Genomic DNA, 53,322 nt, shown 5'->3' with positions numbered 1-53,322 from the left:
GCACTCCTCCTCGCCGGGCCAGGACTCCGCGCCGCCGCAAGCCTGCCCCGCGCGGGACTGCGCGAAGTGGCCCGCAACTCGGCGCTGCGCGGACCGCTCGCCCTGACCGCCCTGCTCGTCGCCGCCCCCGCCCCCGTCACCGTCACCCGTCTGGGCGACCCAGGGCACGCGCTCGGCCTGCGCCCGGCGTACGCCGCCCTCGCCACTGCGCACGACCTTCCCCCGAGGCGTCGCGGCGACGCCCCTGATCGGCATACCGCGCAGCGTGCCGCTGATCTCGACCGACACCCAGCCCACGTGCAGCGCACGGCCCCGCCCTGAGCGCGTCCCCCGGACCGGCGGGCGCGGTGAGCGCCGTGGTGTGCTGCGTGTGCGCCGTCGGTGCCGTGGGCTTGCGGCGGGGGCGCGGTGGAACGGGGGTGTGACGGGGTATCTGTCTCCTCAGTCGCCGCGCTCCCCGGCGCGGTGGCCCCGGCCGGCCGGAGGGGGCAGTCTCCGTGTATCCAGAAGGCGCAGGCGCCGGGACGCGCGACATCCCGGACATGACCCGGTTATCCCCGACCCAGCAGATGGGCATCTCCTGCGCACGTTGCGGACGGCGGCTCGGCGCGTCCGGGCGGCGGGCGGGGCGCGTGCGCGACCGGTGGGGGCACGCGTTCGTCCTGTGGGTCTGCTCGCACGGCTGTTTCCTCGGTGGACGCACCAGGTGACACCCCCCGTGACACCCCCCCGTGACACCGCCCGCGCCGCCCGCGCTGCGTGATCCGGCGCGCGTGGCTAGCGTGGAGGCGAGGAGGGGGGCGCACACGAGGAGGCGTTCCGCATGGCCGACATCCGCGAGGGGCTGCCCTGCTGGGCCGATGTGACGCTGCCGGACGTGGAGGAGGGGAAACGCTTCTACGGCCAGCTCTTCGGCTGGACCTTCGACCGCGCCGCCGACGAGTACGGCGGCTACGCGCAGGCGTGGGCGGGCGGTGCCGCCGCGGCGGCGCTGGCGCCGCAGCTGCCGGGGCAGGGCGCGGTCGCGCCCCCCGCCTGGAACCTCTACCTCGCCTCCGAGGACGTCCCCGCCACCGCCGACCGCGTCCGCGCGGCGGGCGGCGACGTCCTTGTCGAGCCCATGCTGATCGGGGACTTCGGCAGCATGTGCGTCGGCCGCGACCCGGGGGGCGTCGTCTTCGGCGTCTGGGAGCCCGGCACGCACCGGGGCTTCGGCGCGCGCGGCGAGCCCGGCACGTACGCGTGGGCCGAGGTGTACACGCGGGACGGCGCGGCGGCGGACGCGTTCTTCTCGTCCGTCTTCCCGTACGAGACGGTCGCCGTCGAGGGCCCGCCCGCCGTGGACTACGCGCTCTGGCAGCTGGACGGCGGCCCCTGCCTGGGCCGCTACCGTTTCCCGCCGGACGCGCCGGGGGACATCGCGCCGCACGTCGAGGTCTTCTTCGCGGTCGGCGACTGCGACGCGGCGGTGGCGACGGCGCGCGGCCTCGGCGGGCGGCTGATCGACGGGCCGATGGACAGCCCGTACGGGCGCTACGCCGCCGTCGCCGACTCGCAGGGCGCGAACTTCATGGTCATCGACCTGGGGACGACGACGGAGGCGTGACGGCCGGGGCGTGCGCTCAGCGGGCGTCGTCGGCGCGCACGCTCCACCGCACGCCGTGCGGCTCCAGCGCCGCCAGGAAGTCCGCCGGGTCGAAGGCCTGCGACGGCGCGCGCACCCCGGCCGCCGCCGCGCCCGCCACCAGGCGCAGCGCCCCCTCGACGGCGATCACCGCCGTCAGGCCGTAGCCGTCCGGGCCCGTCACCGAGCCCTGCGCGCGCCGCCCGTCCCGGCCGACGGCGTACGCGGCCATCAGCCAGCGCGACGCGCGCCGCGCCGCCGGGTCAGGGCCTGCGGGCAGGGTGGCGACCACCTCCTCGGTGACCGCCCCGAACAGCGGGACCACCTCCGCGCGCATCACGGCGGCGATCCGGCCCGCCGTGACGTGCCGCGGCACGGTGACGACGCCTGGCAGCGCGAACGGCGCCACCGCCAGGTCGCCCGTCCCCCGCCCGTCCGCCATCTCGGGCACGGGCACCGTCGCGCGCTCGGCGTCCGCGTGTCCGGCGCCGTCGCGCCAGGCGCCGTCCGCCCACACCAGCCCGTGCCCGCCGCCCCACAGGCCCCGATTGGCCAGCGCCGTCCTCGCGGTGCCGCGCGAGACGGCGCCCGGCTCCCGCAGGTCCGCGACCGTCAGCTCCGCCAGGCCGTCGGCGCCGGGCCCGAGTGCCTCGGCGGTGAGGTGGGCGATCAGGTCGCCGGGGCCGCCGTCGTCCGCGAGGGCGGGGACGACGGTGACGCCCGCCCGGCGCGCCGGTTCGCCGAAGGTGTCGAAGACCCGCTTCAGGTAGGACTGTTCCCCGCTCGTGTCGACGTAGTGGGAGCGCGCGGCGACGGCGGCCCGCACCACCGGTTCGCCGAACAGTTCGAACGGCGCCACGCAGCCGACCACCGCGGCGCAGTCGTCGAACGCCGTCACCAACGCCGCGTGGTCCTCCACCCCGGCACGCCGCACCTCGGCCCCAGGCACCCCCTCGGCGGCCCCGCGCAGCCGCTCCTCGTCGCGGCCCACCAGGACGACCGGGACACCCCGGCGCGCCAGTTCGGCGACCACCAGGCTCCCCGTGAAACCGCTCGCTCCGTACACAGCAACCTTTTCCATGCCGACCACGCTAGGAGCGGTACGCGGGGACGCTGAATGCCTCACCGTCCCCGCATCATGCCCGTCCGTCCCGCAGCAGGGGCGAACGCGGGACTACAGTCGGCGCATGGACGTGCTGAGCGACGCCGTCACCGCCATGCGCACCGGACGGCCCCACTCCTCCCGCACCCGCTGGAACGCGCCCTGGGGCGTCCGCTTCGCCCCCTTCGCGGGCGCCGGATTCCACGTCGTCCTCCAGGGCTCCTGCTGGGTGCTCCCGGAGCGCGGCGAACCCGTCCTGCTGCGCGTCGGCGACATCGCGCTGCTCCCGCACGGCACCGGCCACGGGCTCGCCGACGACCCCGCGACGCCGCTGCGCGAGGCCGGCAACCCCGGCTCCCTCCCACCGGCCCCGCCCCCCGACGGCGCTCCCGGCGCCACCGTCCTCCTGTGCGGCGCGTATCTGCTCGACCAGGACCGGCGGCACCCGCTGCTCACCGAACTCCCCGAGACCGTGCACCTCTCCTCCCGCGTGGGGGCCCACCCCGAACTGCGCGCCGTCATCGACCTCCTGGGCGCCGAGCTGAACCGCCCCCGCGAGGGCAGCGGGGCCGTCGTCCCGGCGCTCCTGGACGCGCTGCTGCTGTACGCGCTGCGCGCCTGGCACGACGAACTACGCCTCGAACACCCAGATCCCGCGGGCTGGGCCGCCGCGCTGCACGACCCGGCCGTCGGCGCCGCCCTCCGCGCCATGCACCAGGACCCGGGCCGCGCCTGGACCGTGCGGTCCCTGGCCGCCGCCGCGGGCCTGTCGCGCTCGCCGTTCGCCCGCCGCTTCACGGCGCTCGTCGGGAGCCCGCCGCTGGCCTACCTCACCTGGTGGCGCATGACGACGGCGGCGGGCCTGCTGCGCGCCGACGACCGACCTGTCCAGCGGGTGGCAGAACGGGTCGGCTACGTCTCGGAGTTCGCCTTCGCCAAGGCGTTCAAGCGCGCGTACGGCGTCGCGCCGGGCCGCTACCGGCGCGTGCGGGAGCCGGGGGACGGGCCTACGCCGCGTACGCGCGCAGCAGGCGGGCCAGGTGGCGGCCCGCCGTGAGCAGCGGTTCCTCGCTGCGGCGGACCTGGGCCGTGACCTTGGCGCCCTCCAGGGTGCCGACGACGGTGGTCGCGAGGTCCCGCGCGTCGGCAACGGGGAGCACCAGGGCGACGTGGACCGCCTCGCCATGGGCACGGCCAGCGTCGAGCACGTCCTCCACACCCACGCCGACGCGGGCGTGGACACGGCCCTGCCGCGGGCGGTCGCCGACCTCTTCCGGCGCGGCATGGCGGCCGGGCACGCGGACGACAGCTTCTCCTCCCTGATCGCACTGATGCGCAAGGGGGAGTGAGGGCGCGCGTCAGGGCGCGATGACCTCGCCGAGCCCCGGCCCGTCCGCCGTGAAGCCGGTCAGCGCGCCCGCGCACACGCCGAACGCCCCGGTCACCGTGATGCCGGACGCGCTGCCCGCGGCGTGCCAGGAGCAGCCCTCCGCGTTCTCGCCCGGCACGCCGACGGTCAGGTCCGCGCGGCCGTCCCCGTCGTGGTCGGCGAGGCGGACGCGCTGCCCGAAGAGGTCCCAGTACTCGGCGGCGCCGCCGACACCCGCGGTGTTCTGGTGCACGGCGCGCGCCCCGGCGCCCGTCAGCCCGGACGCCGACCCGCGCAGCAGCACCACGCCGCCCGCCTCCTCGGCCGCGCCGATGTCCTCGCCTGGCACGCCCACCACCACGTCGTCCCGCCCGTCACCGTCGGTGTCACCCACGCCGAGCGACGTGCCGAACGCGTCGCCCAGCTCACCCGAGCCCGGGATGCCGCCGGAGCCCTGCCGCAGTCGCGCCGGGGCGCGCGCCGGGTCGATGCCGCCGCGCGCGCCGTACCAGACGGTGACCTCGCCGCCGATCTGCCCGGTGGTCTTGCCGTCGAGCGGGTCGGCCGGGTCGCCGAGCACGAGGTCGCCGTAGCCGTCGCCGTCCACGTCGCCGATGACGCCGGTGACGCCGTCGGCGGCGGCGAGGGTCGTCCGGACGGCCGCGCCGCCCCGCCAGTCGTCCACGAGGACGGGGCCCCCGGGGTCGGCGGCGGTGGGCCCCGGCAGCAGCACGCGTTCGTCGGCGCCGTCGCCGTCGAGGTCGCCGCTGACGACGGCCACGCCCGCGCCGGTCGCGCCGAGCGCGCTGTCCACGGCGTGCGCCGCCGCGTTCCCCGCGCGGGTGAACGGGCCGCGGAAGTGGTGCGTCGAGCAGCGCGAGCCGACGGTGACGTCCGGCGCGCCGTCGCCGTCCACGTCGCCGGTGCCGACGGTCTCGCCGAACGCGCAGCTCCCGGCCGGGACGGTGCTCTCCGCCAGCACCGTGCCCCCGCTCAGCCCGCCGCGCCCGCCCCACACGACGATGACGCCGCCCCGGTCGGCGACGCCGCCGACCGCCTCGGTGGGCGAGCCGACGACGAGGTCGGCGTACCCGTCGCGGTCCAGGTCGGCGCTCGCCGTCGCCGCGCCGAACCGGTCGGCCGTCTCCGCCGCGCCCGGAATGCCCGCGCTCGCCTGCGAGACGACGGTGGAACGCGCGGCGGACAGCCCGTTCGCCGAGCCGTAGAGCACGACGACGGCGCCCGCGCCCGCGTGCCCGTTCGCCGTGGCCAGCGGGTGGGAGACGACGACGTCCGGGTAGCCGTCGCCGTTGAAGTCGTCGTGCGCCGCCGGGGTGGCGGCGGACGCGGGGGCGGCGGTGAGGAGCGGCGCCAGGCACGCCCCCAGCGCCACGGCCACCGCGAGGGCGCCGCGCCCGGAGGCGCGACGGCGGCCTCCCCGTTCACCTGACGGCAGTTCAACTCTCGTCACAGCGCCCTCCGTTCACTCGTCGGTCACCTGTCGATCGTACGGACGTACGCCCGGCCGCGCGGGCGGACACTTGAGCCGGTCCCCGCGGGTGGGAAAGAGTGCTGCCGTACGACATGACCATCCGACCGGTGGCGGAACACGGAATGCGCCGCCCACCGGTCGGCAAGCAATCGACAGGTGATCGCGGACGATCACCTGAGCGGGGAGTCACAGCATGCGCCTCATGCGCGTCGGCGAACCCGGTGACGAGCGGCCGGTCATCGCCGCCTCGGCCATCGGCCCCTGGTACGACCTGCGGCCCGTCACCGCCGACATCGACGGCCGCTTCCTGGCCGCCCTCGCCGAGGACCCGGCCCTCCTGCCCGCCGACCCCGCGTCGGCGCTGCCCGGGACCGACATCGCCGGGCTGCGCGCCGGCCCGCCCGTCACCCGCCCGTCCGCCGTCCTGTGCATCGGGCAGAACTACGTGGCGCACGCCCGCGAGTCCGGCGCCGAGCCGCCCGAGCGCCCGATCCTCTTCCACAAGTCGCCCAACACCGTCGTCGGCCCCTACGACGACGTCCTCATACCGCGCGGCTCCCGCAAGACCGACTGGGAGGTGGAACTGGCCGTCGTCATCGGCCGCCGCGCCCGCTACCTGGAGTCGCCCGCCGACGCGCAGGCGCACATCGCGGGCTACACGATCAGCAACGACGTGTCGGAGCGCGCGTTCCAGCTGGAGGAGTCCGGCGGGCAGTGGTCGAAGGGCAAGTGCTGCGAGACGTTCAACCCGCTCGGGCCCGTCCTCGTGACGGCGGACGAGGTGCCCGACCCGCAGGCGCTGCGGCTGCGCTCGTGGGTGAACGGCGAGGCGCGGCAGGACTCGTCCACCGCCGACATGATCTTCGGCGTCGCGCAGCTGGTGCACGAGCTGTCGCAGTACCTCGTGCTGGAGCCGGGCGACATCGTGAACACCGGTACGCCCGAGGGTGTCGCGCTCTCCGGGCGCTTCCCCTACCTGGCGGAGGGTGACGTGATGGAGGTGGAGATCGAGGGCATCGGCCGGCAGCAGTGCGTGCTGCGCGCCGCGCCGTAACTCGTACGGGTGACCGGCGTCCCGGGTGGCCCGCCGCGCGAGGCGGCCGGCGGGCCCGGGGCGCCCGCCGGCGTACGGGGCCGCCGGTAGGTTGGCGGCCATGGCGACGCCTCCTGTGATCCGCGTCCGTTTCGAGGGCGGTCCCCGCGACGGCCGGACGATCGACCTGGTCATCACCGACCGCGCGCCGCTGATGCTGGCCGCGAGAGCCGAGCCCGACGGACGCCACGCGCCCGGCCTGTACGAACTGCGCGCCACCCGCGGCGGCGGCACCCGTTACACCTGGATCGACGAACTGCCCGTCCGCACCCCCGCGCGGCCGCCCGCCAGGGAGACGGTCTCCGCGACGGGCGTGGGCCTGGGCCGTCACCCCTGATCCACGGCCTCCCCCGCCATCGCCGCCGCCCGCCGCGCCAGCCGCCCGGCGGCCGCCCGCAGCTCCGGCGGCTCCAGGACCTCCGCGTCGAAACCCAGGCCCGCCACCCGTGCGGCCAGCCAGTCCAGATCGCCGGTCCCCACGACGAGCACGCACGACGCGTCGCCCTCCTCCTCCTCCACGCGCCCCACCTGCGGCGGCACCAGGTCCCGCACCCGCCGCGCGTCGGCCCGCACCCGTACCCGCGCCACGTACCGGTACGGCGCCGCCGCCACCGCCCGCCCCACGTACGCCACCGGGTCCGGGTGTACCCGCGGCGTGAAACGCCACGTCGTCGCCGCTACGTCGCGCATCCTGTCCAGCCGGAACGTGCGCCACGCATCCCGGTCCACGTCATACGCCATCAGATACCAGCGCCTGCCCGTGGTGACCATCCGCACCGGCTCCACCGTGCGCTCCTGCTCCGCCCCGTCCCGCCCCGCGTACCCGAACCGCACCCGTACGGTGTCGCGGCATGCCCGCGCCAGCGTGACCAGCAGTTCCCCGTCGATCTCCACCCCAGGCCCGACCAGCGTCTCCGTCGCGTCGTGCACCGCCCGCACCTCCGCGCGCAGCCTGGGCGGCAGCACCTGATCGAGCTTCGCCAGCGCACGCAGCGCGGCCTCGCCCGCACCCGTGACGGTGCCCCCGGCCGCCAGCCGCAGGGACACCGCCGTGGCGACGGCCTCCCCGTCGTCCAGCAGCAGGGGCGGCAGCCGGGTGCCCGCGCCGAGGCGGTAGCCGCCGCCGACACCCGCCGTGGCGTGCACGGGGTAGCCGAGCGCGCGGAGCCGTTCGACATCACGGCGCACCGAGCGGTCCGTGACGCCCAGCTCGGCGGCGATCTCGGCGGCGGTCCACGCGGTCCTGCGCTGGAGCAGCCCCAGCAGCCGCAGTACGCGCTCGGTCGTCGTCTCCACGGTCGTCACGCCGCCCATCCTCCCACCGGATCACGGACCGGAGCTGTCCGCTATCCACGGCAGGCTGTGCCCATGACCGGCGGAACCCGGCAGCCGCGCACCGACTGGCGGCGCCCGGCCCCCGCGCCCACCGTGGGATGACCCGCACCGCGACAGGAGAACGAGCAACATGGCACGCCACATCCAGATCACCTTCGACTGCGCCGACCCGGCCGCCCTCGCGGACTTCTGGGCCGACGCGCTCGGCTACCGCCTCCAGTCCCCGCCCGGGAACTTCCCGACGTGGGACGCGGCGCTGGAGGCGATGGGCGTGCCCCCCGAACGCCGCAACGACGCCTCCGCCCTCTCCGACCCCGACGGCGCGGGCCCCCGCCTGTTCTTCCAGCGGGTCCCCGAGGGCAAGCGGGCCAAGAACCGCGTGCACCTCGACGTACGGGCCGCCCCCGGCCTGACCGGCGAGGCCCGCATGGCGGCCCTGGAGGCGGAGGCGGAACGGCTCGTGGCCCGCGGCGCCACCCGCGTGGAGCGCCACGAGCCCGACCCGCCGCTCGGCACCGGCCACCTCGTGATGACCGACCCCGAGGGCAACGAGTTCTGCCTCGACTGACCGGCCTGACCATCCGTCAGCCCTTGACGGCCTCCGCGATCCGCCGGGCGGCCTCGGCGGGTGTGAGGTGCGTGGTGTCGACGACCTCGGCCGCCGCGTGCAGCCACGTGCGGGCGGCCTCGGCGTAGGGCGCGAGGTACTGGAGGCGGAACGGGGAGTCGGGGCCGAGCACGGTGTCGCCCGCGATGCGCCCGCGCAGGGTGTCCTGGTCGGCGTGCAGGACGAAGTGCCGGATGGGGATGGCGTGCTGGACGAGCCCTGCGCTGATCTCACGCCAGTACTCCTCGACCAGCACCGTCATGGGCACCACCAGGGTGCCGCCGGTGTAGTCGAGGACGCGCCGGGCCGTCTCGACCACGAGCGGCCGCCACGGCGGCCAGTGCTGGAAGTTGTCCGTCGCGGGCAGCCCCGGCGTGATGTCCATCAGCGTCTCGCCGACCTTCTCGGCGTCGAACACCCGCGCATCCGGGAGCAGCCGCTGCACGAGCGCACTGGTCGTCGTCTTGCCCGCGCCGTGCGTGCCGTTCAGCCATACGATCATGCGACCGAACGGTAGCGCGCGGCGGGTGAGCGGCACCGCCCCCGGCTGCCGGACGGGCGCCCGGGACACCCCGTGCCCCGCCGGCCCGTCCGGCCCCGGCCAGGGCTCAGGCGCCGCCGCCCCGCGCGCGGAGGAACGCGGCGAGACCGGGCAGGTCGTCCGTGTTGAGGTGGTCCACCCCCGCCGCCAGCAGCTCGGACCACACCGCGTCCCGCGCCGGGCCCGGCACGTCGGGCGTCGCCCAGAAGCGGACGCGCTGCCCGGCCGCGTGCGCGGCGCCCACGTACCGGTGGAGCACGTCGCGCTGGGCGGCCGGGAACGGGCCGGTGCCGGGCCAGCTGAACAGGCTCGTCCAGTTCGCGCTGATCAGCGGCACGAACGACGCGGGCGCGCCGCTGCCCAGGTCCTCGGGCCGCCCGTCGTAGAACGCGTACCGCACCCGTTCCGCCTCCATCGGCGCCCGCGCCGCCCGGTCACCGGAGATCACGGCGGTGACGGCGCGCGTGTGCACCCGGCCGGGCGTCGCCGAGCTGAACACCGACCGGTACGGGCGCAGCCGCTGCGACAGCTCGCGGTACGTCGCGTCGCCCGGCGTCTTGATGTCGATCAGCAGCTGGAAGTCCTGGCCCCAGCCCCGGTGCACCGCGCCCCGGTGGGCGCGGACGCGGGCCAGCAGCGGGTCGAGGTAGAGCGCTTCGAGGGTGCGCGCCGGGTCGAGGTCCACGGCGTCGTGGGCGACGAGGAGCTGCCCGTCCACCAGCCAGATGTCCGCCTCGACGCTGCCGAAGCCGTGGTCGAGCGCGTCGAGCAGGGGCCGCGGGTGCTCGTAGTCGTTGTGGGCGTGTGCCTGCGGGAGCGGCGCCGGGGGCCGGGGGCGGCCGTGCGCGGCGGCAGGCTGCGCCGTACCCGCGGCGAGCGCGCCCGCGGCGGCGGTGGCCGCCACGGCGCCGAGCGCCCGGCGGCGGGACAGGCGGGACAGCGGGGACGAGTGGGTCGGGGGGACGTACGCCACGGTGCCTCCAGGGACGGCATGGACGGGTGCGGCCATCCGTGAGTATCGGGGCGCCCGCCCGGCGTGACGAGGGGCCAGGCCGAACGTTCTCCGCGCCGTCACCCCGAGTCCACCGCCGCCGCGCCCCCGTTCAGCCCCCGGCCTCGGACCCGGCGGCGAACGCGGCGATCCGCTCGCCCCACGTGCGGATGTCGCCGGCGTCCGCCGAGATGTGCAGCCGCGCGTCGGGCAGCAGCTCGGCGAGCTGCTCGGCGGTGGACACCGGGTGCACCGGGTCGTCGGTCCAGGCGAGGACCAGCGTCGGCATGTCCACCGCGGCCAGCGCCTCGTGCGGCGGCAGGTCGGAGCGCGCCGCGCCGCGCAGCAGGGCGGGCAGCACGTCCGGCTGGACGCCGAGCGCCGCGGGCGGGTAGCCGGGCGCCCCGGCGAGCGACGCCGGTACGGGCGCCGCCGCGAACGCCGTGTCGAACGCCGCCGCCCCCCGCTCGTCCACGAGCTGCGCCGCCGTCCGGTACACGTCCGCGCGCGCCGGGCGCGTGCCCCAGGCGGTCGGCGGGACGAGCAGCACCAGCCGGTCGAACCGCCCCGGCGCCTTCACGGCGGCCGTCAGCACGGCGGCGCAGCCGAGCGAGGCGCCCACGGCGGTGAACGGCCGCCCCGGGCTGAGGTGGCCCGCCAGCTCCAGCAGGTCCTGCGCGACGGTCTGGTAGGTGAAGTCGGACGCCTCGGGCCGCCCGGCGGACGCGCCGTGGCCGCGCGCGTCGTAGCGGACGAAGCGGTGTCCCGGCAGCCGCCGCACGGGGTCCCAGCTGAAGAGATCCATCGCGTCGTCGACGGCGCGGCTCATCAGCATGCCGTGCGCCTGGAGGATCAGCGGGCCCTCGCCGACCGCTTCCCACGCCAGCTCGATACCGTCCGAAAGAGTGAATCTCATCGTCATGGCGTGACATTACATCCGGCGCGGTGAACGGGAGATGGCCGTCCGCGCCCCGCCCGGTGAGGGGCCGCGGCATGCTTCGGACATCCGGATCCGGGTACCCGGCGCGACGTGCTCTTCGTCAAACCCCCCGGGGTCTACCGCCCGCAGGACGACACGTCCCTGCTGCTCGAAGCGCTGGTCAGGGAGCCCCTGGCGACCGGCGCGCACGTCCTCGACGTGGGCACGGGGTCGGGCGCCCTCGCGCTGGCCGCCGCGCGCCTCGGCTCGGCGCGGGTCACCGCCGTCGACGCCTCGCGCCGCGCGGTCCTCACCGCCCGGCTCAACGCGCTGCTGGCGCGCCGGCGCGTACGCGTGCACCGGGGCGACCTGTTCGCGCCGGTGACCGGCCGCACGTTCGACCTGGTGCTCGCCAACCCGCCGTACGTCCCCTCGCCGCACCCCCGGCTGCCGCGGAGCGGCCCGGCGCGCGCCTGGGACGCGGGCCGGGACGGGCGCGCGATCCTCGACCGGCTCTGCCACTCTGTGCCGCCGCTGCTGCGTCCTGGCGGCGTGGTGCTGATCGTGCACTCGGGGCTGTCCGACCCGGAGCGTACGGCCGGGGTGCTGGAGTCGTCGGGTCTGCGGGCCGAGATCACGGAGCGGCGGCGCGTGCCGTTCGGCCCGGTCATGCGGGAACGCGCGGCGTGGCTGCGCGCGCAGGGTCTGCTGCTGCCGGGCGAGGACCGGGAGGAGCTGGCCGTTGTCCGCGCCGAACGCGTCGCCTGAGCCGTCGCCTGAGCCCGCCGTGCCGCCGCGCCCGGCGCGCCGCGTCTCCCTCGAACCCGGCGGTCCCGTCCTGGTGGAGGGGCCGGTCGAGTACGTCGCCGAGGACGGCTCGGTGGTCCGCTCGGACCGGCCCGTGGTGGCGCTGTGCTCCTGCCGCCGCAGCAGGATGTTCCCCTTCTGCGACACGAGCCACCGCCGCCGCAGCCGCGGCGGCGCCACGCGGGGAGAGGGGTAGCGACGGGGCCGCGGGGCGCGGTTCCCGCCCGTCGCCGCAAGGCGTGACCCGCCCGGGGTCAGGGCGTGCGCAGCGCGGTGCGGCCCGCGCGCCAGGGGGTGGTCAGTGCGGCCGCGAGCCGGTCCTCCAGCAGCCCCGTCGCCTCGACGCCGAACACGACGTCGTCCGTCAGCTCCGGCTCGTCCTCCAGCAGCCCGCCGACCACCTCGTGGCGCATCACCTGCTCGTGCACCGCGTCCGCCTCCACGTGCTCGGCGTAGAAGTGGATCGCCGCCTGGCCGGCGCCCATCCGCTCCATGGCCTGCGTCATGCGGCGCGACGCGGGGGACGAGGTGATCTCGACCGTCGCGTAGTGGCCCACGAGGGCGCCGCGCAGCGCGCGGTGCAGCCCGAACAGCGACATGAGGTTGACCGTCGCCAGCAGTTCGGCCGTGCCCTGTTCCACGTAGTGCCCGTACGCGGGGGCGAGCCCGAGGTCGGCCATCAGGCCGGCCCAGAGCCGCTGGTGCATCCGGTCCGCGCGCCCGGCGCCGTACTCGTCGTACTCGACGGCCACGAGACCGGCCTTCGCGCGGCCGGTCAGGTGCGGTATCCCGTACGCGTGCGGGTCGCCCTCCTTGAGGTGGTAGAGCGACCGCAGCGCCGCGTACTCCCGCAGCTGCCACAGCTCGCCCTCGTCCTTCAGGAAGCCGCTGACGCCGCTGCTCTCGACGGGCTCGACCAGCAGGTCGTCCAGCGTCGCCCGCAGGTCCGTGTGGCCGGGGACCGCCGCGCGCAGGCCCGCGAGGAAGCACCGCTCCAGCGCGCCGCGCAGCCGCAGCACCTCGGGGTGCCACTCCCAGGCGTCGGCGACGCCGTCGAAGCCCCGGTAGTGCAGCTCGTAGGCGACGAACAGCGCCAGCTGGACGTCGTCGCCGAACGGGTCGGCGTCGCCCGCGTCCCCCGGCAGCACCACCCTGTCGCGCTCCGGGTCCTGGCCGAGTGCCCCGATCAGCGTGGCCGACAGCTCCCCGCGTGCCGCTGGCAGTTTCATCCCGGGGCTCCTCTCCCATGGCACGTCCTGCTCTCCCATGGCACGTCCTGCGCGCGCCACACGACGGAGGCCGTACGGCCTGACCGAGTACCCCACCCGCGACGGGACGAACCAGACGCCTCAGACGCGCCTCACATGTAGCCGCGTATCTGGTCCGCCGTGAGGACATAACCGGTGTCGCTGTCCGTCACCGACCGGGCGAACACCATGCCGTACACCTCGCCCTCCGTGGTGAGCAGGGGGCCGCCCGAGTTCCCCGGCCGGACGAGGGAGCGGATCGTGTAGATGTCCCGGGTGACCATGCTGTCGCCGTGGATGTCCTGGCCACGGGCGCTGGTCCGCCCCGCGACGGTCGCGGCCCGCAGGTCGAGCCCGCCGTTCTGCGGGTAGCCCGCGACCACGGCGGGGTCGCCGCGGTCGGCGTCCCCGGCCAGCGCCACGGTCGGCGCGCCGAGCCCCGGCACGTCGAGCACCGCGACGTCCACGCCGGCGTCCGCCAGGACCACGCTCGCGTCCAGCCGCTCCCCGACCCCGCCGACCTGGACGACGACGGCGTCCGCGCCGTCGACCACGTGAGCGTTGGTCATCACCCGGCCGTCCGCGAAGACGAAGCCGCTGCCCTCCTGGCCCGAGCCGAGCCCGGACGCGGCGGTGATCTTCACGGTCGAGTCGCGCGCGGCGGCGACGGCGGCGTCCGTCACGTTGTCGCCCGACGGCTCGGGCACCTGGGCGGTCGGCGCGTTGGCGAACGGGTCGAAGACCTGCGGGAAGCCGGCGTCCGTCAGCGCGCGGGTCGCGCGGCTGAACCAGGTCGGCGCCTGGTCCGGCATGCGGTCCTGCACGGTGCCGAGGACGCGCGAGCCCTGCACCTCGCGGTTCAGCCCGGCCGAGGGCGTGGGCAGCAGCGCGCTGGCGGCGATCCAGGCGACGAGCAGCAGCGCCACCGCGTTGAACACCGCGCCGCCGACCCCGTCGAGCCACCGCGTCGGCGCCCGGCGCACGCCCTGCCGAAGCCGCAGGGCCAGCGGCCAGGTGACCGCCTGGCCGACGGCCGCCGGTATGAGGACGACGAGCAGCGCCACCGTCGTCGCCCCGACCGACCCGGGCGTCAGCGGTTCGATCGCGAACGGCAGCAGCCACACGCCGATCACCGCGCCGCCGACGAAGCCCGCGAGCGAGATCACCCCGGCGACAAGCCCCCGCTGGTACCCGGAGACCCCGGCGAGCACCGCCCCCAGGATCAGCACCACGTCGAGCACGTTCACCGCGCTCACCCCCCTTCTTCCCGCCGTCCGCGCCGGTCTCCCGGCCTCCTCGTCTCCCCCTCTACCCGCTGACGTCCTCGCCTCTCCCACTCCGGCGGAGCCGCCCTCGTCCAGGCAACGGGGGGCCGCCGGCCGTGGTTCCCCGCCCGCTGTCACCCGTTCGGATGAAAGAACGACGGACGCACGCGCGTCCCGTGCGGCTCAGCCGAAGAGCGGCTTCGTCCAGGTCGGCCCCACGTCGTCCCCCGCGACGGCGAACAGCCCCGCCATCGCCAGCGCGGCGCCCGCCAGCGCCCCCTCTTCTCTCTGGAGCGGACTTCTGGAAATGCAGCATGTCGTTCGCCCGCGCACCCGGGTCGGAGACCGTCCAGAAGTTGTGCATCACCAGCGCGGTCGGCACCAGGAAGACCACCAGCAGCAGGGCGCCCAGGTCGGGCCGGACCCCCAGCAGCAGGCTCAGCGAGCCGCCAGCAGCAGGACGCCCGAGCCGAGGACGGCGAGCCGCGGCGAGGGAAGGCCCTTGCCCGCCGCGTAGGCGGCCAGGGGCCCGCTGCGCGTCAGGTGGTTGAACGCGGAGAGGAGGAAGAGGAGGGCGAAGACGATCCGCCCGATCAGTACCAGCACGTCCATGCGCGGACCTCCGGCGGAATGCGGCGCCACCCGGGCCGCCCCCGGGCCGCTTCGCAGGGGCGACGGTTCTTCACCGAGTGTGCCGCCACCCTCGAAACCGGGCAATCCGGACGCGTCCATCGGAGTTTCACCCCGGGCGCGGCGGGCACGCGGAGGGGGTGACAGGACAAGGTGCGTCAAAGGCGACAATCCCCCGCGACCGCCGGGGCCACCGGAGGCCGGACGCCCGCTGACCGGGTGCTCCTCCCCGCCGGCCTCCCGCGGTGACCGGCCCTCGCGGCGGCTGCACACCGACAGCACACCCCCCAGCAGTCCACAGCGGAGAGAAGTCATGGGAACAACGGCAGTCACGCCGACACGACCCAGGCGCCACCCGCACGATGACGCCCCCGACACCACCGGCCGCTTCGAACGGCTCGCCACTCTTCCGGACGGCGCGGAGCGCAGCAGACTCCGCCAGGAAGTGGTGTGCGCCTGGATGCCGATGGCCGACCGCCTCGCCCGCCGGTTCAGGGACCGCGGCGAGAGCCTGGAGGACCTGGAACAGGTCGCGGCCCTCGGCCTGGTCAAGGCCGTGGACCGGTACGACCCCCACCGCGGCAAGGCGTTCGAGAGCTACGCCGTCCCGACGATCGTCGGCGAGGTCAAGCGGCACTTCCGCGACCACCTGTGGGGTGTGCACGTGCCCCGCCGCACCCAGGAACTGCGCAACCAGGTGCGGGCCGCGCGCCAGGAGCTGGACTGCCGTGTGGACGACCACGCCCCGGCCGTCCGCGAACTGGCCGAGCACTGCGACCTCACCGAGGACGAGGTGCGGGACGGGCTCGCCGCGCTCGGCGGCTTCAGCCCGCTGTCGCTGGACGCGGACATCACGCGCGACGGCGAGGGCTACGCGCTGGGCGACACCCTCGGCGACGCCGACCCGGGCTACGAGCAGGTCCTCTACCGGGAGATGGTCCGCCCGCGCCTCAGCGGCCTGTCCGAGCGCGACCGGCGGATTCTCTACCTGCGCTTCTTCGAGGAGCGCACGCAGAGCGAGATAGCCGACCGGCTCGGCATCTCCCAGATGCACGTCTCACGGCTGCTGAGCCGCATCTGTGAGCGGCTGCACGACGAGATCGAGGCGGACACGGCGGGCGTGGCGGACGCTGCCGCCGCGCCCGAGCCGCCGGGCACCGATGAGGCGGCCGACGCCACCGACGCCGCCGACGCCGCCGACGCGCGGGACAGGGGGCCGCGGCCGTGACCGAGCGGACCAGCCGGCGCCTGAGCACGCCGGCCGGCGGCCGGTCGCGGCGCCGGGCCCACCGGGAGCCGCGGCGCGGTCCCGGGCCACGAGCTGTGGACGGGAACGCCCTCGCCGCCCATCCGGCCGAAGCGGCGGCCCGCGCCCGGGGGCGCTCAGCCCTGCTGCTCGACGACGTTCTCCAGCACGCTCGTCGCCCCCATGCCGTTGGGCCAGCCGGAGTAGAACGCCAGGTGCAGCAGGGCTTCCCGCAGTTCCTCGTCGGTGACGCCGTGCCGGCGGGCGAAGCTGAGATGGAACCGCAGCTGGTCCATCTTCCCGAGCGCGGTGAGGGCGGAGACGGTGACGAGGCAGCGGTCGCGCTTGGACAGACCCTGGCGTTCCCAGACCTCGTCGAAAAGAACCTTGTCGGTGTAATGGGCCATTCCCGGGGCGAAGTCGCCGAAGGCGTCCTTCCCGCCGGTCCAGCCGGTGCCTGTGTTCTCGGCCATGCTCTCTCCCAGCCTGCGGCGACATCCGTCGGCCCATCTTCGAAGGTGCGGGGCCGATCACCTCGCCGGACATGCCGGGCGCGCGCGTTTCCGGAGGGGGAGACCGCATTTCGGCGCGGAACGTAGGAGACAGACAGAGGGAGAGAGGGAAATGACTGCCAACGGATTCCACCAGATCTTCCCGCTCGGAGAGCGGAACGATGCCTTCGCGCAGTACTTCACCGGCCAGAGCTACCTGGCGCCGCTCGCCTCGGGGAGCGTTCCCGTCAGCAATGTCTCCTTCGAGCCGGGCTGCCGCAACAACTGGCACATCCACCACGGCACGGGCGGCGCCGGCGACCAGGTCCTGCTGTGCACGGCCGGCAGCGGCTGGTACCAGGCCGAGGGCGACGACCCCGTCAGCATGGAGCCGGGAACGGTGATCCGCGTCCCGGCGGGCACGAAGCACTGGCACGGCGCGAAGGCCGACTCGTGGTTCTCCCACATCGCCTTCCTCACCCCTGGTGAGAACGTCGGCAACGAATGGCTCGAACCCGTCGCCGACGAGGCGTACGGCGAACTGCCGGAGAACGGAGCGCACGCATGACCACACTGGACGAGACCTTCACGCTGTCCAACGGCGTCCGGATACCCAAGCTGGGACTCGGCACCTGGTTCATCGACGACGACCAGGTGGCCGAGGCGGTCCGCGCGGCCGTGGGGATCGGCTACCGCAACATCGACACCGCCCAGGCGTACGGCAACGAGCGCGGCGTCGGCGAGGGCGTACGCACCGCCGGCGTGCCTCGCGACGAGCTGTTCGTCTCGACCAAACTCGCCGCGGAGATCAAGGACTACGACAAGGCGGCCGAGGCGATCGACGGGTCACTGGAGCAGCTCGGGATCGGCCACATCGACCTGATGCTCATCCACAGCCCGCAGCCCTGGGACGACTTCCGCGGCGGTGACTACGCCGAAGGCAACCGCGCGGCATGGCGCGCGCTCGAAGAGGCGCATCAGGCCGGCAGGATCCGCTCCATCGGGGTCTCCAACTTCCGGCAGCGGGACCTGGACAACATCCTCCGGGGCGCGACCGTCGTGCCGCATGTGAACCAGCTGCTCGTCCACGCCGGCAACACCCCCACGGACCTGCTGGACTACTGCGCGGACAAGCAGATCCTCGTCGAGGCGTACTCCCCGATCGCACACGGAGCGATCCTGCGGAACGCCGAGGTCAGGTCGATGGCGGAGAAGTACGGCGTGTCCGTCGCGCAGCTGTGCATCCGCTACACCCTCCAGCTGGGGATGGTGCCGCTGCCCAAGACGGCGAACCCCGAGCACATGCGCGCCAACGCCGAGGTGGACTTCGAGATCTCCGGCGACGACATGGAGGCCCTGCGGGATCTGCGCGATGTGGACTACGGGGAACACAGCGCGTTCCCCGTCTACAGCGGCAAGTGACGCCGGGCGGGCGATGTGCACATGGGCCGGCCGGTGCTGCCGACCCACGTGCGCACCTCACGGCAGCGTCACGCCCATGTCGCGCGGAGCGTGCCCGGCGCGGACCCACCGGCGTCGGGCGGCCGTGCCCGCCGGCGCCCCGTACACCGTGGATCGTCCGCGCGGCCGTCAGCCGCGGCGCTCAGGCCAGCTCGTAGTCGAACCGGACGCGGTGCGTCCCGTCCGCGTCCACGTCGAGCGAGCCCCCGCCCGATATCCCGGCCAGCTCCCCGGTGCCGCTGCCGGGCACGACGGTGAAGAAGTCCGTCCGGCTCGCGCCGTCCGCCATCGACTTCGAGTGGACGAAGCAGAAGGTGCCCCGCCGCCCGTGCAGCGCGCCGTCGAAGGACTCCAGGGCGAGGTACGTCCCGTTCCCCGCCGCCTCGTCGAAGGCGGACGTGAACAGGGTGGCCGAACGGCCCGCGACCTCGCCCTCGAACCGCTTCTCCATCGTCGCCAGCCCCACCGGCACCCCGGTGGCGACAGCCTCGCCCACCGGTTCCGGCGGCTCCGCCGGCACGAAGGCGGTCACTGTGAACGTTCCGATCGCTTCCATGCCCCCGACCGTATCGAGGGGGTCTGACAATTCACCGGTGAGCCTCCACCGGCAGCCGCTCCGGCGCCGGCGCGCGGCGGCCCGCCCAGGCCAGGCCCGCCGTCACGGCCACCACGACGAGCGGCACGGCGAAGCCGCCCCGCACGCCCCCCGGCCCGTCGGCGAGCCGCCCGACCGCCGCCGCGGCGACGGCGATCCCCGCCGCGCTCGCGGAGTTCGTCCAGGTGAAGGCCTGGGTCAGCACCGACCGGTGCACGGTCCTCGCCACCAGCGTCGAGGAGACGATCACGCACGGCGCGACGCACGCGCCGGGCAGCAGCAGCGCGAGACCGAGCTGCCACGGGCTCCCGGCCAGCAGCGGCAGCAGCGACGCGCAGGCCAGGCAGGTGAGGATCAGGGGCAGCCGCGCGGCGGGCACGGCGTCCCGCTGCCACCGCCCGTACGCCAGACCGGCCAGCAGGCTCGCCGCGCTCATCACGCCGTACAGGAGCCCGGCGGCCGACGCGGCGCCGTGGGCGTCGGCGAAGGCGCTCACCGAGACCTGCGTCGAGCCGAAGAAGACGCCGAGGGCCAGGTTGACCGCCAGCAGGACGGCGAAGTCCCGGGTCCACAGGCGGCCCCCCGCGCCACGGACGGCGCCGGCCGTACGGTCACCCGAGGCGCGCGCGGCGGGCACCGGGGCCGTACGCCGCAGCGCCGCGAGGACCAGCCCCGCGCCGACGACGAGCGCCCCCGCCGTCGCCGTGCCCGCCGCCGGGTGCACGCGCGTCGCCGCGAGCACCGCGAGCGCCGGGCCGACGAGGAACGCGACCTCGTTGGCCAGTGTCTCCAGCGCGAACGCCGGGGTCAGCTCCGGCCTGCCGTGCAGCAGGGCCGACCAGCGGGCCGCGCTGAGCGCCCCGAACTGCGGGACGGTCGCCCCGGCGGCGAGCCCCGCCGCCGCCAGCGCCGCCCCCGGCGCGCCCGCCAGGACGAGCGCGACCAGCGCCGCGAGCGCTCCGGCGTGCGCGCACAGCAGGGGCACGAGGACGCGCGGCTGGCCGTGACGGTCGAGGAGACGGGCCGTCTGCGGGCCGACCACGGTCTCCGCCACGGCGAACGCGCCGGTGACGAGCCCGGCGGCGCCGAACGACCCGGTCTCCCCGTGCACCAGCCAGACGATGCCGAGGCCGGACATGGCGACCCCGACCCGGCCGGGCGCGGCCGCCAGGAAGAAGGCCATGGCCCCCGGGGTCCGCAGGGCCGAACGGTAGGAGACGGTCCCCGCCCGGGGAACGCGTGGGGAACTGCGGAACCTGTGACGCGCGGTCACGGTGGAACCTTCCGCTGCGCGGTGGGACGGCCCGGGGGCACCACGCCCGTCACGGGCGGTGCCCCGGCCGCCAGGAGTCGTCCAGGTGACGCGGACGGGACGGCTCACGCGGCCCTCGTCGGCGTCGGCTCCAGCGCCGGCAGAGATGTCGAGTACGAGATCGGATCGGGCCAGGCGAAGTCACCGGCCGCCGACGACCCTAACCCCCGCACCCCCCACGGCGGAAGCCGCACCGGAACGGCCCGCCCTCGACACGAAGCGGAAGCAGGCCGTCCGCAGCGGACGCTTCACCGTCGCCTGCCTCCCCCGCGCCGAAGAACTCGCGGACGGAATGCGGGAGGCCGGGGCCGTCTCCGGGCCGTGCGACGGCGGCACCGGGTGACCGGCGGCGGCCGGTGACAACCGGAACGACCCGCTCCGACGCTGGTCGGTGGCGGGCCGTCCGAGAGGGTGTCAGGCGGTGGTCACATGTTGATCATGTGGCCGGAGAGGCCGTGCACGGCCTCCTTCACTGCCTCGCCCAGCGTCGGGTGCGCGTGGACGTTGCGCGCGATCTCGTGCACCGTCAGGTCCCACTGCTGCGCCAGCGTCAGCTCCGGCAGCAGCTCGGTGACCTCGGGGCCGATCAGGTGCGCGCCGAGCAGCTCGCCGTACGTGTCGTCGCTGATCACCTTCACGAAGCCGGTCGCCTGGCCGAGGCCGTGCGCCTTGCCGTTCGCCGTGAAGGGGAACTTGACGGTCTTCACGTCGTAGCCGCGCTCCCGCGCCTGCTCCTCGGTGAAGCCGAAGCTGGCGATCTGCGGCTGGCAGTAGGTGGCGCGCGGGATCATCGGGTAGTTGAGCGGCATGGTCTCCGCGCCCGCGATCGTCTCGGCCGCGACGATGCCCATCGACTCGGCCGCGTGCGCCAGCATCAGCTTCGCCGTGACGTCGCCGATGGCGAAGATGTGCGGCACGTTCGTCCGCATGGAGTCGTCCACCGCGATCGCGCCGCGCTCGGTCAGTTCCACACCGGTCGCTTCCAGCCCGTAACCGGTCACGCGCGGGGCGAAACCGATCGCTTGGAGCACCTTGTCGGCCTCCAGGACCTGCTGCTCACCCTTGGCGTTGGTCACCGTGACGCGCACCGGCGCGTTCGGGTCGCCGTCGTCGATGCCGTCCACCCGCGTCGAGGTCAGCACCTCGATGCCGAGCTTGCGGTACTGGCGCGCCAGCTCCTTCGAGACCTCGGCGTCCTCCAGCGGCACCATCCGGTCGAGGAACTCGACGATCGTGACCTTCACACCGTAGTTGTGCAGCACGTACGCGAACTCGACGCCGATCGCGCCCGCGCCCGCGATGATGATGCTGCCCGGCAGGTCCTCGGTGAGGATCTGCTCCTCGTACGTCACCACGCGGTCGCTCAGGGACGTGCCCGGCAGCAGCCGCGTCGTCGCCCCCGCCGCGATGACGCAGTGGTCGAACGTCACGGTCTCGCTGCCTCCGCCGCTCAGCGCGACCTCCAGCGTGTTCGGGTCGGTGAACGTGCCCCGCCCGTCGTACTCCGTGATGCTGTTCTTCTTCATCAGGTAGTGGACGCCCGCGACCCGGCCCTCCGCGACCTTGCGGCTGCGCTTGTACGCCTCGCCGTAGTCGAAGCTGACCGTCCCCTCGACGCGCATGCCGAACGTCTTGGCCTCGTGCTGCACGATGTGGGCCAGCTCGGCGTTGCGCAGCAGCGCCTTGGAAGGGATGCACCCGACGTTCAGGCACACACCGCCCCAGTACTTCTCCTCGATGACAGCGGTCCGCAGCCCCAGCTGGGTGGCACGGACGGCCGCGGTGTAGCCGCCGGGGCCGGCGCCCAGGACGACGACGTCGTAGTGCGTGGCCATGAAACTCTCACGCCTTCTTTCACGCTCTTGCGGTGGACTGGGCCTGATCCCGGGCTCACCGGTCTCCTGCCCACCTCCATGACACCACGCGCGGGGCGGACCGTACGGCGCGGCCCTGCGGCAACGGGCCCCTCAGGCACGGGTCGCGGGGCCCCCGCCGTTGGGCGTGATGCCCTTGAACGTCCGCACCAGCGGCAGCGTCTCCACGCGCTCCACCCCCGACAGCGCGGCCACCCGCGTCGTCAGGTACCGGTACAGCGCGGCCATGTCCGAGCACAGCACGGACGCGAACAGGTTCGTCGGCCCGGTCGTCGCCGCCGCGTACGCCACCTCCGGGTGCGCCGCCAGTGCCCGGCCGGTCTCCTCCAGGCGCGCGGGCGGGACGGACAGCATCATCAGCACGTGCGACCTGATGCCGAACATGCGGTGGTCGTACTCCACGTCCGTGTACACCGATCCCCCCGCCATCAGCTCCCCCAGACGACGCCGCACCGTGCTCTGCGACCACCCGGTGGCCGACGCCAGGTCGGCGAACGGCGCACGCCCGTCATCCCCCAGCGCGGCGACCAACCGCAGATCCCCGTCGTCCGCCCGTACGGGCCCCGCGCCCCGCTGCCCGCCTGTGCGCGTCCCGCTCAGCTCGGCGGCCTGCGCGGCGCTCAGTGCCCCCGACTTGTTGACCAGGCTCATCGGGCCGCCGAAGAACGTGTGCAGCGTGCTGAGCACCGTCACGTCCGTCACCTGCCGCGTCCTGGGCAGCTGCTCCAGCAGTGTCGGCGCCCGCGACCCCTCGGGACCCTCCGCCGGTATGACCGCCGCGAAGTTGATCTCGGTTCCCCCGGACAGCGCGTGCACCCACAGCGTGTCCGGTCGCCGCGCCAGCACCCGTCCCAGGTCGTCCGCCGCCCCCGGGGTGCACCGCAGCCGCACGATCCAGCCGCTGTCACCGCGCGCCCCCACCCGCCACAGGCCGACCACACGCAGCAGCCCCGCCGTACGCAGCCGCGTGTACCGGCGCGCCACCGTCTGGTCCGACACCCCCAGGACCCGGGCGATACGGGAGAACGGCGCCCGCCCGTCCAGCTGGAGGGCGTGCACCACCTGGCGGTCGATGTCGTCGTATTCCACCACGCCGAGCCTACGATGTGTCGGACTGCGCCGTTTCCCCCCGCCTGGCTGGGACAGGGAGGACTCCGCCCCGCACTCTTGGCGGCATGTCTGCACCGTCCGCACCAACAGCGCCGGAGGCTCAGCCCGGCGCACGCACCGGCAAGTGGTGGCCCCTGGCCGCGATCTGCCTGGGCAACTTCATGCTGCTGATCGATGTCACCATCGTCGTCACCGCCCTGCCCTCCATGGCCCGCGACCTCGACGCGGGATTCTCCGACCTCCAGTGGGTCATGGACCTGTACGCCCTCGCCCTCGCCGCCCTGGTGATGGTCGCGGGCACGGCCGGCGACCTGCTGGGCCGCCGCCGCGTGTACGTGCTGGGCCTCGCCGCCTTCGCCCTCGCGTCGCTCGTCAGCGGCCTCGCGCCGAACGTCGGCGTGCTGATCGCGGCCCGCGCCGTCCAAGGCGCCGCCGCCGCCGCGATGCTGGCCACCAACACCCCGCTGCTCGCCGCCGCCTACGCGGGCCGCGACCGTGCGGTCGCGTTCGGCATCTGGGGCGCGGTCAGCGGCGCCGCCAGCGCGCTGGGCGTCCTGCTCGGCGGCGTCCTCACCGACTACCTGGACTGGCGCTGGATCTTCTACGTCAACCTGCCGGTCTGCGCGATCGCCCTGCTGATCACCCTGCGCACGGTCTCCGAGTCCCGCGGCTCCGCGTCCCGCATCGACTGGCCCGGCACCGTCACGTTCACCCTCTCGGCCGCCGCCCTGACGTACGGCCTGATCGTGGGCGGCGAGGACGGCTGGGGCGACGGCGGGGCCGTCACCGCGTTCGCCGTGTCCGCCGTCGCGCTGGTGCTTTTCCTGCTGGTGGAACGCCGCACGGGCGAGCCGCTGCTCGACCTGCGGCTGCTGCGCAGGCCGTCGTTCGCCGCGCTGATGGGCGCGGCGGTGGTGCTGACGGGCGCGGCGTTCGCGCACTACACGTACACGATGCTGTGGCTCCAGTCGGTGCAGGGGCTCAGCCCCATAGAGGCGGGCCTTGCGGTCGCGCCGATGGCGCTGACGTCGTTCGTCTTCGCGGGCGCGGGCGGGCGTTTCCTGCACAGGCTGCCCGCTTGGGTGGCGGTGAGCAGTGGCCTCGCGCTGATCGGCGTGGGCCTGCTGACGCAGACGGCGATCGACGCGGGCTCGGACTGGAAGGTCCTGCTGCCGGGTCTGATCGTCACGGGCCTGGGCGTGGGCGTGGCGATACCGGTACTGGTCGCGGCGGCGCTGGCGGCGGCGCCCCCGGAGCGGGCGGGTATGGCGAGCGGCGCGGTGAACACGTTCCGGCAGCTGGGCTTCGCACTCGGCGTCGCGGTGCTGGGCACGATCTTCAGCGGGCGTGTCCGCGACGTCCTCACCGGCGCGGGTCTGTCGCCCCATGCGGCGAACGCGATCAGCGGCGGCGCGCCGTTCGGGAGTGATCCTGGGCTGGTGCGGGAGGCGTACGCGTCGGCGCTGGAGCGCGTGTACCTGACGGCGGGGCTCGCGGCCCTGGTCGCGGCCGTCCTGGTGGCGGCGGTGGCCCGCCGCCCGGCAAGGACACCGGCCACGGCCCCGGCACCGGCACCGGCCCCTGTGCACTGACCCGGCCCCTGTCACGGCCGGGCGGTTCGGCGAATGTGCCGGAGGTGCCCGGCTGCGGCTCGCCCGGTGGGCCGGACCGAGCAGCGCGCACGGCCGGGAGGGGGCGGCTGTGCGGAGTGCGCGGCTGCCTGGGGGAGCGCTTCCGGGAGACGGCGGTGGTTTGCCCCCGTCCCTGGGGCGGGGTGAAGTGGTGCAGCCGGGCTTGTGCGGCGCACTGGGTAGGCCGCGTCGAGTGCGCGGCGGTTCTGGGAAGCGTGTCCTGGCACGGGGACAACGCGCGTAGGGCCGGGGCTGCACCGTTCCGGCCCCTGCGATCCGGTGCGGGGAGATCCGGAGGACGCACTTGTCGCCCACCCAGTCGGGGCACCGCCTTCCGCTGGGTACCTCCTGAGGTGTGCGGGGGCGTACGGGAGATCGGCTGTGCGGAGTGCGCGGCTGCCTGGGGGAGCGCTTCCCGGAGACGGCGGTCGTTTGCCCCTGTCGCTGGGGGCCCGCCGGCGTGGCGCGGCGGGGTGGGCGCGTGCGCCTGGGGTACCGCGTGTACCCCGTCCTTCGGGGGCGTCCCAGGCGTGCGCCCTCGGGGAACAGGCGGACGCGCGTTCCGCGCTCGTCCGGCCTGGACCTGTGTCGTGCCCGGGATGTCGGGCGAGCGGGAGCCGGTCACGTTCCCGGACCGGGGCGGTCGGAGGGGGCGCACGCGCGCCACAGGCACCGCCGCCCGTCCCACGGGGGGACGGGCGGCGGCAGGTGTGCCTCGGGCCGGCGCGTCAGACCGTCGCCGAGGCCTCGTGCTCGCGGTCCGCGTGCTCGTCCGCGCCCGCCTCGTGCGCCGGCGCGCCCGGCGTCCGCGACGCCGCCGGTACGCGCCCGGAGTGCCGTCCCCGGCGGCGCGACCCCTGCGTGGGCTCGGGCAGCGGCACCAGCCGGGGCCGCACCCGCCCCTCCAGCAGCGCCCCGAGCCCCTGGACCGCGCACAGCCCCGGCTCGTCCGCGACCTGGACGGGCATGCCGGTGTTGTCGCGGATGATCGCGTCGAGCCCGGGGAGGCCCGCGGCGCCGCCGGTGAGCATGACGCCGCGTTCGGCCAGGTCGGCCACCAGGTCGGGCGGGCAGCGGTGCAGCACGGCCCTGATCGTGTCGAGCAGCGCCGTCAGCGGCGGCAGCACGGCGGCGCGCAGGCTGCGCGGGTCGACCCGCACGGTCCGCGCGAGGCCGGTCGCGACGTCGCGCCCCGCCACCTCCGCCAGGCCCTGCTCCGGGCCGCCGAGTGCCTCGTGCAGCGGGCGGACGGCCAGGGAGGGCAGCATCAGCTCGTGCTCGTTGCGCAGGTGCTGGAGCAGCGCGCGGTCGACCGTCTCGCCGCCCATCGGGACCTTGTCCGCCGCCACGATCGAGCCGAGCGAGAGGACCGCCACCTCGGTCGTCGCCGCCCCGACCTGGACGATCATCGTCGCCTCGGGCTCCTCCACCGGCAGGCCGCAGCCGATCCCGGCCGTGATCAGGCTGTCCACCAGCTCCACGCGCCGTGCCCCGACCCCGACCAGCGTCTCCAGGGCGGCCCGGCGCGCCAGCGGGTCGGCGTCGTGCGGGATGCAGACGGCGGCGCGCAGCAGCGGGTTGCGCCGCCAGGCGCGGCGCAGTTTGGTGCCGACCATGGCGCGCAGCATCCGCTGGGCCATGTCGATGTCCACGACGGTGCCGCCGATGATCGGCTTGACGACGCGGATCGTGGCCGGGGTGCGGCCCGCCATCCGCTCGGCGGGGGTGCCGACGGCGATCAGGGCGCCGGTCTTCGTGTTGACGGCGACGATGGAGGGCTCGTCGACGACCAGACCGGAGTTCTTCAGGTAGATGCGGGTACGGGCGGCACCGAGATCCGCGGCCACCGAGCAGCGCCGCAGATGATCATGGCTGAGGGTCATACGGTCATGCTGTGTGACCGCGTCCCGGTGCGCCCGCTGTGCTGCGCCGACCGGAGGAGACGGCCCGCCGGCCCGCCACCAGGCGTCAACTCCCCGTCAGGCCAAGGGGAAAGCCAACGGGAGAACGTGACGCTCCGTCGGCACCGCGCCCGGCCGCCCGCGTTGGGTGAGTGTGGAATTGACAAGGACACGCCCGTCACCCTCCCCGTTCGGCACATCGTCTGCTCATAGGATCGGCGGCGAGGCATGTGCTCGGCCGCCCATGCCACGGCGCGGCCCGGGTGCAGCGGCGAGGGGGACTGCTGCCCATGCGGGGGACGCACGGGGCCGGCCGGACGGGCTGGCTCAGGTCGAGCTACAGCAACGCGGACGGGGGCAACTGCGTCGAGGTCGCCGCCCGCCGCCGCGCCGGCTGCCCGGGGGCGGTGCCGGTGCGCGACAGCAAGCTCCCGTACGGCCCCGCGCTGGCGTTCGCCCCCGCCACCTGGGGCGCGTTCGTCCTCCACCTGGGCCGCCGCCACGGCCGCCCGGCGGCGGCAAGGCGGCGCTGACCGACGCCGGACGCCCGCGTCCGGGGCGGATGTGCGGGAACTGGTGGCCGTGCGGCGGAGTCCCTGATATCGGTGGACTGTCGCCGAAGTGGCGCTGTCGAACGGGTGGTTGGGGGGCTGGTGCGGATGTCGCGCGCGATGCGGTGGCTCGTGATGGTCGGCGGCACGGTCGGCGTCTTCTGCCTCAGCCTGGCGGTCTGCTGGGCCGACCCGCTCGGCGTCCTGCCCGAGGACGCGGGCAACAGGCTCGGCGTCGCCACGGCCGCGAGCGGCGCGGTCTCGGCGGCCGCCGCCGTACCGCTCGCCTGGTGGGCGGGGCGCGAGGCGTCCCCGCCCGCCGTCGGACGGCGCGTGCGCCAGCGCGCGACCGCCAAGGGCCGCGCGCGGCTCACCCAGACCGCCGGCCCCGCCGCCGATGTCGACCAGCGCGCCACCGCGCGCGGCCACGCCCGGCTCCACCAGTCCGGCGCCGACCAGGACCCCGGAACGCCGGGGGCAGGCGCGTGACCGGCCGCGGCGCGCCCCCGCCCGGCCAGGGGGACCACACCAGGCAGGCCGCCAGGGCCTCGGGCGACGCACAGCTCCACCAGGCCGCCAGGGACCAGCGTTTCACCTACGTCCTCGGCGACCAGTACGTCGGCGACGGCTCCCCCGAGGACACCGGCGCCCGCCTGGCCTGGCCCGTGCGCCTCGGCACCGTGCCGCCCCCGGCCACCGCGTTCCAGGACCGCGCGGGCGTCCGCGAACGGATCGGCCGGGCGCACGCCGGCGGCGGGACCGTCGTCCTCACCCAGGTGCTGTCCGGCGGCGGCGGGGTCGGCAAGACGCAGCTCGCCGCCCGGCACGCGCACGAAGCCCAGCGCACCGGGACCGACCTCGTCGTCTGGATCGACGCCTCCGAGACGGCCCAGGTCGTCAACACCTACGCGCGGGCCACCCACCGCCTCGGCCTGCCCCGCGAGGACGGCCAGGACGCGGAGACCGACGCCCGCGTCTTCCTCGACTGGCTCGCCGGGACACGGCAGTCGTGGCTCGTCGTCCTGGACGACGTCACCGACCCCGAGCGCATGTCCGGCTGGTGGCCGCCGACCCCGTCCACCGGCAACGGCCGCGTCGTCGCGACGACCCGCCGCCGCGACGCGATCCTCTCCGGCGGCGGACGCACCCTGATCGACATCGACACCTACACCCCCGACGAGGCCGTCGCCTACCTGCGCGACCGCCTCGCCCAGGCCGGGGAGCCGCACCTGCTCGACGACGCGGCCGCCGCCCTGGCCGAGGACCTCGGCCGCCTCCCCCTCGCGCTGGCCCACGCCGCCGCCTACATGGTCAACCAGGGCACGACCAGCCGTCAGTACCGCGCGCTGCTCGCCGACAGCCGCCGCAGGATCGACGGCCTCATGGCCCCCGGCGGCGACGGCTACCACCGGCAGGTCGCCTCCGGCCTGCTCCTGTCCCTGGACGCGGCGGACCGCGAGGAACCGGCCGGGCTCGCCGTCCCCGCCCTGCGGCTCGCCGCCCACCTCGACCCCGCCGGGCACCCGCGCGGCATCTGGGGGAGCGAGCCGGTCACCCGCCACCTCACCGCGTACCGCGGCGCCCCTGTCACCCCCGCCGAGGCGCTGGCCGCCGTACGGGTCCTGCACCGCTACGGGATGCTCACCGACCAGCCCACCGACGGCCCACGCGCCATCCGCATCCACGCCCTCACCGCCCGCGCCGTCCGCGAGACGACGCCGCCCGACGTCCTCGCTGGCACGGCGGAGGCACTCGCCGAGGCGCTGTGCGCGATCTGGCCCCGCGAACACCACCTCGACCCCGCGCTCTCCGCCGTGCTGCGCTCGAACACCGACGTCCTCCACCAGCACGCGGGCGAGACGCTGTGGAGCGAGGCGGGCGGCGGCCACCTCGTGCTCTTCCAGGCGGGCAACAGCCTGCACGACGCCGGGCTCCACGCCGCCGCCGTCAGGTACTGGACGCCGCTCGCCGCCACCGCCCTACGCCTCCTCGGCCCCGACCACCCCGACACGCTCACGATCCGCAGCAACCTGGCGATCTCCGCCCGCGACGCGGGCCGCCAGGGGGAGGCCATCGCCCTGGCGGAGCAGGTGACGGCCGACCGCGAACGCCTCCTCGGCCCCGACTCCCCGCAGGTCTTCACGTCACGCTCGGTGCTCGCCATCTGCTACCGCAGGGCCGGGCGTCATGAGGACGCCATCCGGCTGCACACCCAGGTCGTGGCCGACCGGGAGCGCGTCCTCGGCCCCGACCACCCCGACACCCTCGGCAGCCGCGTCAGCCTCGGGTACACCTACTGGGACATGGGCCTGCTGGACGAGGCCATCGCCATCGAGGAGCAGGTGGCCGCCGACCGCGAACGCCTCCTCGGCCCCGACGACCCCAGCACCCTGACCATCCGCAGCAACCTGGCGATCTCCTACCGCGACGCGGGCCGCCAGGAGGAGGCCGTCCGCCTCATGGAGCAGGTCGTCGCCGACTCCGCCCGCGTCCTCGGCGACGACCACCCCGAGACGCTGGACGTCCGCAGCAGCCTGGCCATCACGCACCGCCGCGCCGGGCGGCACGACGAGGCCGTGCGGCTGCACGAGGAGGTGGCGGCGGCGGGCGAACGCGTCCTCGGCCCGGACCATCCGGACGCCCTCGGGATGCGCGGCACCCTGGCGTTCACCTACTGGGCCGCGGGCCGCTTCGACGAGGCGATCGCCCTGGAGGAACGGGTCGCGGCCGACCGCGCGCGGGTCATCGGCCCCGACCACCCCCACACCGTCACCACGCGCCACAACCTGGCGATCTCCTACCGCGACGCGGGCCGGCTCGCGGAGGCCGTGGCTCTCGCCGAGCAGGTGGTGGCCGACCGCGCGCGGGTCCTCGGCCCCGACCACCGCGACACCCTCGCCAGCCGCGGCAGTCTGGCGATCGCGTACCGCAAGGCCGGGTGGTTCGACGAGTCCGGCCACGTGCTCGCCGACGTGGTGGCCGACTCCGCCCGCGTCCTCGGCGACGAGCACCCCGAGACCCTGGGCGCCCGCAGCAGCCTCGCGCACACCCACTGGGCGGCGGGCCGCGTGGCCGAGGCGATGGTGATGGAGGAGCGGGTGGTGGCCGACCGCGCGCGGGTCCTCGGCCCCGACCACGCGGAGACGTTCGTCGCCCGCCACAACCTCGCCGTCTCGTACCGGGACGCGGGGCGCCTCGGCGACGCGCTGGCCCTGATGCGCGCCATCGCCGCCGACCGGGAACGGGTCCACGGCCCCGACGCCCACGAGACGCGGCTGGCGGCGGAGACGGTGCGCGCGTGGGCCGAGGAGGAACGGAAGGCGGGGCGGCGGCGGAGGCGCTGGTGGCGGCCGGGGCGGTGACGGCGCTCAGTCCGCGGCGTCGGCGGCGTCGAGCACGATCCACACCGGGCCGCGCGCGAAGCGCAGGGGCTCGCCCTCCGGGGTCGTGAACTCCGTGCCCGCGCCCTTCTCCGGCCGCGCCCACCGCCCCTCGTACGCCCTGCCGTCCCGCAGCACCACGGCGTCGCCGGAGCCGACGGTCTCGGTGTAGGGCGTCGGGTTGCCGTTCCCGTCGCGCAGCGCCGACTCGCGTACGGTCACCCGCTGCACGACGACGGTGGCCGGCCGCGCGTCCACGGCGTCGCCGTCGAGGGCGACGCGCCACCGCCCCTCGCCGGCCGCCCAGCGGAACGCGAAGCGTGCCCGCGGGAACGCGACCTCGTACGTACGCGCCCGCTCGCCGCCGCGTTCCGGGGCGTCGCCGAAGCCGAGCCCGGCGTCCGCGGCGTCCGCGGTGTCCCCGACGGCCGCCAGCAGCCGGTCGGGCCGCAGGTAGAGGTTGTGCGGCGACGCGCGGCGCCCGTCCCGTTCGTACGCGCCGGGGGCCGCGCCGGGGGGCGCGGCGACGACGCCCGCGCGCCGGATGCGCGCGGCCACCGCCTCGTGCGCCCCCGAGTAGGCGAAGACCGGTTCGCCGAGCTGCGCTAGCAGTTCGAGGTCCGACTCACGGGCGCTGCGCACCGGGCCGACGCGGTCGGGCAGCGTGCCCGACCAGACGCCCACGAGGCGGCTCATCCCGCCCTCGACCTCCTCCGCCCAGACGAGGTCGGCGCTGCCGAGGCCGGTCTGCGGGCGGGCGCCGGGCGCGTTGTCGATCTTGACGGCGAGGACGGGCCCCGGGTCGCCGCCGCGCTCGCCGGTGAACGGGGACGTCCGCCCCCCGCCGCCCGCGCCCCCGCCGCAGGCGGGCAGCGCGAGCAGGACGAGCACCGCTGTCATACGGATCTGTGTGCGCACGGGACGTCCCTCCTGCCGTTCACGGCCCCCCAGTGCATCACATAACGGGACAGAACTGGCGCGAGGCCCGGCCCTCGCTCCGGCCGCCAGATGAAAATGATTCCCGTCTCCGTATACTGGCCCGCGTGAACCGACGGCACGCGACCGGTCGTCCGGAGGGGAAGCACCGCCGGGACCGGGTACTCGTGCGCGGCCCGGAAGCACAGAAGAAACGACCCCGACCGTCCTGAGCTGCGGAAACACGACCCGGTCGCCCGCCGCCACATTGTCTTCCCGAGGAGCACGAGCATGAAGCCCGGAATCCACCCCGCCTACCGTCCCGTCGTCTTCCGCGACCGCGCCGCCGGATACGCGTTCCTCACCCGCTCCACCGCGACCAGCGACCGGACCATCGAGTGGGAGGACGGCAACACGTACCCGGTGATCGACGTCGAGACCTCGTCGGCCAGCCACCCGTTCTACACGGGCACCGCCCGCGTCCTCGACACGGCCGGGCGCGTCGAGCGCTTCGAGCGCCGGTACGGGAAGCGCGAGGAACGCTGATGCTGCCCGTCGTCCTGGTCGGCGGGCTCCACGCGGACGCCCGCCGGGACGCCGTGCGGGCGCTGCTGCGCCAGGTGCCGGGCAGCGTCGCCCTGCACCACGACCTGACCGGCGCCGCCGCCGACGGCCGCGTCGTCCGCACCGCCAGGCACGCGGGCGGCGTCATCGGCGGCGCCGAGACGGCGCTGGTCAACGACTGCGCCTGCTGCGCGCTGCGCGCCGACCTCGTGCCCGAGCTGGCGGGCCTGGCCGCGGACCGTACGACGCGGCTCGCCGTCGTCGAGCTGTGGGACTCCGTCGAGCCGCGGTCGATGGCCGAGGTCATCGCCGCCCACGCGTCCGCCGGGCTGCGGGTCGCGGCGGTCGTCACCGCCGTGGACCCGGCGCAGGTCATGGCGTACCTGGCCTGCGGCGACGAGCTGGCCGAGACCGGCCTCGCGGCGGCGTCCGCCGACCGGCGCACCGTCGCCGACACCTGGGCGCGCCAGCTGGAGTACGCGCCGACGCTCGCGCTGGCCCCCGGCCCCGGCGGGCGGCCGGGGGCGACGGACCGCGCGCTGCTTGCCCAGCTGCACCCGACGGCGGTCGCGGCGGACGTGACCGGCGCGCATTTCGCGGCGACCGTGCTCGGCGGCGACTTCGACACCGCGGCCGCGGCGGCGCGCCAGCATCCCGCGACGGCGCTGCTGCCGCAGGAGGCGACGCGGGACGGTGTGGTGACGACCGTCTGGCGCCACCGCCGCCCGTTCCATCCGGAGCGGCTGTACGCGGCGCTGGAGGAGCTGACGTGCGCCGCGCCCCGGAGCAGGGGCCGCTTCTGGCTGGCGGACCGCCCGGACACGCTGCTGTCCTGGGACGCGGCGGGCGGCTCGCTGAGCGTCCGGGCGGCCGGCCCGTGGCTGGCGGCGCTGCCGGACGCGGCGTGGGACCTGGTCCCGCCAGGCCGCCGGGTCGCGGCGGCGCTGGACTGGGACGACGAGCTGGGCGACCGCGGCCAGCACCTGGTCTTCACCGGCCCGGGGCTCGACGTGGTGGCGCTGCGTGAGCGGCTGGGCGCGTGCCTGCTGACGGACGAGGAGTACGCGGCGGGGCGTCCGGCGTGGCGGCGGCTCGCGTCGGCGTTCGACGACCTGCTCGACCGCGTCTGAGGGGGCATGCGGAGGCGGAACGGGGGCATCCGCCCGAGGTGGGGAACCGCGGCGGGATGGAACCGGAACGGCCCGGCGCGCGTCTCCAGAACGGGGGGCCGTGTCGGCGCGCCGCGCCGTGACACCGCGTGCACGTGCATAAGCACGTGCAGATGCACGTGAACAACGTTATGATCCAGGCTAGTTGGGTGCGCGGCACATCCGTGCGGCGCACGATCGCACCACTCGCACGACCCTGGAGACCCGGTGGCCGACGCGTACAACGGCATAGCCGCACACGAACTCAGGGGCGTGGAGTGGCTGAAGAGCAGTCACAGCAACTCGCAGGGCACCTGCGCCGAGTTCGCCCGGCTGCCGAGCGGCGACGTCGCCCTGCGCAACTCGCGCTTCCCCGACGGGCCCGCGCTCGTCTACACGCCGGCCGAGGTCGAGGCGCTGCTGCGCGGCGTGAAGGACGGCGAGTTCGACCACCTCATCGCCTGAGACGGCCCCCGGCCGACGCGCCGGTCCCGGTCAGGCGGTGCCGAAGACCGCCCAGACGACCTTGCCCTGCCGCCCGCCCGACAGCGGACGCCAGCCCCAGCCGTCGCTGAAACACTCCACGAGGTGCAGGCCGCGCCCCGACTCCGTGGCGCCGTCCAACTCGCCGACGCGCGGGGCCTTCCCGCTCGGGTCCTGGACGGCGCAGACCAACCGGCGTGCGCAGCGCATCAGTTCGAGCTCGACCGTCCGTACGCGGGCGCCGGGCGGCGGCGCGGGCACCGCGCGCGGTACGGGCGGCAGCGCGTGCAGGCCGTGCCGCAGCGCGTTGGTGACCAGTTCGGAGACGACGAGCCCGACCGCGTCCACCTGCTCGGACAGCGCCCAGGCCCGCAGCGTGTCCCGCGTGAAGTCCCGCGCGTGGCGCACCGATTCGGGCCGCGCGGTGAGGCCGAGCGACGCCGTGCCCGACAGGGTCAGCGGATCGACCGGCGGCAGCGGGTCCCCTAACGTCTGCGCGGCGGACGTTCCGTTGGTCCCCATGGCGCGGCAACTCCTGGCATAGCGGCGGCATCGCTGAAGACGGAGGTACCCCGTGAACTGCCCGGACGCGGCGGTCCCCCGTGAACTGCCCCGGACGCGACGGGCGTTCGCGGGCAGGGCCGTGCTGACGCACCGGGTCGCAGCGCGCACGTCTCATGCTTCCCAACGCTCACGGCAAATGCAAGGGCAGATGCACGTGCACGAAAATTTTTGATGGACCGTAATCGCGCGGGCACCGAATGACACGTGGAGATGGCAGACTTCGCACGGTGCGAAGTGGAGGGCAGTGAGCACATGAGTACTCAGGGGATAGTGGGGGATACCAACATCACCGGGGTCACGGGTGCGGCCGGTGTCCCGGAGGCGGCGACCGGCGGCTCCATGGTCCGCCGTATCCTGCTCGGCTCGCAGCTGCGGCGGCTGCGCGAGGCGTGCGGCGTGTCCCGCGAGGAGGCGGGCTACTCGATCCGGGCGTCCGAGTCCAAGATCAGCAGGATGGAGCTGGGCCGCGTCAGCGTGAAGCCACGCGATGTCGCCGACCTGCTGACGCTGTACGGCGTCACCGACGACGCCGACCGCGAGCCGCTCCTCGGCCTGGCGCGGTCGTCCGGCCAGGCGGGCTGGTGGCACAGCTACAGCGACGTGCTCCCCAGCTGGTTCCAGACCTACATCGGCCTCGAAGCGGCGGCCGAGCACATCGCGACCTACGAGCTTCAGTTCGTCCACGGACTGCTCCAGACCGAGGCGTACGCGCACGCCGTCATGGTCAGCGGCCACAAGGGGCGGCTGCCCGTCGGCGAGGTGGACCGGCGCATCGCGCTACGGCTCGCCCGGCAGAAGCTGCTCGTCTCGGAGAACGCCCCGCACCTGCACTGCGTGCTCGACGAGGCGGCCCTGCGCCGCCCGTACGGCGGGCACAAGGTGATGGACGAACAGCTGCGGACGCTCATCGAGTTCTCCGAGTACCCGAACGTCACGCTCCAGGTGGTGGCGTTCGCGCAGGGCGGCCATGTCGCGGAGTCCGGCGCGTTCACGCTGCTGCGCTTCGCGGAGGCCGAACTCTCCGACCTCGTCTACCTGGAGCAGCTCACCGGCGCGCTCTACCTCGACAAGCAGGAGGAGGTCGCCGCCTACCAGGGCGTCCTCGGCCGGCTCCGCAACTCCGCGCTGAGCGAGAACGCCACCCGCGAGCACCTGGAGTGGCTGCGCGGCCGGCTCTGACGCGCGCTGCCTGCCGGGCGCGACCCGCCCGGCAGGCACGCCGGGCCGTGCTCTCCAGCCGAACGGCTGTGCTTGACCAAAGGGCTGTGCTTAACCAAAGGGATTTGCCATGCCCTCGGGCAGCACCTCCACCGTCCGCTCCCCCTCGCCCGCCATCACGTAGGCGCCGCCCTCCAGCCGTTCGATCAGGCCCCGGGTCCACGCCGCGTCGCTCGCGGCGTTGTGCAGCCACAGCCGCATGACCTCGCCGATGTGCCCCCACTCGGCCGGTGTGCTCTGCGGCGTCCAGTGCGCGTGCACCTCGGCGCTCCAGCCCTCCAGCGCCGCGACGCGTTCGCGCAGCAGGGCGATCGCCTCGGCGCGCGGCAGGTCCACGATGAAGCCGACGGCGCCGGTGAGCACGTCGATCCGCTCGTCGTGCGCGCGCAGCGCGGCGCGCAGCAGGTCGAGGTACGCGGCGTCGCCCTCGGGCGTCAGCTCGTACTCGGTGCGGGGCGGGCCGCCGGCCGGGCTCGGGGCGGTGTCGTGCGCGCGGAGCAGGCCTTCCTTCGCCATCTGCTTGAGGGCGTGGTAGATCGACCCGGGCTTGGCGTTCGACCACTCGTGCGCGCCCCAGAACTCCAGGTCGTTGCGCACCTGGTAGCCGTGGGTCCTGCCGTGCTGGCGGACGGCGCCGAGGACGAGGAGCCGGATGACCGACATGCGCTGCCGTCTCCCTTCCGCTGACATGCGTGCCGGGGGCAAGTCTCTCACTCGCCGCCCGCTGTTCAAACTTGACTAGTGCGCCGGGGTCCCGTACGGTTCCGCTTCGCCACTAGTCAAATTTGAACAGACCACGAGAGGGCGACACGAGATGAGGTGGGGCATGACCGGCATGACCGGCGCGACGGACGCGATCACCGTCACCGGCCTGCGCAAGGCCTTCGGCACCCGGCAGGCGCTCGACGGCCTCGACCTGGCCGTGGCGCGCGGCACCGTCCACGGCGTCCTGGGGCCCAACGGCGCGGGCAAGACCACCGCCGTCCGCGTCCTGACGACCCTGCTGCGCCCCGACGGCGGCACCGCCGTCGTCGCCGGGCACGACGTGGCGCGCGACCCGGCCGCCGTCCGCCGCCGCATCGGCCTCGTCGGCCAGCACGCCGCGCTCGACGAGGACCTCGACGGCCGCCAGAACCTCGACCTCTTCGGCCGCCTCCACCACCTCGGCGCCCGCGCCGCCGCCCACCGCGCCGCCGAACTGCTCGAACGCTTCGGCCTCGCCGACACCGGCCGCACCCCCGTCGGCCGCTACAGCGGCGGCATGCGCCGCCGTCTCGACCTGGCCGCCGGCCTCCTCACCCGCCCCGACGTGCTCTTCCTCGACGAGCCGACCACCGGGCTCGACCCCCGCGGGCGCGCCGAGGTGTGGGACGCCGTGCGGTCCGCCACCGACGAGGGCACCACCGTCCTCCTCACCACCCAGTACCTGGAGGAGGCCGACCAGCTCGCCGGCCGCGTCTCCGTCGTGGACGGCGGCCGCCGCGTCGCCGAGGGCACGCCCGGCGAGCTGAAGTCCCGCACCGGCGCCGACCGCATCGACGTCGTCGTACGGGACGCCACGCGGCTCACGGCCGCCGCGGCCGTCGTCGGCGCCGCCGTACGCGCGGCCGAGCCGGTCACCGACGCGGACCGGCGGCTCGTCAGCGCCCCCGTCACCGACCGGATCGCCGCCCTCGCCGACACCCTGCGCGCCCTGGAGGCCGCCGGGATCGCCGCCGACGACATCGCCCTGCGCCGCCCCACGCTCGACGAGGTCTTCCTCCACCTCACCACCCAGGAAAGGGACGCCGCATGACCGTGCTGCCCGACACCCTCACCATGACCCGCCGCGGCTTCGCCCACTGGGCGCGCCGGCCGGGCGCGCTCGTCGCCGAGCTGGCCTTCCCCGTCCTGATGCTCGTGATGTTCGTCTACTTCCTCGGCGGCGGCATGGCCGTCGAGGGGGGCGGCGGCTACGAGGAGTTCGTCGTCCCCGGCGTCCTCGCGCTCACCATGGCGTTCGGCCTGGAGGGCACGGTCGTCGCGCTGACCCGGGACATCCAGCGCGGCCTGCTCGACCGCTTCCGCTCCCTGCCCATCGTCTCCGCGTCCTTCCTCGTCGCCCGCAGCGTCCTCGACATGGTCAGCTCCACGGTCTCCCTGCTGGTCATGCTGGCCGCCGGGCTCCTCGTCGGCTGGCGCTGGCACGACGGCGCCGCGTCCGCGCTCGCCGCCGTCGGCCTGCTCCTGCTGCTGCGCTTCGCGATGCTGTGGACCGGGATATGGCTCGGCCTGGTCGCGGGCCGCCCCGAGATGGTGCAGACCGTGCAGATCCTCGTGTGGCCCGTCGCGTTCCTCTCCAGCGCCTTCACGTCGCCCGCGACCATGCCCGGCTGGCTCGGCGCCGTCGCCGAGTGGAACCCGATGTCCGCGACCGCCACCGCCGTACGCGACCTGTTCGGCAACCCCACCTGGTCCTCCGACAGCTGGGCCGCCGACCACGCGCTCCTGCTGGCCGCCGCCTGGCCCCTGGCGATCCTCGCCGCGTTCATCCCCCTCGCGCTGCGCCGCTGGGCCGCGCTGTCCGAACGCTGACCCCGGGAGGGAACCCGCACATGCCCGAGACCACGACCCCCATGCTGCCCTGTCACGCCATCGCGCCGGTCGTCGGCTTCTACACCGCCCTCGGCTTCACCACCACCTACGAGCAGCGCAGCCCCAACCCGTACGCGGTCGTCGAACGCGGCGGCGTCGCCCTGCACTTCTACGGCATCAAGGGCTACGACCCCGCCGCCGCGCACAGCACCTGCCTCATCGGCACCGACGACGTGGACGCCCTGCACGCCGCCTTCCGCGCCGGGCTGAAGGCGGCGCTGGGCCGCGTCCCCACCACCGGCCTGCCCCGCGTCGGCCCGCTGCGCGACACCAGCTACGGCGTACGGCAGTTCCTCGTCACCGACCCGGCGGGCAACTGCCTGCGCGTCGTCCAGCCCACCAGCGACGACCCCAGCCACCGCCCCGCGCCCCGCGAACCGTACGCCCGTGCCCTCCACCAGGCCGCGCTGTTCGCCCACGGCAAGGACGACCCGGCCGCCGCCGCCCGCGTCCTGGACCGCGCGCTCACCCGCACGGGCGACGCGCCCACCCCCGTGCAGCTCCTGCGCCTGCTCGTCCTGCGCGCCGACACCGCCGCCCGCCTCGGCGACGACGCCGGGTCCGCCGCCGCGCTCACCCGCGCCGCCGCCGTACCCCTCACCCCGGAGGAACGGGAGGAGGCGCGCGACGACCTCACCCGTCTCGCGGAGCTGCGTGACCACTCATGACCGGACCTGCACCGCCCCTGACCGGCCCTGATCAGGCCGTGCGCCCGGAATGACCCTATGCTGCCCGGGTAGAGACGACGGGGACTCGTGAGGCAGCAGGGAGCGGAGCGTACGTGGCCGGGGACAGCGCGCGGCCGGGCGGCGAGGAGTCGTGGGACCCGGAGACCACCTCGGGATTCGCCGTCCCCGAAGGACTCGAACCGGCCCCGCCCGCCGAGGCCGACCACCCCACCTCCTCCGGCTTCGCCGTCCCCGAGGGGGTGACCGTCCCGCCGCGCCCGCTGCCGCACAGCGAGTTCACCCCGGCCGAGGGCATACCGGCGGTCGTCCACCTCACCCGCGGCGCGCCCTGGCAGGACCGGATGCGCAGCATGGTCCGGCTGCCCCTCGCCGAACGGCCCGCGCCCGAGTACGTGCCGCGCGGCGAGGACGAGGCGCCCCCGCCCGTGCCGCGCGTCCTGGACCTGACGCTGCGCATCGGCGAGCTGCTGCTCGCCGGGGGAGAGGGCGCGGAGGACGTGGAGACGGCCATGTTCGCCGTCACCCACGCGTACGGGCTCGACCGCTGCGAGGTGACCGTCACGTTCACCCTGCTGTCGGTCTCGCACCAGCCGTCGCTGGTGGACGCGCCGGTCTCCCTCGACCGCACCGTCAGGCGGCGCGGCACGGACTACACGCGGCTCGCCGCCGTCTTCCAGCTCGTGGACGACATCTCCTCCGGCGAGGTCACGCTGGAGGAGGCGTACGGGCGGCTGGCCACCATGCGGCGCAACCGGCACCCGTTCACCAAGTGGCAGCTCACCGTCGCCAGCGGCCTGCTCGCCGGGGCGGCCAGCACCCTCGTCGGCGGCGGACTGCCGGTCTTCGTGCTCGCCGCGCTCGGCGCCATGGTCGGCGACCGGCTGGCCTGGCTGGCGGCGGGGCGCGGGCTGCCGGAGTTCTACCAGTTCGTGGCGGCGGCGATGGCGCCCGCCGTCGTCGGCATCTGCTGGGCGGCCGGGCACGACACGGGCGGCGGCGAACGGCAGGCGGCGGCGATGATCACCGGCGGCCTGTTCGCGCTGATCCCGGGACGCGCCCTCGTCGCGGGCGTGCAGGACGGCCTGACCGGCTACTACCTGACGGCCTCCGCGCGCCTGCTGGAGGTGATCTACCTCAGCGTCGGCATCGTCTGCGGCGTCCTCGCGGTGCTGTACCTGGGGGAGGTGTCGGGCGTCAGCCTCGACCCGGACGTCCTCGACCGCGCCACCAGGCCCGGCATCCAGCTCGCGGCGGCGCTGCTGCTGTCGCTCACGTTCTGCGTGCTGCTCCAGCAGGCGCCGAGCACCCTCCTCCCCGCCACGCTGAACGGCGGCGTCGCCTGGCTGGTCTACGGGGCGATGCACGACACGGGCCACCTCTCGCCGTTCGCGGCGACGGCGGTCGGGGCGGGCATGGTCGGCCTGTTCGGGCAGCTGGCGTCGCGCTACCGCTTCACGTCGTCGCTGCCGTACGTCACGGCGGCGATCGGCCCGCTGCTGCCGGGCAGCGCGGTGTACCTGGGGCTGCTGGCGTTCGCGCAGGGCGACGTCACCGGCGGCGTCCACAACCTGCTGACGGCCGTGACGCTGGCCCTGGCGATCGCCATCGGCGTGAACCTGGGCGGCGAGATGGCCCGCCTGTTCATGCGCACCCCCGGCGCCGCCCCGACCCCCGCCGGCCGCCGCGGCGCCAAGCGCACCCGAGGCTTCTGACGCCTCCCCCCCCCGCACGGCCTCCGTGGCTCACGCGCGGCGGCGTCCGGCCTCCCGCCCCGGGACGGTGGCCCACCCCGTCTCCGGACATCCGGCACTCCGGGCAGCCGTACCGCCCGAGGCGGCCCGTCCGCTCGTCAGCACCGCGCCCTCCACGAGCGCCGGCGTCCGGTGCCGTCTCCGGGCGCTCCGGAACGGCCGACCCGCGCGGTACGGCCGGCAGTGTCCGGCCCCTCCGGCGGCTGTGGAAAGCCGTGCCGCACTCGCCCCGGGACGGTGGGGCCGGCCCCGTCTCCGGACGCCCGGCACCCCGGGCAGCCGTACCAGGCGTTTGCCGCACGGCTTCCCGCCGCCCGCGCCTCCTCCGGGGCGTGTCGGGACCGCGCGGTCCGGTCACGCCCGCTACGACCGGGCGAGCGCCGGTGTCCGGTGCCGTCTCGGGGCGTCCCGGCGCCCCGGACCCGTCTGCTCGTCAGCACCGCTCGGCCAGACCGGGGTTGTACGGCGCTTCCGGCCGGGTGGGAGCCGCACGGGCCCCACCGCCCGGTGGCGCCCGGCCGGTACATCCCTCGGCAACGTCCCCACGCACGACGGCATGTCCTCGGCGCGGGGGAGAGGAAGCCGGTCAGCAGGACTCATCCCGGGGCGGTCAGCCCGGGGCACGCCCCCTGGCGGAGTCGCGACGCACGACGGGTGCGGTACGCCCCGGGGTCCCGCCAGTGGGAACGCGCACGGCCTTCCGCGCGCTGCGTCCGTCCCCGCGACGGTCAGTGCGCCAGCTTCAGGCCGACCACGCAGCCCACGATGCCCGCCAGCAGCAGCACCTTCAGCGCCGTCACCGACTCGTCGCCGCTCAGCATCGCGTACGCGGTCGTGCACACCGCCCCGATGCCCACCCACACGGCGTAGCCGGTCCCCACGGGCAGGCTCCGCAGCGCGTACGCAAGACCGGCCATGCTCAGCGCCAGGCCGGTCACGAAGACGACGGTCGGTCCCGGCCGGCTGAAACCCGCCGACCTCCCCAGCGCCGTCGCCCAGACGGCCTCCATCAGACCGGAGATCACCAGCACGATCCACGCCATCACGGACTCCCACGCGCCGTCTTGTCATGGCTGGGTACGGCGCACCTCGTCCAGGAGCCGGTCAGGGCTCTGCGGCCCAGGCTCTCACACGGGGCGCGCGCCCGCCGGGCGCGCGCCCTCCAGCGCCTACGGCCGCCCGGTCAGTGCGCGGCGCCCGACTCCTGCGCCCGCTTGACCGACTTCTCGATCTCGGCCTCGGCCTCCGCGCGGCCCACCCAGTCCGCGCCGGTGACGTGCTTGTTCGGCTCCAGGTCCTTGTAGCGCTCGAAGAAGTGCTTGATCTCGCCGCGGACGAACGCGCTGACGTCCTCGATGTCCCGCAGCTGCTCGAAGCGCGGGTCGCCCGCCGGGACGCACAGCAGCTTGTCGTCGCCGCCCGCCTCGTCGGTCATCTTGAACATGCCGATCGCCCGGCACTCGATCAGACAGCCGGGGAACGTGGGGGCGTCCAGCAGCACCAGCGCGTCCAGCGGGTCACCGTCCTCGCCCAGCGTGCCCTCGACGAATCCGTAGTCCGCGGGGTAGGCCATCGACGTGAACAGGTGGCGGTCGAGCCGCACCCGGCCGGTCTCGTGGTCGACCTCGTACTTGTTCCGCGAACCCTTCGGGATCTCGATGGTGACGTCGAACTCCACGGAGGCTCTCCTTAAGCGATCAATGCGCGCGAGTGGTGGTTAAGTGTCCCTCACGGCAGTGTCTGCTCGCGAAAGGGGCTGGTCCGTACCGTGCGAAGAGCTGCGGAAGTGCTGGAGGGCCTGCGCCGCCACCGCGCCACCTGGCGCCTCGTCATCGGCTCGGCCACCGCCGGTCTCGTCCTCGCCGCCGTCGCCGTGGCGCTCACCGGCCCCTGGGACTCGGGACGCCGCGCGGCGGAGCGCGCCCAGGCCGCCGAGGCGGGACGCGACCCGGCGGCCCCGGAGGACGGCGGCGTCACCGTGCCAGGCGCGGTCACCGTCCTGGACCCCCTCGACGGCTCCGCGCCCGAGTACGCGCCCGACGCCGTACGCCGCCTGCTCGAACCGGCCCTGTCCGACGCCGCGCTCGGCGACGGCACGACCGCCGCCGTCGTGGACCTCGCCACCGGCGAGACCCTCTACGCGGACCACGCGGGCACCGGCAGGGCCCCCGCCTCCACGGTGAAGATCATCACCGCCGTGACCGCCCTGAACGCCCTCGGACCCGAACACCGCCTCGCCACCACCGCCGTCTGGGACGCGGACGGCGAACGCGTCGTCCTCGTCGGCGGCGGCGACCCGACGCTCACCGCCGACGACCTCACCGCCCTGGCCGAACGGACCGCCGCCGCGCTCGCCGACCGCGGCGCGGACCGGGTGCGCGTCGCGTACGACACCTCGCTCTACCCCGGCGGCGGCGAGCGGCACCCCATCGGCATCAACGACAACATCGCCGCCATCACGCCGCTCCAGGTCAACGAGGGGCGGCTCGACGGCAGCACGCACGGCCCCGCGCCCCGCGCCGACGACCCGGCGGCCGACGCCGCCGACGCGTTCACCGAGGCCCTGACCGCCGCGGGCGTCCGCGTCTCCGGCGACCCCGCCGACCGCAAGGCGCCGGACGACGCCGAACGGCTCGCCGTCGTCCGTTCCGCACCGCTGTCCTCGCTCGTCGAACGCATGCTGACCAACAGCGACAACGACCTGGCCGAGGCCCTCGCCCGGCACACCGCCCTCGCCACCGGCGAACGCGCCGACTCCGAAGGGCTCGGCCGCGCCATGGCCGCCCAGCTCGACGACCTCGGCCTCGCCCACGACGGGGCCCGCGTCGTGGACGGCAGCGGCCTCGACCGCGACGGGCGTCTCACCGCCGAGCTGCTCACCCAGGCGCTCGCCACCGCCGCCGACCCGGGCAGGCCCGAGCTGCGCAGCGCCCTGACCGGCCTGCCCGTCGCCGGCTTCACCGGCACCCTCGCCGGCCGCTACGACGGCGACGGCGGCGACGGCGGCTCCGGGCTCGTCCGCGCCAAGACCGGCACGCTGACCGGCGTGAACACCCTCGCGGGCACGGCGGGCACACCGGACGGCCGAGTCCTCGCCTTCGCCTTCCTCGCCGCCGACACCACCGACGCCGACGCGGCCGAGGCGGCGCTCGACCGCGCGGCCGGTGCGCTGGCGGCCTGCGGCTGCGCCTGAGCGCGTCACCGCGCGGCTATCCGCTTTCCCCGCGGGCGCCGTACCGTTGACGTCATGACGAGTCCCGGCGGTAACGACCTGGTCGACTGGAATCTCGCCGTCGCCACGGCGGCCCGCGTCGCACGGCCCGGCCCCGAGGTGAGCCGGGCCGAGGCCCGTGCCGTCGTCGCCGAGCTGCGGCGGCACGCCGCCGCGTCCGAGCGGCACGTACGCGCCTTCACCGGCCTCGACTCGGGCGGCGCCGACACCCCCGTCCTGGTCGTGGACCGCCCCGGCTGGGCGCGGGCGAACGTCGCGGGCTTCCGCGCCGTCCTCACGCCGCTGACGGACCGCATGCGCGAGCGCCGCGCGTCCGTCCCCGGCGGCGGCGCCCTGACGGCCGTGGGCGGCAAGGTCACCGGCGTCGAGGTCGGGATGCTGCTCGCGTTCCTGTCCTCCCGCGTCCTCGGCCAGTACGAGACGTTCGCGCCGCCGAGCCCCGACCTGCCCGCCGGGGACGGGGGCGACACCGGCGCGCCCCCCGGGCGGCTGCTGCTCGTCGCGCCCAACATCGTCCAGGTCGAGCGTGAACTCGACGTCCACCCGCACGACTTCAGGCTCTGGGTCTGCCTTCACGAGGAGACGCACCGGACGCAGTTCACCGCCGTCCCCTGGCTGCGCGACCACCTCGAAGGCGAGATCAGGTCCTTCGTCGCCGAGGCCGACATGGACCCGGCCACCCTGGTCGAACGCGTCCGGCAGGCCGCGCAGTCCCTGGCCGGCCGCCCCCGCGACGGCGAGAACGGCGACGGGGGCGGCAACGGCGTGATCGACCTCGTGCAGACCCCCACGCAGCGCGCGATCCTCGACCGCGTCACCGCCGTCATGTCGCTGCTCGAAGGCCACGCCGACTACGTGATGGACGGCGTGGGCCCCGAGGTCGTGCCGTCGGTCGCCGAGATCCGCGAGAAGTTCACGCAGCGCCGCAGGACGGGCGCGGGCCGCGTCGACCGGCTGCTGCGCCGCGCCCTCGGCATGGACGCGAAGCTGCGGCAGTACCGCGACGGCGAGCGCTTCGTCCGCACGGCCGTGGAGCGCGTCGGCATGGACGGCTTCAACCGCGTGTGGACCTCGCCCAACACGCTGCCCACCACCGAGGAGATCAGCCACCCCGAACGCTGGGTCGCGCGGACGCATCCCGGCAACGCGTAGGCCCTCCACAAGGTGGCGAAACGCCCCCGAAATCACTCGTACGAGGGACCTTCACCGCATGCCTGGCGTGCGATGCTCAGGTAACAGGCCTTCTCTGTCACCATTTACGCACCCAGCGTGACATCGCTCCCGGAGAAAGAAGTGATTCGGATATGGGTCCCCACCCCGCGGTCGCTGCGATACGCCTGGCGGTCCGCCGCGTTCTGCACGAGATCGTCGACCAGGCCCGCCCGGCCGACCGGGCGCTAGCCCACGCCACCGCCCCCGCCTCCGCCGCACCCCAGACCCCCGCCGGCCGCCCCGCCCGCCGGGCCGGCCACCGCTCGCACCGCCCCGGCCTCCCCCCGGCCGCCCCGGCCGCGCCCCTCGTCCTCGTCGCCTGCTCCGGCGGCGCCGACTCCATGGCCCTCGCCTCCGCGCTCGCCTTCGAGGCCCCCCGCTGCGGCGTACGCGCCGGTGGCGTCACCGTCGATCACGGCCTCCAGGACGGCTCGGACGAACGGGCCCGCGAGGTCGCCGAGCGCCTCGCCGCCCTCGGCCTCGAACCGGTGGAGACCGCCGCCGTGGACGTCGGCCGCGACGGCGGCCCCGAGGCCGCCGCCCGCACCGCCAGGTACGCCGCGCTCGACGCCGCCGCCGACCGGTACGGCGCCGCCGCCGTCCTCCTCGGCCACACCCGCGACGACCAGGCCGAGACCGTCCTCCTCGGCCTCGCCCGCGGCTCCGGCACCCGTTCACTCTCCGGGATGGCGGCCGTCTCCGGCGGCCTGTCCGGCGACCGGGCCGCCGCCGGGCGCTACCGCCGCCCGTTCCTGGCCATCGACCGCCAGACCACGCGCAAGGCCTGCCTCGTCCAGGCCATCCCCGTCTGGGACGACCCCCACAACACCGATCCCTCCTTCACCCGCTCCCGGGTGCGCCACGAGGCGCTGCCCGTGCTGGAGAAGGCGCTCGGCCGCGGCGTCGTCGAGGCGCTCGCCCGCACCGCCCAGCTCTCCCGCGACGACGCGGACGCCCTCGACGCTTGGGCCCGCCAGGCCGAGGCCGCCGCGACGCGCCCCGACGGCACCCTGGACGTCGCCGCGCTGCACGAACTGCCGCCCGCCGTACGCCGCCGCGTCCTGCGGCGCGCGGCGATCGCGGCGGGCGCGCCTGCCGGGTCGCTGTTCGCCCGGCACATCGAGGAGACCGACCGTCTCATCACGGCCTGGCGGGGGCAGCGGCCCCTCAACCTGCCGGGCCGCGTCGAGGCGAGCAGGCAGGGTGGCAGACTGGTCCTCCAGCAGGCCGACCACTAGCCGACCACCAGGGAGTGTCCCGGCCCGCGCCACGCCAGCAGCAAGCCCAGTAGAGAGCAGTGTCACGGGTGCACGAGACGGACCTGGGAGCCGACCTGGAGTCGGTGCTCATCACCAAGGAAGAGATCGACGCCAGGCTCCGTGAGCTGGCCACCGTGATCGACGAGGAGTACGCGGGCAAGGACCTCCTTCTCGTGGGGGTCCTCAAGGGCGCGGTGATGGTCATGGCCGACCTCGCCCGCGCCCTGTCCACCCCGGTCACCATGGACTGGATGGCGGTGTCCTCGTACGGCGCGGGCACCCAGTCGTCCGGCGTGGTGCGCATCCTCAAGGACCTGGACACCGACATCAAGGGACGCCACGTCCTGATCGTCGAGGACATCATCGACTCGGGGCTCACGCTGTCCTGGCTGCTGTCCAACCTGGGCTCGCGGGAACCGGCGTCGCTGCGCATCTGCACGCTCCTGCGCAAACCGGACGCGGCGAAGGTCGATCTCGACGTGGAATGGGTCGGATTCGACATCCCGAACGAGTTCGTCGTCGGGTACGGACTCGATTACGCCGAGAAGTACCGGAACCTCCCCTTTGTCGGTACGCTCGCGCAGCATGTCTACAGCGGATAGCCGGGAACCGCGGCCGATCCCCTACCGTTGGAGATGACAAGGACACCCGCGCACAGCAGATCCCTGCCGGGGGCTGTGCCTAGATGTGGCAGGAGGGACGGGGCCCCGCCGCCCCGTATGGATAGACGTGAAGCGCTATTTCCGCGGGCCAGTGATGTGGATTGTGCTGGCCGTCCTCGCCGTGATTCTGCTGATGCAGGTGTTCAGCTCTTCCGAGGGCTACAAGAAGGTGGACACCGGCAAGGTCCTCGCCGCCATCAGCCAGAACCACGTCCGGTCGGCCGAGCTGACGACGGGTGACGAGCAGACCGTCAGGATCGAGCTCAAGGACGGCCAGGAGATCGAGGGCAGCAGCCGGGTCCAGGCCAATTACATCGACGGTCAGGGCGAGGACGTCGCCCACTCCCTCCAGCAGAAGTTCCAGGACGACCAGATCCCGGACGGGTACACCGTCTCGCCGAAGTCGCAGAACCCGTTCGTCGGGATGCTGCTGTCGATCCTGCCCTTCCTGCTGATCATCATCGTCTTCCTGTTCCTGATGAACCAGATGCAGGGCGGCGGCTCCCGGGTCATGAACTTCGGGAAGTCCAAGGCCAAGCTGATCACCAAGGACACGCCGAAGACCACGTTCGCCGACGTCGCCGGCTCGGACGAGGCCGTGGAGGAGCTCCAGGAGATCAAGGAGTTCCTTCAGGAGCCCGCGAAGTTCCAGGCGGTCGGGGCCAAGATCCCGAAGGGCGTGCTGCTGTACGGCCCGCCCGGCACCGGCAAGACCCTGCTCGCCCGCGCCGTCGCGGGGGAGGCCGGGGTGCCGTTCTACTCCATCTCCGGCTCGGACTTCGTCGAGATGTTCGTCGGTGTCGGCGCCTCCCGTGTCCGCGACCTGTTCGAGCAGGCCAAGGCGAACGCCCCGGCCATCGTCTTCGTGGACGAGATCGACGCGGTCGGCCGCCACCGCGGCGCCGGCATGGGCGGCGGGCACGACGAGCGCGAGCAGACGCTGAACCAACTCCTCGTGGAGATGGACGGCTTCGACGTGAAGGGCGGCGTCATCCTGATCGCCGCCACCAACCGGCCCGACATCCTCGACCCGGCGCTGCTGCGTCCCGGCCGCTTCGACCGGCAGATCGCGGTGGACCGGCCCGACATGCAGGGCCGCCTGGAGATCCTCAAGGTCCACCAGAAGGGCAAGCCCGTCGCCCCCGACGTGGACCTCTCGGCGGTCGCCCGGCGCACGCCCGGCTTCACCGGCGCGGACCTGAACAACGTGCTGAACGAGGCGGCGCTCCTCGCCGCGCGCGGTGACGCCAAGCTGATCGACAACTCGTTCCTTGACGAGGCGATCGACCGCGTCGTGGCCGGTCCGCAGAAGCGCACCCGGATCATGAGCCAGAAGGAGAAGATGATCACCGCGTACCACGAGGGCGGACACGCCCTGGTCGCGGCGGCCTCTCCGAACAGCGACCCGGTGCACAAGGTGACGATCCTCTCGCGCGGCCGCGCCCTCGGCTACACGATGGTGCTGCCGGAGGAGGACAAGTACTCCACGACGCGCAACGAGATGCTCGACCGGCTCGCGTACATGATGGGCGGCCGCGCCGCCGAGGAGCTGGTGTTCCACGACCCGACGACGGGCGCGGGCGACGACATCGAGAAGGCCACCTCCACGGCCCGCGCGATGGTCACCCAGTACGGCATGACCGAGCGTCTTGGCGCGATCAAGTTCGGCCAGGACAACTCCGAGCCGTTCCTCGGCAAGGAGATGGCCCACCAGCGCGACTACTCCGAGGAGGTCGCCGGGCTGGTGGACGAGGAGGTCAAGAAGCTCATCGAGGGCGCGCACAACGAGGCGTGGGAGATCCTGGTCGAGAACCGGGACGTGCTCGACAACCTCGTGCTCGCCCTGCTGGAGAAGGAGACGCTGAACAAGGAGGAGCTGGCGGAGATCTTCGCGCCGATCGTCCGGCGTCCGCCGCGCCCCGCGTGGACCGGCTCCGCCCGCCGCACCCCGTCCACCCGTCCGCCGGTCACCTTCCCCACGAAGGAGATCAACCTCGCGAACGGCACCCTGGACAAGGGCACGGCCCCGGCCTCGGCCGGTGACGACCGCCGCGAGGACTGACCGGCACCCGTCCGGGTACGCCTGTACGGGCCTGTACGGAATGTCTCCCGCGCCCCCCACGTTCTACCGTGGGGGGCGCGGCCATGTCCGGCCCTCTCCCGCCGGCCACCGCGCCGCACGAGGCACACAAGGAACGAGGAACGTCATGACCGACCCGGTGACCGTCTCGACCCCGGGGTCCCCGGGGGGTCCCGTCGGCGAGTTCGACGAGAAGCGTGCCGAGAACGCCGTACGTGAGCTGCTGCTCGCGGTGGGTGAGGACCCGGACCGTGAGGGGCTGCGCGACACCCCGGCGCGGGTGGCGCGGGCGTACCGGGAGATATTCGCCGGGCTGTGGCAGCGGCCCGAGGACGTGCTGACGACGACGTTCGACCTGGGGCACGACGAGATGGTGCTCGTGAAGGACATCGAGGTGATGTCCTCGTGCGAGCACCACCTGGTGCCGTTCGTCGGGCAGGCGCACATCGGGTACATCCCGTCCGCCAACGGCAAGATCACGGGGCTGTCGAAGCTGGCGCGCCTGGTGGACGTCTTCGCGCGCCGCCCGCAGGTGCAGGAGCGGCTGACGACGCAGATCGCGGACTCGCTGATGCGCATCCTGGAGCCGCGCGGCGTGATCGTGGTCGTGGAGTGCGAGCACATGTGCATGACGATGCGCGGGGTGCGGAAGCCGGGCGCGAAGACGACGACGTCGGCGGTGCGCGGGCAGCTGCGCGACCCGGCGACGCGGGCGGAGGCGATGAGCCTCATCCTGGCGCGCTGACGCTCACCCAGAGGCAGAGCCCGTCGGGGGTGCGGGCGGCGCCGTAGGTCCAGGCGAGGCCGTCGGCACCGGCGATCCGTCGCGGCAGCTCCGGTATCCGGGCCGCCCGCGCCCGCAGGACCTGCGCGTGGACGGCCTCGCCGTGGTCGCGAAGACTGAGCCACCACGGCCGCCGCCCCTGGGCGGCGGTGACCAGGGCCCCCACGACGGGCGCGGCGTCGCCCCACCCCCAGCCGGCCAGGACATCGCGGGCCCACTCCCGGGCCTCGCCGGTCTCACCGCCGGTGAAGAGCCGGGCGGCGTGCGGCATCACGACTCCTCCACCGGTACAGCAGCCCACAGGTCGGCGACGGCATCCTCGACGGCGGACTGGGCGATCTCACGCCGGAACACCGCAGCCACCGCCGGAAACAACCGATCAACCACCGGCCGCAGCTCGGACGCACTCCGCAACCCGGCCAGCCGCACCACCAGTTCGTGGGGGACGATGTCGGGCCAGTAGTGCATTCCACCCCAGGAGTCGGAGGGGTGCGCAACCAACGGCACAAGCCGTTCGGAGATCCGGCAGGTTCGGCACGCCTGATACGTCCACCCCGGCCCCGAACCCGACGCCACCAAGGCCACCGCCACCAACTCACCGGTGGTGGCCTCGCAGTACAGACAACGCGGCAACAGACTCACTGCTCTTCACCACCCTCCGGCTCGTCGGGCTCCGGTTCCGGGCGGGGGAGGACGGGCCCTTCCAGGCCGGTGATGACGGTGATGTGGGGGTTCTCCTCCCGCACCGGCGCCACCGTCAGGTAACGCGGGAGGGGACGCGGCATCTCATCTACAGCGCCCCCCCCCGAACACCCGCCCGAGCGCCAGGTACAGCACCTCCGGGTCAGTCAGGCAGTCCCCGGCGGGCGGCACGACCAGCCACCGGACCTCGCCATCCCCGACCCACGGGCCCCCGATCCGATCGGCAGCGGGAACAGCAAGGCAGTACCCCCGCCCCAAGGCGATGACCCCCGGCGGCCACCCCCGCTCGTTGGCCGCCCCCGGCGGGACGAGCCAGTACATGACCCCATGCGCCGGGTCCTCGATCACCGGCCCGGTGATCCCGGCCAGGCGGAGCCGGTGGAACGCGTACAGCCCCTGGAAAGACGGCACACGCACCGCGTCGAACACCTCCCCCAACGGCCGGATACGGATCTGACCGTCAGGGGGAAGCCAGAGAGGCAGAACGAGAGGTGAGTCGGTGGTCACGGCTTTCCCTCCGACGTTCGCAGGCAGCCGCTCAGCGCGGCGACCGAGTCGGACAGGAGCTGCATGTGGACCAAGCGGGCCATCACCCCGGCCGTGGGTTCGTTCGCGAGCAGGTACTGCGCGGACTCGACGGCCGCTTCGAGACGGGCCGCGTCGTTCCGGCTCGTCATCCGGGGGATCAGAGCCGAACAGGGCGGAAGGAGGGCGGTCAAGTGCCGCTGGAGCCGGGTGATGACCTGGCTCACCGCTTCCTGTTCCACTTGTGCCGCGTACAACTGGCGAGCGCGGCGGATGTCCTGCCGCATCAGCCTGTGATCGAGGTCTGTCAACGGATGTCTCCCTCTCAGCCGCCATTGCCTGTGGTAACTAGACAACTACGGTCAGCGCCGCCGAATGTGCACAGTTGTTGCACACCTCAGCGGTCAACTGCCGCTGTTCACGGGCGTAGGCGGGCGTCATGGGGAAGACTTGAGGCATGCACGCTGCCAGCGCACCCACGGCGGTTGGCGGGAACATCGCCACCCAGCGGAAGGCGCGGGGATGGGGTCAGCAGAGGCTGGCCGACCGCGCGATGATCTCCAAGTCCCTGCTGAGCAAGATCGAGATCGGTGACCGGGCCTGCCGCCCGGCGGTGGCGGCCGCCATCGCGTCGGCCCTGGGCATCCCCCTGTCGGTCCTGTACGGGCAGCCCTACGACGAGTCCCCCGCGCCCGAGTTGATCGACGCGCTGCGGTCGGCGATCCGCCGCCACCGGCACCCCCGGATCAGCGAAGTGCGGCCTGAGACCCTGGCGGCCGACATCGCCACCGCCTCAGCCCTGCGCGCCTCCACCGACTACGCCACCCTGCTCCCCGGCCTGCCCGCCCTGATCGGCCGCGCGGTCGCCCACGCCCACGACACCGGCGAACCCGAAGCCTGGCAAATGCTCGTGGACACCTACAGCTGCGCGTTCACCATCGCCCACCGCCTCGGCTACCCGGACCTGGCCGACGTCATCGCCGCCCGCCAGGAATGGGCCGCCACCCAGACCTGGACCCCCGTCGCACAGATGGCCGCCGCCTGGTCCGCCGCAGGCACCTACCAATCGGCCGGCGACTACCTCGAAGGACTCGCCGTCACCGACCGGGCGCTGACCACCCTCGGCAGCACCGGCTCCCACAGCACCGCCGGACTCGTCGCCGCCGGATCACTCCACCTGCGCGCCGTCACCCTCGCCTCCCGCGCCCGCGACGACGCCACCACCCAACACCACCTCCGCCACGCCCGCCGCATCACCGAACAACTCCCGCCCGCCGACCAGTACCGCCACAACCTCACCTTCGGCCCCGGCAACCTCGTCCTCCACGAACTCGCCACCCACATCGAACTCGAACGCCCCCGCAAAGCCGCCGCCATGGCCGACCAGCTCACCGGCACCGACCTCCCCGGCCTCGCCCCCACCCGCATCGGCCACCTCCACATCGACGCCGCACGCGCCCACCTCGCCGCCGGAGACCGCGACGCCGCCCTCATCTCCCTCATGCACGCCCGCGAAGCAGCACCCCAGATGGCCCGCATCCACCCCATGGCACGCGAAGTACTCCGCGTCCTCGTCTCACTCCACCGCCGCTCCAAACCCGAACTCACCCAACTCGCCAAATGGGCCGGACTCACCAACACCACCCCCCGACCATGAGCAGCGGCATCCTGTATCTGATCGCGTGCGCTGCCGGTCCGACCCGCTTTCTCGACCGGGGGATCGCGCTGTCGCGTGCGGACGCGATGCTGGTCGCGCCGCTGACCACGACCAGCGCGTGCAAGTGGGCCGCCGGGATCACCGACACCCTTGCCCTTGGCCTGCCCGCCGAGGGCGTGCACCTGGGCATCTCCGTCACCGCCGCCCCCTTCTGGAACACCGCACTCGGCGCACAACCAGCCGTAGAGCGGGCCGTGGACAACCTCCACGCGCAAGGCGTCCGCGTTCTACGGCCCCGGCGAACCCCACACCCCCAAACAAGGCGACGCAACAGCCCACCCCCCCGCGTGTGCGGAGGGGAGGTGAGTGCGCAGTTCGAGTCGGCGATGTGGCGGGACAGTTGCCGCAGTCGCCGAAGCGCGCGACGCCGGGCTCGGGGCGAGTGGCCCCAGGGGCGTTGGGTCAACGGTGGAAGCTGTTGGGGAGGTTGATGCCGTGTTCGAGTTCGAGGCCCGCATCGATGCGTCCATCGGGCGCTGGAAGAGGAGACGAGCGGTGAGCCGTCACCCCGTTGACGAGGTGGAGGCCGGGGAGCTGCGTGCGGCCCTGGCGGTCTCGCTTGGCGCAGCCGGTGTGCTGCCTGATGCGGGGTGGGGGGATGCGGTGCGC

The 53,322-nt window shown here is 74.5% G+C and carries 57 protein-coding genes, 3 pseudogenes and 1 riboswitch (1 of these 61 only partly in view); of the genes and pseudogenes, 32 read left to right on the top strand and 28 right to left on the bottom strand.

Annotation, left to right across the window (positions count from 1 at the left end):
• Positions 1-321: the 3' portion of a hypothetical protein gene (locus tag ACL02R_RS22570; protein ID WP_412798790.1), read on the top strand. The gene continues 81 nt to the left of window position 1, outside the view; 321 of the gene's 402 nt are visible here — the last part of the coding sequence; its start codon lies beyond the left edge, outside the window; its stop codon occupies positions 319-321.
• A 502-nt stretch (positions 322-823) separates the two neighbouring features.
• On the top strand, positions 824-1,606 hold the full coding sequence (locus ACL02R_RS22565) for a VOC family protein (RefSeq protein ID WP_412798789.1): 783 nt from the start codon (positions 824-826) through the stop codon (positions 1,604-1,606).
• 16 nt (positions 1,607-1,622) lie between these two features.
• On the opposite strand, the gene ACL02R_RS22560 is transcribed toward ACL02R_RS22565, so the two are convergent.
• Complete coding sequence (locus tag ACL02R_RS22560; RefSeq protein ID WP_412798788.1) at positions 1,623-2,705, bottom strand: saccharopine dehydrogenase family protein; 1,083 nt, start codon at positions 2,703-2,705, stop codon at positions 1,623-1,625.
• Between the two features lie 106 nt (positions 2,706-2,811).
• Between ACL02R_RS22560 and ACL02R_RS22555 the strand changes: the two genes are divergently transcribed.
• The gene (locus ACL02R_RS22555) at positions 2,812-3,783 is read left to right on the top strand and encodes an AraC family transcriptional regulator (RefSeq protein ID WP_412798787.1); all 972 of its coding nucleotides are present in this window, start codon (positions 2,812-2,814) and stop codon (positions 3,781-3,783) included.
• Here the strand turns inward: ACL02R_RS22555 and ACL02R_RS22550 are convergent.
• Positions 3,734-3,880: pseudogene (locus ACL02R_RS22550) on the bottom strand (TetR/AcrR family transcriptional regulator); the annotation flags it as partial. The gene ACL02R_RS22555 and the pseudogene ACL02R_RS22550 overlap by 50 nt on opposite strands.
• Here ACL02R_RS22550 and ACL02R_RS22545 point away from each other — a divergent pair.
• Positions 3,878-4,075, top strand: a pseudogene (locus tag ACL02R_RS22545) (NAD(P)-dependent oxidoreductase); the annotation flags it as partial. The pseudogenes ACL02R_RS22550 and ACL02R_RS22545 sit on opposite strands and share 3 nt — an antisense overlap.
• A 9-nt stretch (positions 4,076-4,084) precedes the next feature.
• Here the strand turns inward: ACL02R_RS22545 and ACL02R_RS22540 are convergent.
• On the bottom strand, positions 4,085-5,566 hold the full coding sequence (locus tag ACL02R_RS22540) for an FG-GAP repeat domain-containing protein (protein ID WP_412798786.1): 1,482 nt from the start codon (positions 5,564-5,566) through the stop codon (positions 4,085-4,087).
• Between the two features lie 214 nt (positions 5,567-5,780).
• Between ACL02R_RS22540 and ACL02R_RS22535 the strand changes: the two genes are divergently transcribed.
• Positions 5,781-6,641 (top strand): fumarylacetoacetate hydrolase family protein, encoded by an 861-nt coding sequence (locus ACL02R_RS22535; RefSeq protein ID WP_412798785.1) that lies wholly within the window; start codon positions 5,781-5,783, stop codon positions 6,639-6,641.
• Between the two features lie 100 nt (positions 6,642-6,741).
• Positions 6,742-7,017 carry a hypothetical protein gene (locus ACL02R_RS22530; RefSeq protein WP_412798784.1) on the top strand — a complete coding sequence of 92 codons (276 nt, stop codon included), beginning with the start codon at positions 6,742-6,744 and terminating at the stop codon, positions 7,015-7,017.
• Here ACL02R_RS22530 and ACL02R_RS22525 read toward each other — a convergent pair.
• A complete protein-coding gene (locus ACL02R_RS22525) occupies positions 7,008-7,994 on the bottom strand; it encodes a helix-turn-helix transcriptional regulator (protein ID WP_412798783.1) in 987 nt (328 codons plus the stop codon). The two genes, ACL02R_RS22530 and ACL02R_RS22525, sit on opposite strands and share 10 nt — an antisense overlap.
• Positions 7,995-8,145: 151 nt before the next feature.
• Here ACL02R_RS22525 and ACL02R_RS22520 point away from each other — a divergent pair, with 151 nt between their 5' ends.
• A complete protein-coding gene (locus ACL02R_RS22520) occupies positions 8,146-8,583 on the top strand; it encodes a VOC family protein (protein ID WP_412798782.1) in 438 nt (145 codons plus the stop codon).
• A gap of 16 nt (positions 8,584-8,599) precedes the next feature.
• On the opposite strand, the gene ACL02R_RS22515 is transcribed toward ACL02R_RS22520, so the two are convergent.
• The 3 genes from ACL02R_RS22515 to ACL02R_RS22505 all read right to left on the bottom strand — a co-directional run bounded on the left by ACL02R_RS22515 (position 8,600) and on the right by ACL02R_RS22505 (position 11,076).
• Positions 8,600-9,124, bottom strand: coding sequence for an AAA family ATPase (locus ACL02R_RS22515; RefSeq protein WP_412798781.1), 525 nt, complete (start codon positions 9,122-9,124; stop codon positions 8,600-8,602).
• A 106-nt stretch (positions 9,125-9,230) separates the two neighbouring features.
• Positions 9,231-10,103: a phosphatidylinositol-specific phospholipase C/glycerophosphodiester phosphodiesterase family protein gene (locus ACL02R_RS22510; RefSeq protein ID WP_412798804.1), complete on the bottom strand. Its 873-nt coding sequence runs from the start codon at positions 10,101-10,103 to the stop codon at positions 9,231-9,233.
• 163 nt (positions 10,104-10,266) lie between these two features.
• Complete coding sequence (locus ACL02R_RS22505; protein ID WP_412798780.1) at positions 10,267-11,076, bottom strand: alpha/beta fold hydrolase; 810 nt, start codon at positions 11,074-11,076, stop codon at positions 10,267-10,269.
• Positions 11,077-11,184: 108 nt separating this feature from the next.
• On the opposite strand from ACL02R_RS22505, the gene ACL02R_RS22500 reads away from it, so the two are divergent.
• Both ACL02R_RS22500 and ACL02R_RS22495 read left to right on the top strand, forming a co-directional pair.
• On the top strand, positions 11,185-11,841 hold the full coding sequence (locus ACL02R_RS22500; protein ID WP_412798779.1) for a HemK2/MTQ2 family protein methyltransferase: 657 nt from the start codon (positions 11,185-11,187) through the stop codon (positions 11,839-11,841).
• Positions 11,816-12,076: a CDGSH iron-sulfur domain-containing protein gene (locus ACL02R_RS22495; RefSeq protein WP_412798778.1), complete on the top strand. Its 261-nt coding sequence runs from the start codon at positions 11,816-11,818 to the stop codon at positions 12,074-12,076. Before ACL02R_RS22500 ends, ACL02R_RS22495 begins: the two co-directional genes overlap by 26 nt.
• Before the next feature lie 58 nt (positions 12,077-12,134).
• Here the strand turns inward: ACL02R_RS22495 and ACL02R_RS22490 are convergent, their stop codons facing one another.
• The 4 genes from ACL02R_RS22490 to ACL02R_RS22475 all read right to left on the bottom strand — a co-directional run bounded on the left by ACL02R_RS22490 (position 12,135) and on the right by ACL02R_RS22475 (position 15,004).
• Positions 12,135-13,109 (bottom strand): iron-containing redox enzyme family protein, encoded by a 975-nt coding sequence (locus ACL02R_RS22490; RefSeq protein ID WP_412798777.1) that lies wholly within the window; start codon positions 13,107-13,109, stop codon positions 12,135-12,137.
• 131 nt (positions 13,110-13,240) lie between these two features.
• Positions 13,241-14,374 carry a MarP family serine protease gene (locus ACL02R_RS22485; RefSeq protein ID WP_412798803.1) on the bottom strand — a complete coding sequence of 378 codons (1,134 nt, stop codon included), beginning with the start codon at positions 14,372-14,374 and terminating at the stop codon, positions 13,241-13,243.
• Between the two features lie 201 nt (positions 14,375-14,575).
• On the bottom strand, positions 14,576-14,725 hold the full coding sequence (locus ACL02R_RS22480; protein WP_412798776.1) for a hypothetical protein: 150 nt from the start codon (positions 14,723-14,725) through the stop codon (positions 14,576-14,578).
• A gap of 105 nt (positions 14,726-14,830) precedes the next feature.
• Positions 14,831-15,004 (bottom strand): hypothetical protein, encoded by a 174-nt coding sequence (locus ACL02R_RS22475; RefSeq protein WP_412798775.1) that lies wholly within the window; start codon positions 15,002-15,004, stop codon positions 14,831-14,833.
• 331 nt (positions 15,005-15,335) lie between these two features.
• Between ACL02R_RS22475 and ACL02R_RS22470 the strand changes: the two genes are divergently transcribed.
• Positions 15,336-16,250 carry a SigB/SigF/SigG family RNA polymerase sigma factor gene (locus tag ACL02R_RS22470; RefSeq protein WP_412798774.1) on the top strand — a complete coding sequence of 305 codons (915 nt, stop codon included), beginning with the start codon at positions 15,336-15,338 and terminating at the stop codon, positions 16,248-16,250.
• 155 nt (positions 16,251-16,405) lie between these two features.
• Here the strand turns inward: ACL02R_RS22470 and ACL02R_RS22465 are convergent, their stop codons facing one another.
• Positions 16,406-16,741 (bottom strand): carboxymuconolactone decarboxylase family protein, encoded by a 336-nt coding sequence (locus ACL02R_RS22465; RefSeq protein ID WP_412798773.1) that lies wholly within the window; start codon positions 16,739-16,741, stop codon positions 16,406-16,408.
• 151 nt (positions 16,742-16,892) lie between these two features.
• Between ACL02R_RS22465 and ACL02R_RS22460 the strand changes: the two genes are divergently transcribed.
• Both ACL02R_RS22460 and ACL02R_RS22455 read left to right on the top strand, forming a co-directional pair.
• Positions 16,893-17,327 (top strand): cupin domain-containing protein, encoded by a 435-nt coding sequence (locus ACL02R_RS22460; RefSeq protein ID WP_412798772.1) that lies wholly within the window; start codon positions 16,893-16,895, stop codon positions 17,325-17,327.
• A complete protein-coding gene (locus tag ACL02R_RS22455; protein ID WP_412798771.1) occupies positions 17,324-18,181 on the top strand; it encodes an aldo/keto reductase in 858 nt (285 codons plus the stop codon). The genes ACL02R_RS22460 and ACL02R_RS22455 overlap by 4 nt, the downstream gene beginning before the upstream one ends.
• A 181-nt stretch (positions 18,182-18,362) precedes the next feature.
• Here ACL02R_RS22455 and ACL02R_RS22450 read toward each other — a convergent pair whose 3' ends face one another.
• The 4 genes from ACL02R_RS22450 to ACL02R_RS22435 form a co-directional block, all read right to left on the bottom strand.
• Positions 18,363-18,776, bottom strand: coding sequence for a DUF3224 domain-containing protein (locus ACL02R_RS22450; protein ID WP_412798770.1), 414 nt, complete (start codon positions 18,774-18,776; stop codon positions 18,363-18,365).
• 31 nt (positions 18,777-18,807) lie between these two features.
• Positions 18,808-19,998: an MFS transporter gene (locus ACL02R_RS22445; protein WP_412798769.1), complete on the bottom strand. Its 1,191-nt coding sequence runs from the start codon at positions 19,996-19,998 to the stop codon at positions 18,808-18,810.
• A 554-nt stretch (positions 19,999-20,552) separates the two neighbouring features.
• Complete coding sequence (gene lpdA, locus ACL02R_RS22440; RefSeq protein ID WP_412798768.1) at positions 20,553-21,962, bottom strand: dihydrolipoyl dehydrogenase; 1,410 nt, start codon at positions 21,960-21,962, stop codon at positions 20,553-20,555.
• Positions 21,963-22,094: 132 nt separating this feature from the next.
• Positions 22,095-23,090, bottom strand: a complete 996-nt coding sequence (locus tag ACL02R_RS22435) for an Lrp/AsnC family transcriptional regulator (protein ID WP_412798767.1) — start codon at positions 23,088-23,090, stop codon at positions 22,095-22,097.
• Positions 23,091-23,176: 86 nt separating this feature from the next.
• On the opposite strand from ACL02R_RS22435, the gene ACL02R_RS22430 reads away from it, so the two are divergent.
• The gene (locus ACL02R_RS22430) at positions 23,177-24,703 is read left to right on the top strand and encodes an MFS transporter (protein WP_412798766.1); all 1,527 of its coding nucleotides are present in this window, start codon (positions 23,177-23,179) and stop codon (positions 24,701-24,703) included.
• A 767-nt stretch (positions 24,704-25,470) separates the two neighbouring features.
• Here ACL02R_RS22430 and ACL02R_RS22425 read toward each other — a convergent pair.
• Positions 25,471-26,625, bottom strand: coding sequence for a rod shape-determining protein (locus ACL02R_RS22425; RefSeq protein WP_412798765.1), 1,155 nt, complete (start codon positions 26,623-26,625; stop codon positions 25,471-25,473).
• A 308-nt stretch (positions 26,626-26,933) separates the two neighbouring features.
• On the opposite strand from ACL02R_RS22425, the gene ACL02R_RS22420 reads away from it, so the two are divergent.
• The 3 genes from ACL02R_RS22420 (at position 26,934) to ACL02R_RS22410 (ending at position 30,556) form a co-directional block, all read left to right on the top strand.
• A complete protein-coding gene (locus ACL02R_RS22420) occupies positions 26,934-27,176 on the top strand; it encodes a DUF397 domain-containing protein (protein WP_412798764.1) in 243 nt (80 codons plus the stop codon).
• Positions 27,177-27,314: 138 nt separating this feature from the next.
• Complete coding sequence (locus tag ACL02R_RS22415) at positions 27,315-27,683, top strand: hypothetical protein (protein WP_412798763.1); 369 nt, start codon at positions 27,315-27,317, stop codon at positions 27,681-27,683.
• Positions 27,680-30,556, top strand: a complete 2,877-nt coding sequence (locus ACL02R_RS22410; protein WP_412798762.1) for a tetratricopeptide repeat protein — start codon at positions 27,680-27,682, stop codon at positions 30,554-30,556. Before ACL02R_RS22415 ends, ACL02R_RS22410 begins: the two co-directional genes overlap by 4 nt.
• A 6-nt stretch (positions 30,557-30,562) precedes the next feature.
• Here the strand turns inward: ACL02R_RS22410 and ACL02R_RS22405 are convergent, their stop codons facing one another.
• Positions 30,563-31,492, bottom strand: a complete 930-nt coding sequence (locus ACL02R_RS22405) for a DUF3048 domain-containing protein (protein WP_412798761.1) — start codon at positions 31,490-31,492, stop codon at positions 30,563-30,565.
• 150 nt (positions 31,493-31,642) lie between these two features.
• Between ACL02R_RS22405 and rpmG the strand changes: the two are divergent.
• The 4 genes and pseudogenes from rpmG to ACL02R_RS22385 form a co-directional block, all read left to right on the top strand.
• Positions 31,643-31,753: pseudogene (gene rpmG, locus ACL02R_RS22400) on the top strand (50S ribosomal protein L33); the annotation flags it as partial.
• A 27-nt stretch (positions 31,754-31,780) separates the two neighbouring features.
• Positions 31,781-32,035: a type B 50S ribosomal protein L31 gene (locus tag ACL02R_RS22395; RefSeq protein WP_412798760.1), complete on the top strand. Its 255-nt coding sequence runs from the start codon at positions 31,781-31,783 to the stop codon at positions 32,033-32,035.
• The gene (locus tag ACL02R_RS22390) at positions 32,035-33,183 is read left to right on the top strand and encodes a CobW family GTP-binding protein (protein WP_412798759.1); all 1,149 of its coding nucleotides are present in this window, start codon (positions 32,035-32,037) and stop codon (positions 33,181-33,183) included. The genes ACL02R_RS22395 and ACL02R_RS22390 overlap by 1 nt, the downstream gene beginning before the upstream one ends.
• Positions 33,184-33,429: 246 nt before the next feature.
• Positions 33,430-33,666 carry a DUF397 domain-containing protein gene (locus tag ACL02R_RS22385; RefSeq protein ID WP_362960900.1) on the top strand — a complete coding sequence of 79 codons (237 nt, stop codon included), beginning with the start codon at positions 33,430-33,432 and terminating at the stop codon, positions 33,664-33,666.
• Between the two features lie 30 nt (positions 33,667-33,696).
• On the opposite strand, the gene ACL02R_RS22380 is transcribed toward ACL02R_RS22385, so the two are convergent.
• Positions 33,697-34,206, bottom strand: coding sequence for an ATP-binding protein (locus ACL02R_RS22380; protein ID WP_412798758.1), 510 nt, complete (start codon positions 34,204-34,206; stop codon positions 33,697-33,699).
• Between the two features lie 381 nt (positions 34,207-34,587).
• Between ACL02R_RS22380 and ACL02R_RS22375 the strand changes: the two genes are divergently transcribed.
• Positions 34,588-35,427, top strand: coding sequence for a helix-turn-helix domain-containing protein (locus tag ACL02R_RS22375; RefSeq protein WP_362961192.1), 840 nt, complete (start codon positions 34,588-34,590; stop codon positions 35,425-35,427).
• A gap of 90 nt (positions 35,428-35,517) precedes the next feature.
• Here the strand turns inward: ACL02R_RS22375 and ACL02R_RS22370 are convergent, their stop codons facing one another.
• The gene (locus ACL02R_RS22370) at positions 35,518-36,129 is read right to left on the bottom strand and encodes a PadR family transcriptional regulator (RefSeq protein WP_412798757.1); all 612 of its coding nucleotides are present in this window, start codon (positions 36,127-36,129) and stop codon (positions 35,518-35,520) included.
• Positions 36,130-36,301: 172 nt separating this feature from the next.
• On the opposite strand from ACL02R_RS22370, the gene ACL02R_RS22365 reads away from it, so the two are divergent.
• From ACL02R_RS22365 to ACL02R_RS22350, 4 genes are all read left to right on the top strand, one after another.
• A complete protein-coding gene (locus ACL02R_RS22365) occupies positions 36,302-37,261 on the top strand; it encodes an ATP-binding cassette domain-containing protein (protein WP_412798802.1) in 960 nt (319 codons plus the stop codon).
• Positions 37,258-38,040 (top strand): ABC transporter permease, encoded by a 783-nt coding sequence (locus ACL02R_RS22360; protein ID WP_398842830.1) that lies wholly within the window; start codon positions 37,258-37,260, stop codon positions 38,038-38,040. The genes ACL02R_RS22365 and ACL02R_RS22360 overlap by 4 nt, the downstream gene beginning before the upstream one ends.
• 20 nt (positions 38,041-38,060) lie before the next feature.
• Positions 38,061-38,768: a bleomycin resistance protein gene (locus ACL02R_RS22355; protein WP_412798756.1), complete on the top strand. Its 708-nt coding sequence runs from the start codon at positions 38,061-38,063 to the stop codon at positions 38,766-38,768.
• 113 nt (positions 38,769-38,881) lie between these two features.
• Positions 38,882-40,501, top strand: coding sequence for a threonine/serine ThrE exporter family protein (locus ACL02R_RS22350; RefSeq protein WP_412798755.1), 1,620 nt, complete (start codon positions 38,882-38,884; stop codon positions 40,499-40,501).
• Between the two features lie 767 nt (positions 40,502-41,268).
• Here ACL02R_RS22350 and ACL02R_RS22345 read toward each other — a convergent pair.
• Entirely contained in the window at positions 41,269-41,583 is a 315-nt protein-coding gene (locus tag ACL02R_RS22345) for a DMT family transporter (RefSeq protein ID WP_412798754.1), read from the bottom strand.
• A gap of 10 nt (positions 41,584-41,593) precedes the next feature.
• Positions 41,594-41,656, bottom strand: a riboswitch (guanidine-III (ykkC-III) riboswitch).
• 67 nt (positions 41,657-41,723) lie between these two features.
• Positions 41,724-42,218 (bottom strand): inorganic diphosphatase, encoded by a 495-nt coding sequence (locus ACL02R_RS22340; protein WP_362960878.1) that lies wholly within the window; start codon positions 42,216-42,218, stop codon positions 41,724-41,726.
• A gap of 90 nt (positions 42,219-42,308) precedes the next feature.
• Between ACL02R_RS22340 and dacB the strand changes: the two genes are divergently transcribed.
• From dacB to folE, 6 genes are all read left to right on the top strand, one after another.
• A complete protein-coding gene (gene dacB / locus ACL02R_RS22335) occupies positions 42,309-43,733 on the top strand; it encodes a D-alanyl-D-alanine carboxypeptidase/D-alanyl-D-alanine-endopeptidase (protein ID WP_412798753.1) in 1,425 nt (474 codons plus the stop codon).
• A 54-nt stretch (positions 43,734-43,787) separates the two neighbouring features.
• On the top strand, positions 43,788-44,924 hold the full coding sequence (locus tag ACL02R_RS22330) for a zinc-dependent metalloprotease (RefSeq protein WP_412798752.1): 1,137 nt from the start codon (positions 43,788-43,790) through the stop codon (positions 44,922-44,924).
• A gap of 152 nt (positions 44,925-45,076) precedes the next feature.
• Positions 45,077-46,222: a tRNA lysidine(34) synthetase TilS gene (gene tilS / locus ACL02R_RS22325; RefSeq protein ID WP_412798751.1), complete on the top strand. Its 1,146-nt coding sequence runs from the start codon at positions 45,077-45,079 to the stop codon at positions 46,220-46,222.
• A gap of 68 nt (positions 46,223-46,290) precedes the next feature.
• Positions 46,291-46,845, top strand: a complete 555-nt coding sequence (gene hpt / locus ACL02R_RS22320; protein WP_412798750.1) for a hypoxanthine phosphoribosyltransferase — start codon at positions 46,291-46,293, stop codon at positions 46,843-46,845.
• A 121-nt stretch (positions 46,846-46,966) separates the two neighbouring features.
• Positions 46,967-48,967 carry an ATP-dependent zinc metalloprotease FtsH gene (ftsH, locus tag ACL02R_RS22315; RefSeq protein WP_412798801.1) on the top strand — a complete coding sequence of 667 codons (2,001 nt, stop codon included), beginning with the start codon at positions 46,967-46,969 and terminating at the stop codon, positions 48,965-48,967.
• A 145-nt stretch (positions 48,968-49,112) separates the two neighbouring features.
• On the top strand, positions 49,113-49,730 hold the full coding sequence (gene folE / locus ACL02R_RS22310; protein WP_412798749.1) for a GTP cyclohydrolase I FolE: 618 nt from the start codon (positions 49,113-49,115) through the stop codon (positions 49,728-49,730).
• Here folE and ACL02R_RS22305 read toward each other — a convergent pair.
• From ACL02R_RS22305 to ACL02R_RS22285, 5 genes are read right to left on the bottom strand one after another with little or no spacing between them, the layout of a single operon-like run.
• Positions 49,714-50,040 carry a hypothetical protein gene (locus ACL02R_RS22305; protein WP_412798748.1) on the bottom strand — a complete coding sequence of 109 codons (327 nt, stop codon included), beginning with the start codon at positions 50,038-50,040 and terminating at the stop codon, positions 49,714-49,716. The genes folE and ACL02R_RS22305 overlap by 17 nt on opposite strands.
• Positions 50,040-50,411, bottom strand: coding sequence for a hypothetical protein (locus ACL02R_RS22300; RefSeq protein ID WP_412798747.1), 372 nt, complete (start codon positions 50,409-50,411; stop codon positions 50,040-50,042). The genes ACL02R_RS22305 and ACL02R_RS22300 overlap by 1 nt, the downstream gene beginning before the upstream one ends.
• A complete protein-coding gene (locus tag ACL02R_RS22295) occupies positions 50,408-50,554 on the bottom strand; it encodes a hypothetical protein (RefSeq protein ID WP_412798746.1) in 147 nt (48 codons plus the stop codon). The genes ACL02R_RS22300 and ACL02R_RS22295 overlap by 4 nt, the downstream gene beginning before the upstream one ends.
• Position 50,555: 1 nt before the next feature.
• Positions 50,556-50,978 (bottom strand): hypothetical protein, encoded by a 423-nt coding sequence (locus ACL02R_RS22290; RefSeq protein WP_412798745.1) that lies wholly within the window; start codon positions 50,976-50,978, stop codon positions 50,556-50,558.
• Positions 50,975-51,283, bottom strand: a complete 309-nt coding sequence (locus ACL02R_RS22285; protein WP_412798800.1) for a DUF6415 family natural product biosynthesis protein — start codon at positions 51,281-51,283, stop codon at positions 50,975-50,977. Before ACL02R_RS22285 ends, ACL02R_RS22290 begins: the two co-directional genes overlap by 4 nt.
• A gap of 170 nt (positions 51,284-51,453) precedes the next feature.
• Here ACL02R_RS22285 and ACL02R_RS22280 point away from each other — a divergent pair, with 170 nt between their 5' ends.
• The gene (locus tag ACL02R_RS22280) at positions 51,454-52,653 is read left to right on the top strand and encodes a helix-turn-helix domain-containing protein (RefSeq protein WP_412798744.1); all 1,200 of its coding nucleotides are present in this window, start codon (positions 51,454-51,456) and stop codon (positions 52,651-52,653) included.
• A gap of 462 nt (positions 52,654-53,115) precedes the next feature.
• On the opposite strand, the gene ACL02R_RS22275 is transcribed toward ACL02R_RS22280, so the two are convergent.
• Positions 53,116-53,322 (bottom strand): hypothetical protein (locus tag ACL02R_RS22275; RefSeq protein WP_412798743.1); only part of this gene is annotated, 207 nt, incomplete at its 5' end.

Source organism: Streptomyces sp. MS19 (genome assembly GCF_047200595.1).
In the GTDB taxonomy this organism is placed as follows: domain Bacteria; phylum Actinomycetota; class Actinomycetes; order Streptomycetales; family Streptomycetaceae; genus Streptomyces.
This window is presented reverse-complemented; position numbering and strand designations above follow the sequence as displayed.

Excerpts from the sequence above, each read along its gene's own strand:
- ACL02R_RS22565 (WP_412798789.1), top strand. The coding sequence starts at position 824 with ATGGCCGACATCCGCGAGGGGCTGCCCTGCTGGGCCGATGTGACGCTG.
- ACL02R_RS22560 (WP_412798788.1), bottom strand. The coding sequence starts at position 2,705 with ATGGAAAAGGTTGCTGTGTACGGAGCGAGCGGTTTCACGGGGAGCCTG.
- ACL02R_RS22555 (WP_412798787.1), top strand. The coding sequence starts at position 2,812 with ATGGACGTGCTGAGCGACGCCGTCACCGCCATGCGCACCGGACGGCCC.
- ACL02R_RS22535 (WP_412798785.1), top strand. The coding sequence starts at position 5,781 with ATGCGCCTCATGCGCGTCGGCGAACCCGGTGACGAGCGGCCGGTCATC.
- ACL02R_RS22530 (WP_412798784.1), top strand. The coding sequence starts at position 6,742 with ATGGCGACGCCTCCTGTGATCCGCGTCCGTTTCGAGGGCGGTCCCCGC.
- ACL02R_RS22525 (WP_412798783.1), bottom strand. The coding sequence starts at position 7,994 with ATGGGCGGCGTGACGACCGTGGAGACGACGACCGAGCGCGTACTGCGG.
- ACL02R_RS22520 (WP_412798782.1), top strand. The coding sequence starts at position 8,146 with ATGGCACGCCACATCCAGATCACCTTCGACTGCGCCGACCCGGCCGCC.
- ACL02R_RS22515 (WP_412798781.1), bottom strand. The coding sequence starts at position 9,124 with ATGATCGTATGGCTGAACGGCACGCACGGCGCGGGCAAGACGACGACC.
- ACL02R_RS22505 (WP_412798780.1), bottom strand. The coding sequence starts at position 11,076 with ATGACGATGAGATTCACTCTTTCGGACGGTATCGAGCTGGCGTGGGAA.
- ACL02R_RS22490 (WP_412798777.1), bottom strand. The coding sequence starts at position 13,109 with ATGAAACTGCCAGCGGCACGCGGGGAGCTGTCGGCCACGCTGATCGGG.
- ACL02R_RS22475 (WP_412798775.1), bottom strand. The coding sequence starts at position 15,004 with ATGGACGTGCTGGTACTGATCGGGCGGATCGTCTTCGCCCTCCTCTTC.
- ACL02R_RS22470 (WP_412798774.1), top strand. The coding sequence starts at position 15,336 with ATGGGAACAACGGCAGTCACGCCGACACGACCCAGGCGCCACCCGCAC.
- ACL02R_RS22465 (WP_412798773.1), bottom strand. The coding sequence starts at position 16,741 with ATGGCCGAGAACACAGGCACCGGCTGGACCGGCGGGAAGGACGCCTTC.
- ACL02R_RS22460 (WP_412798772.1), top strand. The coding sequence starts at position 16,893 with ATGACTGCCAACGGATTCCACCAGATCTTCCCGCTCGGAGAGCGGAAC.
- ACL02R_RS22455 (WP_412798771.1), top strand. The coding sequence starts at position 17,324 with ATGACCACACTGGACGAGACCTTCACGCTGTCCAACGGCGTCCGGATA.
- ACL02R_RS22450 (WP_412798770.1), bottom strand. The coding sequence starts at position 18,776 with ATGGAAGCGATCGGAACGTTCACAGTGACCGCCTTCGTGCCGGCGGAG.
- ACL02R_RS22445 (WP_412798769.1), bottom strand. The coding sequence starts at position 19,998 with ATGGCCTTCTTCCTGGCGGCCGCGCCCGGCCGGGTCGGGGTCGCCATG.
- lpdA (WP_412798768.1), bottom strand. The coding sequence starts at position 21,962 with ATGGCCACGCACTACGACGTCGTCGTCCTGGGCGCCGGCCCCGGCGGC.
- ACL02R_RS22430 (WP_412798766.1), top strand. The coding sequence starts at position 23,177 with ATGTCTGCACCGTCCGCACCAACAGCGCCGGAGGCTCAGCCCGGCGCA.
- ACL02R_RS22425 (WP_412798765.1), bottom strand. The coding sequence starts at position 26,625 with ATGACCCTCAGCCATGATCATCTGCGGCGCTGCTCGGTGGCCGCGGAT.
- ACL02R_RS22420 (WP_412798764.1), top strand. The coding sequence starts at position 26,934 with ATGCGGGGGACGCACGGGGCCGGCCGGACGGGCTGGCTCAGGTCGAGC.
- ACL02R_RS22415 (WP_412798763.1), top strand. The coding sequence starts at position 27,315 with ATGCGGTGGCTCGTGATGGTCGGCGGCACGGTCGGCGTCTTCTGCCTC.
- ACL02R_RS22395 (WP_412798760.1), top strand. The coding sequence starts at position 31,781 with ATGAAGCCCGGAATCCACCCCGCCTACCGTCCCGTCGTCTTCCGCGAC.
- ACL02R_RS22390 (WP_412798759.1), top strand. The coding sequence starts at position 32,035 with ATGCTGCCCGTCGTCCTGGTCGGCGGGCTCCACGCGGACGCCCGCCGG.
- ACL02R_RS22380 (WP_412798758.1), bottom strand. The coding sequence starts at position 34,206 with ATGGGGACCAACGGAACGTCCGCCGCGCAGACGTTAGGGGACCCGCTG.
- ACL02R_RS22375 (WP_362961192.1), top strand. The coding sequence starts at position 34,588 with ATGGTCCGCCGTATCCTGCTCGGCTCGCAGCTGCGGCGGCTGCGCGAG.
- ACL02R_RS22370 (WP_412798757.1), bottom strand. The coding sequence starts at position 36,129 with ATGTCGGTCATCCGGCTCCTCGTCCTCGGCGCCGTCCGCCAGCACGGC.
- ACL02R_RS22365 (WP_412798802.1), top strand. The coding sequence starts at position 36,302 with ATGACCGGCGCGACGGACGCGATCACCGTCACCGGCCTGCGCAAGGCC.
- ACL02R_RS22360 (WP_398842830.1), top strand. The coding sequence starts at position 37,258 with ATGACCGTGCTGCCCGACACCCTCACCATGACCCGCCGCGGCTTCGCC.
- ACL02R_RS22355 (WP_412798756.1), top strand. The coding sequence starts at position 38,061 with ATGCCCGAGACCACGACCCCCATGCTGCCCTGTCACGCCATCGCGCCG.
- ACL02R_RS22345 (WP_412798754.1), bottom strand. The coding sequence starts at position 41,583 with ATGGCGTGGATCGTGCTGGTGATCTCCGGTCTGATGGAGGCCGTCTGG.
- ACL02R_RS22330 (WP_412798752.1), top strand. The coding sequence starts at position 43,788 with ATGACGAGTCCCGGCGGTAACGACCTGGTCGACTGGAATCTCGCCGTC.
- tilS (WP_412798751.1), top strand. The coding sequence starts at position 45,077 with ATGGGTCCCCACCCCGCGGTCGCTGCGATACGCCTGGCGGTCCGCCGC.
- folE (WP_412798749.1), top strand. The coding sequence starts at position 49,113 with ATGACCGACCCGGTGACCGTCTCGACCCCGGGGTCCCCGGGGGGTCCC.
- ACL02R_RS22305 (WP_412798748.1), bottom strand. The coding sequence starts at position 50,040 with ATGCCGCACGCCGCCCGGCTCTTCACCGGCGGTGAGACCGGCGAGGCC.
- ACL02R_RS22295 (WP_412798746.1), bottom strand. The coding sequence starts at position 50,554 with ATGCCGCGTCCCCTCCCGCGTTACCTGACGGTGGCGCCGGTGCGGGAG.
- ACL02R_RS22285 (WP_412798800.1), bottom strand. The coding sequence starts at position 51,283 with ATGCGGCAGGACATCCGCCGCGCTCGCCAGTTGTACGCGGCACAAGTG.
- ACL02R_RS22280 (WP_412798744.1), top strand. The coding sequence starts at position 51,454 with ATGCACGCTGCCAGCGCACCCACGGCGGTTGGCGGGAACATCGCCACC.